Origin of the sequence: Anderseniella sp. Alg231-50 (genome assembly GCF_900149695.1) — a bacterium.
Lineage (GTDB): Bacteria > Pseudomonadota > Alphaproteobacteria > Rhizobiales > Aestuariivirgaceae > Anderseniella.
This window is the reverse complement of record NZ_LT703003.1, coordinates 567,244-623,465: the sequence shown is the minus strand read 5'-3', so window position 1 is coordinate 623,465 and position 56,222 is coordinate 567,244. Positions and strand designations below refer to the sequence as shown.

The window sequence follows — 56,222 nt, the reverse complement described above, 5'->3', positions numbered from 1 at the left end:
AACCTGTGGCCGAGCAGGGCAACCACGTCGTGCGCCCGCGCAGCAGGTGCACATACATCAGCCACCAGCCGGAAAAATATCCCCTGCTCGGTCCCGGCAAGTGGTTCACCGGCGCTGTCGTCGACATGAATGTCCCAGCGCGTCAGCTCGGATGTGACCCGGCGTGCCAGTTGCCGGTCCGGGGTTATCAGAGAACACGGGCGGTGTTCATCGTGCGCCTTGCGCATCAGCATCGCGATCATCAAGGCCTGTTCGCGCATTTCAGGGCATACCAGTTCGGTGATGCCCTGGCAGGCAAGCCTGAACTTGTCGCTGCAGCTTGCGAGGTTCTTCCACAGGTGGGTCGCTTCGCTGGGCCGCATCGTCTCTGATGCAAGCACGGCGCGCGCCCGGCCGGCCTCGGTCACCTGCAAGCCCGGCAAGTAGGTCACTTCGCTGCGCTCAACGCCGAACTTTTCAAGCAGTTCCCGCATGCCGTACTGCGGGTGTTGCGGCGAAATTTCGATGCCGGCCCAGCTTTCGGCATCCAGTCTGCGGTCAAGACCAGGCAATATGACCGCGCCGCGCGGCAGATTGGCAACTGTCACCAGCAACTCAGCGGTTGCAGGTACCGATCCGGTAGAACCTGCAGCAATCACCGGTCCCGCAGGCGGGCGCCGCCGCAATCTCTGCGCTTCTGCCTGCAACAGGGCGGAGCGGCGCGCCTGTGGACCCGTAAGGCCCGCTTCGGCCATCGCGGCGGGGTAGGTTTGAGAAATGATTTCCAGGAAATCGGCAGCCTCGTTGCGATGCAGCGGCATCTCGTGATCACCGGCAAGCAGCCTGGGTAAATCCGCCAGCGTAATGTCGCCTGTCTCAAGGCTGTCTATCAGATGCACCAGCGACCCGGCCATCTGCAGGGCGTGCGAAATGCTGTCATTGACGGCACGTGCCGCCGGACTGACGGGGTTGGATCGCGCCCAGTCGCGCACAATGCGTGTCAGCAGGAACTGCCGCTGAACCTGTGTGGCGGCGGGCGGCAGGTCCAGATCACCTGCTGCACCTGGCCCATAGGCGCCGGTTATATGGATTTCATCCTCGTCCACGTCCCCCAGTGCGCGAATGACCGGCAAAAGGCGTGCTGTGCCGGGGTCAATCTCGATGAAGGCCTGGCGGCAGGCCCGCACGGCGCGCCGTGTCGGCAACAGAATTGTCCAGGTGCTCAACTCAAGCGGGTCGGGAGCGCCGGCGGGGCCCGGCAGCAGGTGCCCTGCAAGGATGGATGCAACAAGGCTTGGCAGGAAACCGCACGACGGTGGGATGGTGAACACAGACGCTGTGGCGGGCTGCGTCATGCTGCGCCCAGCGCGGCCAGCCTGTCTTCTGCTTCGTCGATGGCTGCCGGCGTGCCGACATGCAGCCACCAGTCATCGTGCTCCATGCCGTAAAGGCGCTGATTGGCAATTGCCCGGTTCCACAGCTGGTTCATGGAAAAGGCGCCGTCCGGCGCGTCGGCGAACAATCGCGGATGCACCATATAGGCACCGGCATAGACCAGTGATGCGGTGGCGTCGCTGCGGCGCGACAGTTGTCCGCTTGTGTTCATTTCAAAATCACCGGGCCCGTCAAAACCGATCGAACGGGCTTTGCCGGACAATAATAGCAGACAGTCCATCGCACCGTCATCCCACAGTGCCGCCAGGCGTTGCAGTGCCGGCGTGGGCCCGTCCACCCAGAACGAATCCGAGTTCAGCACGAAAAACGGTTCCTCGCCCAGTTGCGGCAATGCCCGCGCCACACCGCCGCCGGTATCCAGCAGTTCAGCCGTTTCATCCTGCACCGTGATGTCCAGATCGTGTCTGTTGCCTGCCCAGGCCTGTATCTGGTCAGGCAGGTAGTGCTTGTTGACGACCATGTGCGTCACACCTGAACGCTGCAGCACGTCCACGCCGCGATCCAGCAGTGATCTGCCGGCAACCTCGATCAGCGGTTTTGGCCGGTCAAGCGTCAGAGGCCGCATGCGGGTGCCCAGTCCCGCTGCCAGCACCATGGCGCGTGAACCGGTCATGATCCGGCATCCTCACGCAAGGTACGCGGCAGATGTTCGTCAAACCATGCCTTCACCGTGGCAAGGGCGGGATGGCGCAGATTGTGCTCCAGCACATCACTGGCGCGCGGCAAATGCCTGAGATAGGCAGGTTTTCCGTCGCGTGCATTCAGACGGGCGAAAATCCCCAGTATCTTGGTGGCGCGCTGAGCCCCCAGTATGGCATAGGCCGCCGCGAAAGAGCCGGTGTCAAAGCTCTCGTCATCAGCGCCTCGGGCTGCAACGTACATGTCATAATAGTCCCGTTCGACCTGAGCGGGGATCGTCACCCGAACATCCTGCAGCAATGACGCGAGATCATAGGCCGGATGGCCCAGCACGCAGTCCTGCGTGTCGATCAGGCCAATCTTGCGGTCGCCGTCACGCTGCGGCAGCCAGAACAGGTTGTCGACATGAAAATCTCGCAACACCCAGACCGGCTGACTGGTCTGCACCAGTTGCAGAACATCGTGCCATGCGGCCATGAATTCATCGCGCGCCCGGTCATCAACAGGCTTGCTGCTCACGTGCGGCCAGTACCAGTCAAGGCACAATTCCGCCTCGATCAGCAGTGCATCCATATCGTAGTGCGACAGCTGGTAGGCATCGCCCGAAGACAATTCAATCCGCTCGGGCCAGTTGGCCTGGGCCAGATTGGCCAGCATCATCACCGCAGCTGTCAGGCACAGCGGAAACTGCTCGCTGTCGTCGAGCAGCGACCGGAAACTCACCGCCCCGAAATCTTCGATGACCGCGAACCCGTTGCGGGTGTCGATGGCATGGATTTCCGGTGCGGAAAGGCCCTGCGCCAGCAGGCCGCGATTGACCGCTTCAACAGCACGGATGTCCTCCGCCAGATGCGCAATGCGGCTGTAGGGCAGGCCGTTGCGGACGGGGTCGCCGTCGGGACGCGACGGCATGTCCATCAGTAGGCCGCTGGCACCGCCCGGCCCGCCGCTCAGGCGCTCATAGCGCCGCGATGAGGCGTCGGCCGGCATTTTGTGACGGGTTGCAGCCTGCCAGCCGCTTGCTGCCAGCAGGTCGTCAATGTGCTGCAGCTTGCCGAGGCGCGCAGACCAATTCTCATTGCTGCTGGACAACCGGGCGCTGCGCCCACCGTCCTCTTCGCTCAGCTCGATCAGCAATCCGCCGGGCGGCAGCAAATCGGCAGCACGCGATGGCCATTCGACAATCACGGCGCCTGTATCAAGCGCTTCGTCGATACCGAGTTCGTCGATCTCCGCCGGTTCCTCCAGCCGGTAGAAATCCATGTGTGCCACGCTCATCCCGTCCAGTTCGTATGTCTGAACCAGGGTGAAAGTCGGGCTTGGTACCTCCAGTGCCGGGTTATCGGCAAGGGTGCGTACAAAGCTCCTGGCAATTGTGGTTTTGCCGGCTCCAAGGTCGCCTTCAAGCGCAATCAGATCGCCTTTGCCCGCCAGCATGGCAAGTCCGGCCGCAAGGCGTTCGCTGGCTGCCTCGTCCGCTAGTTCTATTCGCAAGCCCGGCTCGCTGACCCTGGTTGATATCATGGTGTTCAATTCATCGACACAGATCGGGGCTGTTCAATGCTGCCGGGAGGAATCACCTCGCGCGGTCCTGAATCCGGTAACCTGCAAATGACGGTTGTACCTTGTTGCAGCTTTGACATCAGGCGGACCGACCCGCCGTGCAGTTCCACAAAACTCTTCACCAGTGCCAGGCCCAGGCCGGGGCCGCGATGGCCACCCGCAAGCGGTTTCGCATTGAACCGTTCAAACGCCTTTTTCTGGAATTCATCATCCATGCCCCTGCCGTTATCAGCTACCCACAACAGTACATCGCTGCCGTCGCGCCGGGCGCCCATGCGCACTGTGGCGCCGGTTGGCGAAAAGCCGATGGCATTCGACAACAGGTGACCGATGGTCTGATGAAGCCGCCGGCTGTCGGCCTTCAGCGACCCGGCGTTTTCGGCAATCTCTATGTTCAGCGTCAGATCCCGTTCGTCGATACGCCTGGAGAAATCATTGGCGACATCCGACAACAGGTCTTCGACCGCAATCGTCTCCAGACGCAGTTCCATGGCGCCTGCATCAATGGTCGTGAGGTCTAGAATGGCGTCGATGACCGCCAGCAGATCATTTGATGATGACTGAATGTCGGCAACATATTCCGATTGTTTCGGAGCCAGTTCACCGGCAATACCGGCCGACAGCATCGAGGCAAATCCCAAGATCGAGTTCAGCGGCGTGCGCAGTTCATAGGACACATTTGACAGGAAGCCGGTCTTGAGCCGGTCTGCGGCTTCCAGCGCCTCATTGCGCTCGCGCAGTGCACGTTCAATACCCGAACTGGCAGTTACGTCCACATAGGTTATCAGCGTGTTGCCGTCGGGCAACGGCACGACATTGTAATCCAGCACCATGCCGTCCGGGCGGATCAGCCGGTCCTGAAGCGGTCTGCGGCTGTCGGACAGCGATGTAACGGCCAGCTTGACCTCGTTCCACATATCCTGCTGCGGCATCAGCCGGGCACATTGCTGAAACACTTCAACCACGTGCGGGCGTTTATCGAGAAAGGCTTCGTCCAGTTGCCAGAAACGGCCGAATGTCGGGTTGAAGAGTTTCAGGCAACCGTCTGTGCCAAACAGCGCCAGCCCTTCATGCATGTTGTCGATCGTCTCGCGCTGTACGCCGATCAGCTCGTTGTAGCGGCTTTCAAGCTGTATCTTCTCGGACACGTCTTCGTACAACACCGAGACCTCGCCGGAGCGCGGCTGCTCGGACACCACGCGCAGGGACCGGCCATCCGGCAGGTGCCACAATTCGTCCGGCGTATCCAGGCGCGCATAGGACGCAAGCTGCTCTGTTTTCCAGCTCCGGTAATTGGCCTGTTCAGGCAGTTTGCGTTCCTCGCGCAGCCGGTCGAGAATCTCGCCATGGCTGGGGTGCGTGTCGAGCCACTTTGTGTCCAGCGACCACAATTGCGCAAAGGCGGCATTGTAGAACGACAGCTTCTGGTCCGCTGCAAAGGTGGCTATGGCTGCCGTGATCTTGTTCAGCGTACTGGCATGGGAGCGAATCTGGCGATCCAGCTCCTTGCGGGTGTCTTCAAGGCGCGTCATGTCCAGCGCAAACGAGGCGGTCGTGTTGTCGAACGGCACTTCCACCAGTTCCAGAATGCGTTTGGCGCCTGCCACAACTGCGGCACCGCGGGAAATCGAGCGCTCGTTACCGGCTTGGGTAGAAACCAGCTTGAAGGCTTCCCGGTCGATGAGGGAAATGTTTTGCGAAATCACCTCGTCGATATCTGAATGTTCAATAGCGTCCATATAGGCCTGGTTTACCCAGACCAGGCTACCGGCCTCGTCGCGCAGAAACACCGGAAACGGCGCCTTGTCGAGCATTGAACTCAGCCGTTCAACCTGTTTGCCCAGGCGCCTGGCATCGAACATCAGCTCCTTTGTGTCGCGCCGTTCACCGGACAATGGCTTGATGCGCATGGTCGCGACACCGCCGGCGACGCGGCCGTCTGCTTCGACCAGTTCGCCATCCAGGGTCTTCAGGGCCATGTTGAACGGCGTACCGGCCGAGCGCAGCACATCCAGCCCGCTTTCCATGGCGCCGATGGATTCCTCATCAAGCCAACTGGAAAACTCGGCCAGATTTTCCAGTTCGGTATTCAGTTGAACCGTGCCGCGCAAATCACCGGTGATGGTATCCGGTGCACCCTGACTGGTCCGCCAGATGAACAGCACGCTTGGCTCGGCGTTGATGATGGCCTGCGCCTCGTTCAGGTCTGCTTCCAGCCCGGCAATTCTGGCCTCAGCTTCGGTTTTGCCCGTCGTAATGCGGCGCACTGCGATGAAAGCCCACAGCATCACAACTGCCGACAAAAGCAGGGTTGCAAAAGCATAGCTGTTCTGGACGGAAACCGTTGTATTCAAAAAGCTCTGGGCGACAGCATGGGACGGCAGCGCACACAATCCGGCTGTCGCGGCAACTATCAGTGTTGCCGCACATGACCCCCTGCCAGTGTCTCGCACAAAGTGCAAAGCGTTTCAGGCCCCCTGAAAACGTTTTTTCCTGGAGCACCCTCCAGTCAGACGGAATCACCTGACAGAAGAAAAGGTACTCGATTCCAAAGTGTTAGAGCAACTCTACGCATTAATGTGAATGCCTGTTGTCCCGAACGCAAAGCAACTTCACTCACCCATATCGGGGTTACTGCAGCATGCTGTGCGTCCCCGTGCGAATCGAACACGCAATGTCCCGTGACAGGTATAGCCGCATGGGAGCAAAAAGCACACTACCCCGTTGAAATCTTATCAACGGGACAGTGCGCTCTGGAAAACGTCTGGGGATATCGGAAACAGCGCCAGAGCAACATGGGTTCGATAGTACCTATAGAGTTGCTCTGTTACTTTGAAAGCGGTCAGGTTTATGATTTTTGGTTGGTTCAACCAAAAATCATGCTGATCTAGTAACGATAGGTTTCCGGCTTGAACGGGCCGTCCGGGGTGACGCCGATATAGCTTGCCTGCTCTTCGGAGAGCCTGGTCAGCTTGGCACCGATCTTGGACAGATGCAGCATGGCAACCTTTTCATCGAGATGCTTGGGCAGCACGTAGACCGAATTTTTGTACTGATCACCCTTGGTCCACAACTCGATCTGCGCCAGCGTCTGGTTGGCAAAGGAAGCGGACATGACGAAACTCGGATGGCCTGTCGCGTTGCCGAGATTCACCAGGCGTCCTTCAGACAGCAGGATCATCCGGTTGCCGGCGGGAAATTCGATCATGTCCACTTGCGGTTTGACGTTGGTCCATTTGAAGTTTTTCAGGCCTGCGACCTGAATTTCATTGTCGAAGTGGCCGATATTGCACACGATTGCCATGTCCTTGACGCGGCGCATGTGTTCCACCGTCAGGATATCCTTGTTGCCTGTTGCGGTGACAATGACATCGGCCCGTTCAATATCGTCATCCAGTGTCACCACTTCAAAACCGTCCATGGCGGCCTGCAACGCACAGATCGGATCGACTTCGGTGACCAGCACCCGTGCACCGGCACCGGCCAGGGACTGTGCTGACCCTTTGCCGACGTCTCCGTATCCGGCAACGATTGCCACCTTGCCGGCAAGCATGACGTCTGTGCCGCGGCGGATGGCGTCCACCAGTGATTCGCGGCAACCGTATTTGTTGTCGAATTTCGACTTGGTCACGCTGTCGTTGACATTGATGGCCGGGAACGGCAGATCGCCCTTCTTTTCCAGCTCATACAGGCGATGCACACCGGTCGTGGTTTCTTCGGACACGCCCTTGATGGCCGCACGTGCCCTGGTGAAGAAGCCCGGGTCGCGCTCCATGCGTTTGCGGATGGTCGCGAAGAAGATTTCTTCTTCTTCATTACCGGGATTATCCAGCACGGAAATGTCCTTTTCAGCCTTGGCGCCGATCAGGATGTACATGGTGGCGTCGCCGCCGTCGTCCAGGATCATGTTGGCTGTTTCGCCGTCCGGCCAGTCGAAGATCTTGTCGGCGAAATCCCAGTATTCCTGCAGTGTTTCACCCTTGTGGGCAAAAACCGGTATGCCGCGTTCGGCAATGGCGGCGGCGGCGTGATCTTGGGTCGAGAAGATATTGCATGACGCCCAGCGCACTTCTGCTCCCAGCGCCACGAGTGTTTCGATCAGGACAGCTGTCTGGATGGTCATGTGCAAGGAGCCGGCGATACGGGCGCCCTTGAGAGGCTGGGCAGTGCCGTATTCTTCGCGCACAGACATCAGTCCCGGCATTTCAACTTCTGCAATGGTGATTTCCTTGCGGCCAAATCCTGCAAGGGAAATATCGGCGACGGCATAATCGTTCGAGCTGGTCATGATCAGCAATTCCTGTGTGAATTGTGCAATAGGACTTTTATTTGCGCGCTCTATATCAGGACGCGGCCCGGATCGCAATGAACATATAAATAAATCTTTATATATCGCCTGTGGCAGCAGCGCTGTCGGCGGCATTGTCTTCCCGGTCTTCGCCAAACCGGTCGGCCAAAAGGGCGGTAATTGCTTCAACGGCGACCTTTGCATCTTTGCCGGTCGCGGCGACCTTGATGATGGTGCCGGTTGATGCGGCAAGCATCATCAGACCCAGAATTGATGTTCCCGGCACGCTTTGACCGTCATGGGATACTGTCACGTCGACATCGAACTGCTCGACGCATTTGACAAACTTGGCCGAAGCGCGTGCATGCAAACCACGGCGGTTGGTAATCTCAAGCTCGCGCACCGTCGTCATCGATCAAGCAGGCTTCCTGCCAGGTTTATGTATTTGCGCCCGGCATTCTGGGCTTCTTCGGCCGCCTTTTGCAAAGGCAGCGCCCCGCGCACACTGGCAAGCTTGATCAGCATTGGCAGGTTTGCGCCGGCCAGCACTTCTATCTCGCCGTCATCCATTGCCGAAATGGCAAGATTGGACGGTGTGCCGCCGAACATGTCCGTTACAACAACGACGCCCTTTCCGGAATCGACTTTCTTGATGGCTGTCAGAATGTCGTCGCGACGCTGATCCCCGTCATCGTCTGGCCCGATCCCGATGACTTCGATGTTTTCCTGAGGCCCCACCACATGAACCAGCGCATTGCACAGTTCCTGTGCCAGCCTGCCGTGTGAAACCAGTACGAGTCCGATCATATGTGCAAAGCCTGACTAGGTCCTTTGGTATCAAGTCTGTAAAATTTACCGGCAGCGGGCCGGTATTTTCGTTTTACGGATGGTTACATTACCGTTTCGGTGATTGTCTGCAAGGCCCGATCCAAGGATACTCACGAAATGCTTAAGGCCGCCAATCCCCAGTGGATGAGGGCCAGGGTGCGTACCTGTGCCGCTGCCGGCGGGGTTGAAAAGTCGATTTCGTGCAGCGGCAGGTTCCGGCCGCCCAGTTCTATGACCGCAGGCTCCGGCATCCGCTCGATATCTGCCGCGTCCGCATGGGCAACGACCATGTCGAGGCGCACTGGAAAACCGGATTTGGCGACCTTGACAATGCCTATGCCGCGCACTTCCAGCAGTCCGTCAATGGCGGGTGGCGCACTTGCTGTGAGGGCACCGTCCACGTCTTCAAGCAGAACCTGGTCGTCGCTCACCAGGTGTCCGCGGACGGGCTCCGCCGATCCGGCGCCGGAACCCGGTTGATCGATCAACTGCAGGGCCAGCGATGACTTGCCGGTACCAGGTGCGCCCAGTAGCAATATGCCGGCCGAGTGCCCTGCGCACGACAAGGCGATGCAGGTGCCATGTGTGGTGATAGGGGCCGGAACCGGGTTGTTCATGGTAGGTGTCAGGACTTGCGGCGAGGCAGGTCGGACGCAGAACGTTCAACCGGTAGCTGTACCGTAAAGCGGGCGCCCCTGATTTCAGCATCGCTGCCGGTGCCGGACTGGCCGCCATAGTGGTTCGATGCCCGGATTGTGCCGTGGTGCGCCTCCACGATCTGGCGTGAGATGGACAGGCCCAGGCCGGAATTCTTGCCGAATGAATTTTCCGGCCTGTCGGTGTAGAATCGCTCGAATACCCGCTCCAGGTTGGCTGGTGGAATGCCGGGTCCTGAGTCCTCTACGACATATTCCACACTGCGTTTTTTACGCCGCAGTGTCACGGCGACTTCACCGTCTGCCGGGGAAAACGAAACCGCATTGGCGATCAGGTTGCGCGTGACCTGGCCCAACCGGTTGTCATGCCCGTTTATTGTGAATCCGTCCTTGTCCGAGACCTCGCCTGGCAATGGTTCGATTTTCAGCGTTACCCGGGGCTGGTTTTCGCGCCGGGTCTCATTGGCCAGTTCAACAAAGGTCTCGAGCAGCTGTCGCATGTCGACCGGACCGGCCTCGCTGCGGGCCAGTTCTGCATCCAGTCGCGACGCATCGGAAATGTCGGAAATAAGCCGGTCCAGCCGCTTGACGTCATCCTTGACGATGGCAACCAGACGTTCACGCTGTTCCGGCGTGCGGGCATATTCAATGGTTTCAACGGCCGAACGCAGCGAAGTCAGGGGGTTTTTGAGTTCATGGGCGACATCTGCGGCAAACGCCTCGATGGCCTCGATCCGGTTGTACAGCGAACTGGTCATTTCGCGCAGGGAACCGGACAAGTGCCCGATTTCGTCGCGCCGCGATGAAAAGTCCGGGATTTCCACGCGCTTGGCATGGCCGCGGCTCACCGCGGCGGCAGCCCCGGACAGCCGTCTTATGGGCTCGGCGATATGGCCTGCCATCAGCAATGACAAAATGATTGTCACGAGCGAAGTGAACATGAAGATAAACAGGATGATCCGCAGGTCTTCGCGCAGCACCGCGTCAATCTCGCCGCCCGGCGTGGTCAGCACAAGCGCACCCTGAACGGCCCGGAACCGCTGCACCGGAACCGCAACGGCAACAATGATCTCTTTCTTCTTGTTGACGCGCACAACCGACACCGACGCCCCGTTCAGGGCAGCGCGGATTTCTTCAAACTCGCCGCCATTGGTGGCGGTATATTCCTTTTGTTCCTTGTATCCGACAGCGAAGAACCACTCGTTGAATTTGTCCCATAGCGTGTCGTACACGGAGTGTTCGTCTTTTGTGTCGCGCGGCGGCAGGTTGATCCGCAGGACCTCGCCACGCCCGTAGAAATAACGGCTGTCCACGATCATGGCGCCGTCACGGTCAAACAGGTGAGCGCGAATGTCGGTGTTTGATACCAGGCGCCGCAGTACGGGCCCGGCGCGGTCCGGGTTTACCAGGAAATCGGTCTGCCCCGAAGTTGCCGGCGCTGCCGCATTGGGGTTGAGCTGCTGTTCGATCAGTTGTTCCGGGTCGAGAATGAGCTGGTCGGTTTCCACTGAAACCGAAGAACCGACCGCAGCTGCCATGATCTGGGCCTGGGTCATCAGGCTTTGCACGCGGCTGTCAATCAGGCTCTTGCGGCTTTGATTGAAGAACAGGATGCCGAGGACCAGGATGATGAGGCCACACAGGTTGATGATCAGAATGCGGCTTGTCAGATGAGCCGGTGCGAAACGGTCCCACCAGGCAGCGGGCCGGGTCAACTGCTCCTCAGACGACATGTTTTCAGAAACCGCATGCTCAGAAACCGGAGTCGCCTGCTTGTTATGTCCAAGATCCGACTGGATCGTCATTGGCCGTCCCTGCTGAAACGCTGCCAGACCACCCCGGGTTCAGGTGAGCCCGGGATGGTCTGGTATTTTGCAAACAATCGGGTGATTTATGGTCGTTACAACCAGAAATCATCCTGATCTGGTCAATTCGCCCATCTTCCGCCGGGCATATTGGCAAGTCAACGATCACCAGCCACGTTGAGCTTACATCTCGCGGAACCGGTATCCAACTCCATAGAGCGTTTCGATAGCGTCGAAATCGTCGTCGACTACCTTGAATTTTTTGCGCAGCCGCTTGATGTGGCTGTCAATCGTGCGGTCATCAACATAGACCTGGTCGTCATAGGCGGCGTCCATCAGTGAATCGCGGCTTTTTACGATGCCCGGGCGCTGCGCAAGCGCCTGCAGGATCAGAAATTCGGTAACCGTTAGGGTAACGGACCTTCCATCCCAGGTGCTGGAATGGCGGTCCGGGTCCATCATCAGGCGGCCACGCTCGATAATCTTGCTGGCTTCTCCGGTAACCTCGATGCCTTCGCGGTTCTGTGCGCGGCGCAAAACTGCCTTGACGCGCTCGACCAGGAGGCGTTGCGAGAACGGTTTGCGGATAAAGTCGTCCGCGCCCATTTTCAGGCCGAACAACTCGTCAATTTCCTCGTCCTTGGAGGTCAGGAAGATCACGGGAAGGTCGGATTTCTGCCGCAGGCGCCGCAATAACTCCATACCGTCCATGCGTGGCATCTTGATATCGAAGATGGCCATGTCTGGTGGCGTGTCCTCCAACCCCTGCAGCGCGGCAACGCCGTCGGTGTAGGTGCTGGTGCTGTAACCTTCTGCCTCCAGTGCCATGGACACCGATGTCAGAATGTGCCGGTCGTCATCAACGAGCGCAATTGTTGGCATGCGTTTTCCCAATGCTTTATCTCCGTCCTGATGGCGAGCCGTAAAGACTGATCTGGCACAAATTGTGGCAGGATGTTTTACGTTGTCGCTAAGTAAAACATGGACGGAATATGGTGCCACTGCCAAAAGATAACAAGTGCGGGGGCCAAAACGTGAAGGCCGCGACAATCCGTCAGCCCCGGCAGCTTTGCGAAATTTGCCACAATTACGCTATCAACAGAAATCGCATATCATCCTTTTGACTGCTTGAAGGCGATCAAAAGATTGCTTAGTTTACTTTTTATACAGGGTTCAGTTGAGGGCGATGCGCCGTGAAATCACAACCCGTTTCATCCACAGAAAAAGAGATCACAGACGTAATGAACAAAGTCATGGCTGTTAGGTGCCGTGTGTCTTTCATTACTGTGTCAGGAGCAGCGCGTTGCAACACACAGGCCATTTCAATCCAGCCTTTCCTATAGAGACAACCCGGATCAGCGGGGCGCAGGAGGTTCACTACAACCTGAATGCCGCGCAGCTTTTCGAAATGTCGCTCAAGCTGAAGGAAGGCATGGTGACCGACAGCGGTGCGCTGGCAGTTGTTACCGGAAAGCACACAGGCCGGTCCGCCCAGGACAAGTTCATCGTTCGCGACGCCAACACGGAAGACAATATCTGGTGGGACAACAACAAGGGCATGTCTCCCGATCATTTTGCCGCCCTGAAAGCCGATTTCCTCGACCATGCCAGGGGCAAGCGCCTGTTTGTCCAGGACCTGTATGGCGGTGCCGACCCTGAACACCGCATCAAGGTCCGCGTCGTGACACAGTTTGCCTGGCACGCATTGTTCATCCGGTACCTGCTGCGCCGCCCGTCGCGAGACGAGGTGATGGATTTCACACCTGAACTGACAATCATCAACCAGCCCAGTTTCAAGGCTGATCCGGCAAAACACGGATCACGCACCGAAACGGTCATTGCCATCAATCTGAGCGAGAAACTTGTGTTGATCGGTGACAGTGAATATGCCGGCGAAACCAAGAAGTCGGTATTCGGCACGCTCAACTACTTCCTGCCTGAAAAAGGCATTATGCCGATGCACTGTTCGGCCAATGCCGGCGACGACGGCACATCTGCATTGTTCTTCGGCCTGTCAGGCACCGGCAAGACCACATTGTCATCAGATGCATCACGCACGCTCGTCGGCGATGATGAACATGGCTGGTCGCCAAACGGCATCTTCAACTTTGAAGGCGGTTGCTATGCCAAGACGGTAAATCTGTCCGCAGAAGCCGAACCGGAGATTTACTCGACCACACAGCGTTGGGGCTCGGTGCTTGAAAACGTCATGGTCGACGCCGACACGCGGACACCGGACTTCGACGATGTCTCGTTGACCGAAAATGGCCGGGTGGCCTATCCGATGCATTTCATTCCGAACGCATCGGAAGACGGGACCGCGCCGCATCCGAAGAATGTCATCATGCTGACCGCGGATGCCTCCGGTGTCCTGCCGCCGATCGCGCGCCTGACACCGCACCAGGCGATGTATCACTTCCTGTCCGGCTACACCGCCAAGGTGGCCGGCACCGAAAAAGGTGTCAAAGGCACCGTGGCGACGTTCTCGACCTGTTTTGGCGCGCCCTTCATGCCGCGCCACCCGAGCGTTTACGGTAATCTGCTGAAAAAGCTGATTGCCGAACATGGTGCCACATGCTGGCTGGTCAATACCGGCTGGACCGGCGGGCCGTACGGTGAAGGCCACCGCATGCCGATCAAGGCAACCCGCGCACTATTGGCCGCCGCGCTTGACGGCAGTCTCAACAACGTGCCGATGCGCACCGATGCATCCTTCGGTTTCGAGGTGCCGATGTCTGTCCCGAACGTGGACAGCGCAATTCTGGATCCGCGCAGCACCTGGGCTGATCCGGCAGCCTATGATGCAAAGGCCAGCGAACTGGTTGCCATGTTCGTGGATAATTTCGAGAAGTTTGCCGAACACGTCGACACCGAAGTACTGGCAGCGGCACCGGCAGTGCGTGACGCTGCCGAATAGGGCCTGATAACCCGGTGTGGGTTGCTGAATACGTGAACGGCGGGCGCCCTCACGCCGTATCGTGGCTGGCGCAGATTTTTGCGGCTTCGGTCTTGGTGATAGGCTGTTCAAACAGCAGGCACCAGTGTTTGCCCTTGACGTTGTCAGGGGCACCGCCTTCACGGAAATACCGGCACGTGTCGCATGACCCGAAACTGGGCAGGCCGCGCGACTTGATGATCTTGTTGACCAGTTTTTGTGACCCCGAAGCGAGTTTCTTGCGGGTTTTGGGTCCGCTTGCCTCAATCATGGAGGACACTTGCTGCCATGGGTCGTCGCGCAGTTTGGCTTCACCTTCTGCGGTAAGCGCCAGTACTACCGAACGGGCCTGGCCCGGCCTTGGCGCCTTGCTCAGCAGCCCCTTTCGTTCCAGGGCAATCAGGGTTTGCGATATCGTGCCCTTGGTTGCAGACAGGTAACGGGTCAGGAAGGCTGGAGCATTGGAGAAGCGATTGCATCGCGACAGGTAACGCAACGCTTCCCACTGCGCCGGATTTAGGTCTGACGCATGCTCCTGTGCCCGAACCAGGCGGCTCAAGCGCTCCAGCAGGATAACCATATCGTCGGTACTCACGTCACTGGCCATCATGCCCCCCAGTCATTTTCAAACATATAAACGGTTTCGGTGTCGACTCAGATCACTGAGAGACTATGAAACTCAATTGTCACAATCAAATTGGTCAGAGATAAGGAATTAGAAGTAAAAGGCTATCCGGCAGGCGGGTTGTGTCATATGGCCCAAGTAAAAACATATACCTCACCGCGAAAAATTGGAATTTGCTCTGACAGCAATGCCAAACGTACGTGATTTTGGCGTGCGTTTCACTTCTATGCAGGTAAAAGAGACTTATACGTCCGGCGTATAGGCGGCTGTTTTTCGCCAAATATTTCTATTCGCTGAAGGGGGAAGTGGACTTTTGCTGCGGCTAGCATCAATGGCGGCTCTGCGGACAAAACGGCCATTGAGTTCTCCACACCCAATGGCCGCATTCAGGTTTTATCTAAACTCAAACGCCTCGACGTGAATGGCTTTGCGCTTCACGCCTTCTTTCTTGAGATCTTTCATGAGACCTTCGACCATCGGCTTTGGCCCGCAGATGAAATACTCATAGTCCGTTAGCGGGTCGGGCAACTTTTGCTTTGCCACATCGATACGGGCAAAGTCTCCTTCATCGGAAAACAGAGGATAGATCGTTATGTTGTGCCGATCCGTAGCAATCGCTTCGAGCTCTTCGATGAATATGGCTTCTTCCTTGTTGCGGGCCGCATAGGCGAAGTGGACTTCCCTGTTGTCTTCCTCGTCCATCGCACGGAGCTTTGAGAGGAACGGGGTCAAACCAATGCCTCCGGCGATCCAGACCTGCCTTTTGGAACTGGTCTTTGAGGCATCGAAGCGCCCATAGGGCCCACGTACCACAACCTCGCCACCCGGCTGCAACTCTTCGCGTACCTTCCTGGTCCAGTCGCCGAGCACCTTCATGGTGAAGCGCAAACGGTCTTCATCCGGCGCGCTAGCGATTGTGAACGGATGCGGTTCTGACCAGTCTTTGCCTTGGATTTCGACAAAGGCAAACTGGCCCGGCTTGAACTTCAGCATGTCGCCGACCGGTTTCAGCACCACTTCCGTGGCACGCTCCAGCGAGTTCACCGCTTCGATAGTGAAATGCTTGGCCGTGCGCTTGTTCATGCCAAACATCGTATAGACAAGCGCGATCATGCCAATCAGCCCCGCCACGATGAGCAGGATGCCGGCGGCGCTAAACTGTTCAAAAAAGATGCCTGGCGCATTCATGAAGTGGCCGATCACGAGAATGTAGACGAACGCCATGACCTTGTGCGGATTGCGCCAACGCGAATAGCTGATCTTCCGATTGAGCGCTACGAACAGACCAATCACCAGAAGAACCATCGCAGCCATGCCAATCTGCGCCGAGGGAAAGGTTGAGTTGAGAACAGGATCGACACCAGCCGGAAGCTCTTTTGGAATGCTGAAGAAATGTACCAGAGCAAAAACTGCAGTGAAGGTGCCCGCAACACGATGTACCTGATACATCCGGTCCAACCCGCCGAACATCTCTTCGAAGATCTCCAGCCGGGTGGCCAACACGACGGACCAGGTCATTAGCAAGAAGCTGGTCCCGCCCAGCAAGGTTGAAAAGGTGGTTCTAATGGAATGCTGTTCAGGTACAAAAACCAGGTGCAATACTACAAATGCGACCAGGACAGCGATGACGGCATTGATACCTTGGAGACGTAGCATGACTGATCCTCCCTATTTGCTGCTTGAGGCGCCGACATATCCAGCGCGCACTGCACAGAAGAGACCGAGAATGCCGACGATGGTCCGGAACCAGTGCATCTGTTGCCAGGTTGCGAGCTCGGCGGTAATGGCGTCGGGAGTCAGTGTTCCGCCTGCAAGAAGCGGGTTGGCAGTTCCGAAATAGATCGGAACGCATATGAGCATGATGAGTGTGGCTGCGGCACCTGCTGAGAGCCAGAGCTTGTTCGGCAGTTTCTTCCAGAGCGCGAGCCCTGCCGCCACGAACATTGAGCCCGTCCCCAAAATCGTCAGGGCGATCATAGTGCCGCCCACTGTGGGCAGACTTGTTGCGAAGACTTGGGTGAAGTCTGCAGGGTCGAGCGAACGCCAGTACGGCACAAGCCCCGTGGCGATCAGCACCATGCCGCCTGCCAGCAGTCCAAATAGGGTGGTTGCGATTTGTGAGAGTATCTTCATTTTTAGCTCCTTGAGGTTTGCTTAGGGTTGAATTCAGCGCGCAAAGGTTCATCCGGTGCAGAGCATCGGTTAGGCTTCGCTGGTTGTGGGATTGGCGGTTGCTAGATCATCCCCAGGGGAGAGATCGCCGCAGCTCGGGTTCTATTCGATCTGTTTGTTGAGCTGCTTTCGGTAGTCCGAAGGTGTTCGGTCGGTCCATCTTTGGAACGCGCGTCGAAAGGCCCGTTCATCTGAGTAGCCAAGCAGGAACGCGATTGAACCGATATCATTGCGATTGTCGCCAAGCAGCTCTGTCGCCCTGTGCTCACGGACCTTGTCGATCAAACCTTGCACGGTTGTCCCATGCTCTGCGGTTATTCTCTGGGCCGTGCGGACACTCATATTAGCGGCAACCGCGACACTCGTCGTTGTGAACACGCCCGCTTCTGCGTTCTCCGCAGCCGCATTTCGCAGTGCTTTCAGTTCCCTTGGCTCTTTGGCGGCTTCAATTTGCTTCTTGACGCCGGACAGGTGGGTCTGAACGTAGTTGAACAGCTCGACATTCGCTTGCTTGATCCGCTCATTCAGCTTTTTCGGTTTAATGACGAGGCTGATCTCTTGTGCGTTGAATTCGACTGGTACGCCGAAGTAATCGACATAGTGGTCAACGTCGCTATGCGGTGCATGTGAGAACGTGATGTGTTTAAAACAGTCAGGGATACCAAGAAATTCAGTGAAGAGCCGCGCGATCAAGGCTGAGCCGATTTCCGCAGAGCGGCCACCATCCATGTGATTCATCGGATGACTGGAAATCAGTTTTGCGCCCGAGGGGCCTTCGTGAAACGTCAGTTCCAGCTGGTCGGAAATCACCGTGCAGTTCTTTGCCAGAAGCTTTGTTGCTGCCCGAAGGTCATCTGCATAACGCGCACCGTCAGCCAGGCCGCCAAAGAATGAGAAGGGAGCCGCGCGGGCAATGTCCAGTGTAGTCGGCTCCCCGGGAAACCGTTCCCCGATCAGCGCCATAATCCTCGGCATCACATCTTCCGGAGGACGGGCCTCGGGGTTCATCAAAACATTGCAAGAGATACCGGCTGCTTCCTGAACCTCAGTTATCGTCAATCCGCGAGAGAGTGCAGACGCGACAACCGACATAACGGTTCCATTGCTGACTGTCGTCACGATCGGACCTCCGTGCATTCTGTCCGGGTCAAAGTACGACTCGCTCTAAGGTGACGTCTGTCGGAACAAAGCATCTCGTTCCTGTCAGGTTTCTGAAAAAAGCGTTTCATCTCAACCCTCTGGATGTTCGTTGTTGAGATAAGAATGAACGTCTGCGGCACAGATTTATAGGACAATACTCGCCAAATGCCGGACAATACTCGCCAAAAGGGGTCATTTCCTGCCAGCGCACCGGAGATTGAGGGGGGACTTCGCACAGTATTCGCCGGTCATATCAGCGGGCAAATTTGAAGAATCCTGACATTCGGACTCCGTGCAACAGTCGGTAGGTATGCGCTCAGTGTTGCCGTTCGCTGCGCGACACACGAAAGGCAGCAAAGGACCGTCAGTGCCGTTAGAATAACACGAACCGCTCCGTCTCAATGGGGATTGTAAACGAGTCCAAGCAGACAACGCTCCGCTCAATCATCCTCCCAGCGGAACGCATCGCCATGCACTTTTACGCGGCCTATGGACGGTAACGCGAAATGGTTGCCCAGCACTTTCCGGTCCGCTTCGGTTGCATCTTCCAGCAATTTCCGGCGCGAGACAGCGGCCATGTCGGCGTCCGTATCATACTTGAAATGCCAGTCCGGCCGCCAGCACTGGGCTGATGTATGCAATGCATCGCCGGTGATGATCGCTTCGGCAGCACCGCTTTTCACCAGCACTGAAACATGCCCCGGTGTGTGGCCGGGCGTGGGGATCAGGGTAACGTAGTCACCAAGCATGTGTCCTGCCTCTACAAGCTCGGTCTGACCGGCTTCAATCACCGGCAGAACGCTTTGCGTAAAAGCGTTACCTGCTGAGTTGCGGAAAAAGGCTTCATCCGCGGTGGGCATCAGGTAGCGCGCATTGGGAAAAGTCGGGACCCAGCGGCCATCCTCAAGCCTGGTGTTCCATCCGACATGGTCGGTATGAAGATGTGTGCACAAAACATAGTCCACATCTGCAGGGCCAATGCCGGCGGCAGTCAGCGCTGCCATGAAACGGTCATCCGACCGCATGTTCCAGTCCGGCGTGTTGGGATTTGATTTATCATTGCCCACACAACTATCGACCAGGACGGTGTGTGAGGGTGTTTTCAGCAAAAACCCCTGTATGGGCAGGATCAGCCGTCCCGTCGCGGCGCACAACTGGTGTGGAACGTGTTCCTTTATGGTTTCCCGCGCGTCCGGTCCGGCCGTTGGAAACAGGTCTTCAGGGCTCAGATAAGGCCCGTTTATCTCCAGAATACGCCAGACCTCGACGTCACCTATTCTGCACAACATGCGAAGCTTTCCTGTGTTCTGTTATTCGGGGTATTTGATAGCACATCCCGGTTCCATGCCAGCTACCGGGCGTTGTACTGCAGCGATCTGGCTGACACCTGCGGGCGTTGAGCGCTTCCGCTATGTTGCCCGCCTTATCGTCCGATCGATAAGGTTGTTTACCAGTGCCGGTGTTTCGATTGAAGAGGAATGGCCCGCACCCTTGAACACGACCAGTTCCGACCCTTCGATTGCTGCATGTATGCGCTCGGCTTTCTCAGGTTCCGTGGCTGTGTCCTCATCCCCGACACCAATGCCGACCGGCATTTTGATATCGCCCAGAAGATCACTGCAACCGTTACGGTCAATCACACCCGACACTGCCCGGGTTATGCCCGAGCGGTCATTGCTTCCGATCGCGTTCGCCCACCGTCGCTTTTCCTGCACGCGGGTTGGGTCGCCCAGGAACGTCCGGCCAAACATGATCGGCATGACGCGGCCAATAACAGCCCACAGCCCGATCCAGCGCGCAACAATGTTGAGCATCCGGTATTTCGGTCCGTTCTCAACGGGTTCAGGGTCGGCAGAGGTATCCAGAAGGGTGAGCGTTTTCAGCAACTCCGGCTTTCGCGCGGCCAGACGCATGCCGACGAAACCGCCCATGCTCAAACCGACAAAGTGGCAAGGCGCGATATCCAGATGGCCGATCAGCGCTGCGGCATCCGCCGTCAGCGTGTCCATGTCGTATCCGTGCCTGGTTACGCCGCTCAGGCCCTGACCGCGATGATCGAAAGTGATGCAGCGATAGTTGGCCCGCAGATGGGTGACCTGCTCATCAAACATGGTTCCGTTCAGCAAGAGCCCGTGCGAAAAAACGATGACCTCTCCGGCGCCACCGGTGTCGGTGAAATGAATATGTGCACCGTTCAAGTCAACGTCAGGCATTCTGGCAGTTACGACAGAGGCCGCGCAGCTCTATGGTGGTTTTCTTCAAGGCAAAATGGCCTTCTTCGGCAAGAAGCTTGAGCCTGTTGGCGAGGGCGTTATCGGTGATTTCGTTCACCTGCCCGCAACTCTCGCAGATCATGAAGGCGATGGTTTCGTGGTCATCGCAATCCGGATGGCGGCAGGCAACAAAGGCATTGAGGCTTTCAAGGCGATGAACCATCCCGAATTCAACCAGCTTGTCGAGTGCCCGATAGACCTGCAACGGGGCGCGAAAACCATGATCGCGAAGCTGGTCCAAAATGGTGTAGGCGCTGAGCGGTCCGTTCGACTTTGTCAGCGCGCCCATGACCAGTGACTGGTTTTTGGTCAGGTCCGCGGATGGGTGAACATGTTCATTCATGGCCTGGTTTCTTTCTGGGGTTCGGTTGCAGGTTTTTCCGGTCCATTACTCTTAATCGGGCTGCGCGAAAATGCCGGCAGGACTGACAGCACGAACAGGCCCAGGGCAGCCACCACAATGCTGGGCCCGGCGGGTGTGTCCCATTCCAGCGAGCCGAACAGACCGCCAACAACCGATGCCGCACCAATGCCAGCCGCCAGAAGCGCCATCTGCTCCGGGCCGGACGCAAACCGGCGAGCGGCTGCGGCGGGAATGATGAGCATGGCGGTGATCAGCAACACGCCCACGATTTTCATCGAAATGGCAATGACGGCGGCCATCAGCAACATGAAGATGATATTGGCGCGTTCCGGGTTCATGCCTTCGGCTTCCGCCAACTCGCGGTTGACAGTTGCGGCAAACAGTGGCCGCCAGATGGCTGCAAGCACTGCCAGCACCACCGTACCGCCCAGCCAGACAACAGCGATGTCCGTTTTGGAAACCGCAAGGATGTCACCGAACAGGAAGCCCATCAGATCTATGCGGATCCAGGTCATGAAGGCGAGAACAACGAGGCCCAGCGCAAGTGCGGAATGGGCCAGAAGGCCAAGCAATGCGTCGGCAGAAAGCGTTGCACGTTTCTGAAGCAGCAACAGCGCAATGGAGACACAGGCCGACACGCCGAAAACCGCCAGTGTGATGTTGACCTCAAACAGGAAAGCCAGCGCGACACCGAGTAGTGCTGCATGCGAAAGCGTGTCGCCGAAATAGGCAAGCCGCCGCCAGACAATGAAGCAGCCGAGCGGGCCGGCCACCAGGGCAACGCCGATGCCGGCGACAAGCGCGCGGGTGAAAAAGTCGTCAAGCATCGTGTTTCCTCTCGCCGTCATGAGAGGAATGGCTGTCGCCCGGCGAGCTCTCGCGGTGATGATGGCCGTCTTGCGGGTGGCAATGGTCCGTGATGGAGCCATCGCCATGCTGCACACGGCCGTCAGGCAGATGCGAATGATCGTGGTGATGCTCATAGACCGCCAGTGTCGGCCCGGCCCGGGCGCCGAACAGCGCCTTGTATTCGGGGCTTGAGGCGACCACGGTTGGCGTGCCGGAACAGCACACATGCCCGTTAAGGCAGATCACCCGGTCAGTGGCTGCCATGACGACATGCAAATCATGGGAGATCAGCAGGATGCCGCAATGTATCTCGTCCCGAATGCGCTTGATCAGGTCATAAAGGGCAATTTCGCCGGTGAAATCCACGCCCTGGACGGGCTCGTCGAGAACCAGCAGATCGGGCTTTCTTGCAATGGCGCGCGCCAGCATGACGCGCTGGAACTCGCCGCCCGAAAGGGTGCGGACTTCCGCCGTTGCCAGATGACTGACGCCGGTGGCTGCCATTGCTTCATCAGCCTCATCAACGCTGGCATGCCCGGTCAGCCGCATGAAACGGTGTACCGTCAATGGTAATGTCCAGTCGACTGCGAGTTTCTGCGGTACATAGGCAATCTTCAGGTCTGGACGGCGGAGGATCGTCCCCTCATCGGGTTTGAGAATTCCAAGTGCCATTTTGGCTGTTGTAGATTTTCCTGAACCATTCGGCCCGATCAGCGTGACGATCTCACCCGCATCAATGGAGAATGCCACGCCGCGCACGAGCCAGCGGCCGGCGCGGTTTATGCCGGCATTGTCCAGTGTGACAAGTGATTCAGGTCTCTTCAGCATGGCCGCCCTGCAGGGTGTCTTGTTTTTTGTGGCGAAGGGTATTGCCACATCTTATCGCACACGTTATACAGTTACGCAATCTTGTAATGAGATAACGTCACACCCGTTTGTCATGTTGACCAGGAAAGACCGTCATGCGCCGCATCAAGACTTTTTTTCTCGCTTCCACGCTGCTGGCTTCCTCCGCCGTTTCTGCCATTGCCGACGTGAATGTGGTGGCGTCCATCAAGCCGGTTCATTCTCTCGTTGCTGCAGTAATGCAGGGTGTCGGGGAACCAGGGCTGATCGTTGAAGGTGCCGGATCGCCGCATAACTATGCTTTGAAGCCATCACAGGCGCAGATGCTGGAGTCTGCCAAAGTCGTGTTCTGGGTTGGCCACGAACTGGAAGCCTTCCTGGAAAAACCGCTGGAAACGATTGCAGCGAATGCCAAGACCGTCGAACTGATTGATGCCCACGGCCTCGTCAAGCTCGAGTTCCGCAAGGGCGGCGCCTTTGATGACCATGCCCATGGAGAAGAGGTTGGTCACGACGATCATGACGACCATGACCATGGGAAAAAGGCCGAAGCTGACCATGACGACCATGACCATGGGAAAAAGGCCGAAGCTGACCATGATGACCATGACCATGGGAAAAAGGCCGAAGCTGACCATGACGACCATGACCATGGGAAAAAGGCCGAAGCTGACCATGATGACCATGACCATGGGAAAAAGGCCGAAGCTGACCATGATGACCATGGCCATGGGAAATTCAATCCTCATGTCTGGCTGGATCCCATAAACGCCAAGGCGCTCGTACACGAGATTGAGGAGGTTCTTGCGGAGGCTGACCCCGACAATGCCGGCAAATACAAAGCCAATGCAGAAACGGTGATGGCCGAACTTGATGCACTGGTCACCGAGGTTTCGGCTGATCTGAAGCCGGTTCACGACCAGAGGTTCATCGTGTTTCACGATGCCTATCAGTACTTCGAAAAGCGCTTTGATGTGACCGCGGCCGGCTCAATCACTGTTTCACCTGAAGTCATGCCCGGTGCTGAGCGCATCACCGAGATCCGTGCAAAGGTCAAGGACTTGGGCGCAACATGCGTGTTTGCCGAGCCGCAATTTGAACCCAAGCTGGTAGCCACTGTCACCGAAAGAACGCAGGCAAAATCAGGTGTTATTGATCCGCTCGGCGCAACACTCGATACCGGGCCGCAACTTTACTTCCAGTTGATCCGCAACATGTCGACGTCAATCAAGACCTGCCTGTCTGAAGCCAGCTGACGAAGTCGGAGCGCAAACATAGCGGGCGACTAGCGTCGCCTCTTTTTCACACAAATTGATGTAATGTAATAACATATGAAAACAAATCTACTCCCCGTCACGGTCCTGTCCGGTTTCCTCGGCGCAGGCAAGACAACGCTTCTCAACCACATCCTGAACAACCGCGAGGACATGCGCGTTGCCGTGATCGTCAATGACATGAGCGAGGTTAACATCGACGCGAGCCTGGTTCGCGATGGTGGAGCCGACCTCTCACGCACCGATGAGCAACTCGTCGAAATGACCAATGGATGCATCTGCTGCACGTTGCGCGATGATCTGCTCAAAGAAGTGAGGGCGCTTGCTGGACAGGGGCGTTTCGATCACCTGCTGATCGAGTCGACCGGCATCTCGGAGCCGCTTCCCGTGGCGTCCACCTTTGAATTTCGCGATGAGGACGGTGATAGCCTGTCGGATGTCGCGCAACTGGACTCCATGGTCACTGTGGTCGACGCAGCAAGCCTGCTGAAAGACTACGGGTCCAGCGATTTCCTGCGCGACCGTGGCGAAACGATGGGAGAAGACGATGCCCGTACGCTGGTCGACCTCCTGGTCGATCAGATCGAGTTTGCCGACACGATCATTCTCAACAAGGTTTCGGCAGCTTCTCCGCAAGATCTGGATGCCGCGTGTAAGATCATCCGCTCGCTCAACCCTGATGCGACCGTGATCGAGGCAGACTTCGCCCGTATACCGCTTGGCGAGGTGCTTGGTACCGGCCGCTTCGATTTCGAAAAGGCGCATGAGCATCCGCTCTGGTACAAGGAACTGAACGGCTTTGCCGATCATGTGCCGGAGACCGAAGAGTATGGCGTTCGCTCCTTCGTCTACCGGGCGCGCCAGCCGTTTGATCCCGTGAAACTGAAGGCATTCGTCAACCGCCCATGGCAGGGTGTCGTACGTGCCAAGGGGTTCTTCTGGCTCGCCACGCGTCCGCAGTTTGTCGGCGAACTCTCCATGGCTGGTGCACTCGTTCGCACCGAGAAGCGGGGTCTGTGGTGGTCGGCTGCGCCCAGGGAGTACTGGCCAGACGACCCGGCCTGGAAGCGTTCGATGGAACCGTATTTCGACCCTGTTTGGGGAGATCGGCGTCAGGAACTCGTCTTCATCGGCTGTGACCCGATGGACGAGGCTGCCATACGCGGGAACCTCGATGCTTGCCTGGTGAAGGCGCCGGCGTTCCTGCCTGCCATATGGCGCGACATGCCTGATCCGTTTCCGGCGTGGGAAGCAGGTGCGTCATGAACTACCACCGGCAATTTGTTCGCAATGCAGGCGTTGGTGTCGGTCTGGCCGACAGTCCGCAAGCCATGAACCTCATCCACACGCGCGGTGCTGCTGCCGTGATCTGGAAGCGCCAGCCGGCGCGCTGTTTTCAGGCCTGGATTGATAGCCTGGATCCGGCCTGCCTGCCGCGTGCGCGTGTTGTCCTGCAGCCGCACTCCGTGCGCGACGTAGTCGCTTTGATCTGTCTCGGCGCCGGCATGCCGGACGGTGAACAGCCCAACGTGCTCGTCGACGACATTGCGGCACTGGCAGACGTGTTTGCCACGTTGATGAACACCTCTTACCTGCGCCTGAGGCTGGATGTCGTAAACGACAATGCCTGCCGCAAGTTTCATATAGACGCCGTAACCGCACGGCTGGTTTGCACCTATCGCGGCCTCGGTACCCAGTATGGCATTTCGACCGATGGGGCGGAGCCGGCGCGGGTATTCACTGTGCCAACCGGAGCACCGATCATCCTGCGCGGCACAAAGTGGCCAGACCCGCCGCCTTCCGGACTGTTGCACCGTTCCCCGCCAATCGAGGGTACGGGGGAGACCAGGCTGGTGCTGGTTCTGGACCCGGTGGGCGATGAACTGGCGAGCACATCACCTGCACACCAAAACTGATCAAAACAACGTCACCAAACAGGGGAAAGAAAATGATTGAAAAACTGTCTGCGGCGAAATTTCTGCAAACCGCTTTTGCAACAATCGCATTGGTGTCGGGTATGCAAGTGGCCGTTTCCACAGAAGCGCGCGCGCAAGCTGCAATATTTGAGGTCGTCCACCCGGATGTGGAACAGGGCGAGATCGAAATTGAAATATTGAACGGTGTGGGGCTTGGCGGGGTTGACGATGGAGACGAACGTTCGGTCCATGAATTCGCAATCGGCTACGGGCTGACGGACATCTGGAAGTTCACTGCTGCTGTGGAACTTGCAAATCCGGAGTCGGAAAATGCGGAAGTCGAGGCGTTTGAATTTGAAAACCTTGTACTCCTGCCGTTTTTTGGTGGTGGACATGGTCACGGTGGAAAAGAGTCTGACGGCAATCATTCCGAGTTCACGCTTGGCTTTTACACGGCTTTGGAAGTTCCAAGAGAAGGCGGTATCGATGCCGGTGGAATTGCGTTTGGTCCCGTTTTCGAAGCCGAAGTCGGATCCTTAAAATGGGTTGGAAACCTGTTGGTTGAAGTGCCGTTTGAGGAGGGCGATCCGGGACTTGCCTATGCGTCGCAGATTGTTCTTCCGCTGAATGAAAGTGTCGGCATTGGCGTGGAAAACTTTGGTGAGTTTGAGGGTGCATTTGGCGATGCCGGGGACCAGGAACACTATGCAGGTCCTGCGCTTTATTTTGAGACAGAACTGCCGAACGGGCATGTTATTGAACCAAGAGCGGCGGTCTTGTTTGGTCTCAATGACAACTCGTCGGATGCGGTCTTTTCGTTCAACCTCGAGTATAAAATTGGCAAGGAATGAAATTGCCGGCGTGTGACGGCGAAAACCGCTGCGCAGCGCCCATGTTCGCTATGGCGGTGCTGCGGCACAACATGGTGAGGCTGTGTACCTGACCCTTTGGACCGTCTTCGAATATCAGCGCCAGAGCGATTTAGTGCGCCTCGTCCCAGTTGTCTGCCGCGCGCGCATCCACCTGGATCGGCACCGAGAACGATACTGTCGGCAGGGGCGCTGCAACCATCACTTCCGATGCAACCTTGATGGTTGCGTCGGCTTCCGCATCCGGCACTTCGAAGATCAGCTCATCATGCACCTGCAGCAACATGCGTGCGTTCAGGCCTGCATCTGTCAGGGCCTGCGGCATGCGGATCATGGCGCGCCGGATGATGTCGGCGGCAGAGCCCTGGATCGGCGCGTTGATGGAGGCGCGTTCCTGGAAGGCCCGTTCCGACGGGTTGGGTGATTTTATGCGCGGAAAATGCATGCGCCTGCCGAACACCGTCTCCACATAGCCATTGGTCCGGCAAAATGCCTTGGTGTGCTCCATATAGTCCTTGATGCCGGGGAAACGTTCGAAATAGGTCTTGATATAGCGGCCAGCCTCTTCGCGCGGGATGGCAAGCTGGTTGGCCAGTCCGAACGCTGAAATACCATAGATGATGCCGAAATTGATGGCCTTGGCCTTGCGGCGGATGCTCGGGTCCATGCCTTCGACCGGCGTGTCGAACATCTCCGATGCGGTCATCGCGTGAATGTCCAGCCCGTCCGCAAACGCTTTCTTCAACTGGTCGATGCCGGCAATATGGGCCAGAACGCGCAATTCGATCTGGCTGTAGTCGGCAGACACCAGCTTGTGGCCGGGGGCTGCAACGAAGGCCGTCCTGATCTGCCGGCCTTCTGCGGTGCGCACCGGAATGTTCTGCAGGTTCGGATCGGTAGAAGACAGCCTGCCGGTAGATGTCGAGGCCAGCGAATAGGATGTGTGCACCCGCCCGGTTTCAGGGTTGATGTGTCCGGTCAGGGCGTCTGTATAGGTCGAGCGCAACTTGGTCAGCTGGCGCCAATCCAGCAGCTTGCGGGCCAGTTCAACGCCGTCGCCTGCCAAATCTTCCATCACCTGACTGTCGGTGCTCCAGGCGCCGGTAGCGGTTTTCTTGCCGCCCTGAAGCCCCAGTTTGCCGAACAGGATTTCACCGATCTGCTTTGGCGAGCCCAGGTTGAAGGTTTCACCGGCAAGTTCGTGCACCTGTTTTTCCAGTACTTCGGCGTCTTTGGAAAACTCGGCCGACAATCGGGCCAGTACGGTCCTGTCCACGAGAATGCCTTCGCGTTCCATCGCCGCCAGCACCGGCACCAGCGGACGCTCCAGCGTTTCATAGACGGTTGCACGGTGTTCCGATGCCAGCCGCGGCTTCAGCACGTTCCACAGCCTCAGCGTGATGTCCGCGTCTTCAGCGGCATAGCTTGTCGCCTGGTCCAGCGGCACCAGGTCGAACGTAACCTGGGATTTTCCGGTGCCGGCAACGTCCTTGAACTTGATCGGCTTGAGGCCGAGGTGGACATCGGCCAGCTCATCCATGCCATGCCCGTTGACGCCTGAATCCAGCGCATAGGACAGCAGCATCGTATCATCGATCGGCGCCACACTGATGCCGAGGCGCTGAAACACCGTCAGGTCATATTTCAGGTTCTGGCCGATTTTCAGGATGCCCGGATGTTCGAGCACCTCCTTGACCGCGCCGATAACCTCCGCTTCGGACAGCTGTTCCAGGTCGCCACCGCCGAAATCCAGGCCGTCCGACGCCCGGTGGCCTGTCGGGATGTAGCAGGCCTTGCCCGGCTCGACGCTGAAGGAAATGCCGCACAGGCTTGCCTGCATGTTGTCGAGTGACGTGGTTTCGGTGTCTACCGCCACCAGCCCGGCCTTCTGGATCATCTGTACCCAGGCTTCCAGGCGGTCCCGGGTGGTAACGCGTTCATAGGCGGCATGATCAGGCGGCGGCAGGTTGCGCATCCTGTCCGCCATGACGGCGGCGGCATCGCCGCCGGTTGCGGCATCTGATGCGTCGCCTGCAGGTGCATCGCCTGCATCACCTGTTGCCGGTGCACCGAGTTCATCTACGTCCGCACCCTCGGGCGGCCAGCCGGTAAACGTCACCTCAATCGGTTCAATGTCGGCGGCACTGGCTTCGAAATCGCCTGACACTCGGCGGATCAGTGTATTGAAGTCCAGCGCCTTCAGGAACCCGATCAGGGATTTTGCTTCCGGTTCGATAACGCCGAAATCTTCAATCGGGTGATCAACATCCACATCGGTTTTCAGGATCACCAGCTCTTTGGAAACCCGTGCCTGGTCGGCGAACTCGATCAGCTTTTCGCGCCGTTTTGGTTGTTTGATTTCGCCGGCCCGCGCCAGCAGGCTTTCCAGGTCGCCATATTCCTCGATCAGCTGCGCACCGGTCTTGACTCCAATGCCGGGCACGCCGGGCACATTGTCGACGCTGTCACCGGCAAGTGCCTGAACTTCAACAACCTTTTCAGGTGGCACGCCGAATTTCTCGATAACCTCGTCACGCCCGATGGCCTTGTCTTTCATGGTATCCAGCAACATCACCTGATCGGTGACCAGTTGCATCAGGTCCTTGTCGGACGACACGATGCGCACCGTTGCCCCGGCAGCCGCGGCCTGGGTGGCATAGGTGGCGATCAGGTCGTCAGCCTCATAGTTTTCCTGCTCGATACACGCCACGTTGAAGGCTTCCGTCGCCTGCCGGATCAAGCCGAACTGCGGCACCAGGTCTTCCGGCGCCGGCGGGCGATGGGCCTTGTAGTCGGGATAGATGTCATTGCGGAACGATTTCGAGGATTTGTCGAAGATAGCCGCAATGTGGGTGGGCTTGTCGTCGGCCGACATTTGCTGGAGCAGTTTGTACAGCATGTTGCAAAAGCCCTGTACGGCCCCGACCGGCAAACCGTCAGACTTGCGGGTCAGGGGCGGCAATGCGTGGTAGGCGCGGAAAATATAGCCGGAGGCATCTATCAGATAGAGATGGTCACCGGGCTGGATCGGGCGGGATGCTGCTGTACTCATGGTGGGCGCACTATGCCACCTGCCCGGCGCCTTTGCCATAAGCTGAAACGCTTGTTTGCACAGGCATGGTGATGCTTGCTGACATTAGCTGACACCGGTGCCGAACGGCACAATATTGCGCCGCGTGAGGGTGGTTCCACATTATTTGCCGTTCTGGCTGGCTAAATCCCCTTGCCAAGTGCCCCCCGGATAGTTGGATAATGAGACTTCTTAATCTAGGGAGTAGTGCCATGAACCTTCAGGCGAATGAAAATGACTTCAGCGGGATCATCAAGGCCGACCGTGAACACGTCTGGCACCATCTGACCCAGCACAAGAAGTTCGAAACTGTAGACCCTCTTGTCATCATCGAAGGCAAGGGAATGCGGGTGTGGAACACCGCAGGCCGTGAGCACCTCGACGCGGTATCCGGCGGCGTGTGGACAGTCAACGTGGGCTATGGCCGCGAAAGCATTGCCGATGCGGTTCGCGATCAGCTTGTCCAGTTGAACTATTTTGCCAATTCCGCCGGCAGCATTCCGGGCGCCAAATTCGCCGAGCGGCTGATCTCCAAGATGCCCGGCATGACCCGCGTCTATTACTCAAACTCGGGCTCGGAAGCCAATGAGAAGGCCTACAAGATTGTCCGCCAGATTTCGCACAACAAGCACGGCGGCAAGAAACACAAGATCCTGTATCGCGAGCGTGATTATCACGGCACCACCATTACCGCGCTGTCATCGTGTGGCCAGAACGAGCGCCGCGACCAGTACGGGCCGTTTACCCCCGGCTTCGTTGAAGTGCCGCATTGTCTCGAATATCGCTCGCAATGGGGCGAGGTGGACGACTACGGCATCCGCGCCGCCAATGCCATTGAAGAGGTTATTCTGCGTGAAGGTGCCGATACCGTCGGCGGCCTGATACTTGAGCCGGTGACGGCAGGCGGCGGCGTCATCACACCGCCACAGGGCTATTGGGACCGCGTCCAGGAAATCTGCAAGAAGTACGACGTGCTGCTGATCATCGACGAAGTTGTCTGCGGCATGGGACGCACCGGCGAGTGGTTCGGCTATCAGCACTATGGCATTCAGCCCGACATGGTGACCATGGCCAAGGGTGTGGCGTCGGGTTATGCCGCCATCTCGTGCACCGTGACAACGGAAGCCGTGTTCAACCAGTTCAAGGCGGATCCGTCTGATCCGATGAGCTATTTCCGCGACATCTCCACGTTTGGCGGGTGTGCGGCAGGCCCGGCGGCGGCACTTGAAAACATGCGCATTCTCGAAGATGAGAAGCTGCTGGAAAACACCACCGCCATGGGTGAGTACCTGCTGGAACAGTTCGAGGGCCTGAAAGCCAAGCACGCCATGGTTGGCGATGTGCGCGGCAAGGGTCTGTTCTGCGGCATGGAACTGGTGCTTGACCGTGATACACGCGAGCCGGTTCCCGAAAGCACGACGCAAGCCATTGTGGGTGATTGTTTCGCAACCGATGCGGTTATTATCGGTGCAACCAACCGTTCACTGAGCGGCCTCAACAACACATTGTGCTTCTCACCGGCGCTGATCTGCACCAAGTCTGACCTGGATGAGGTCGTGGCATCGGTGGACCGCGCATTGACCAAGGTTGCTGCCGCCTAGGCACAACTCAGCCGTCAGTAAAGAGACACTTCGGCCGCCTGTCCTGCAGGCGGCCGTTTTCATGTGGCTGAACGATTGTCACGCGGTATTGATTTTTATCAGTTCCAGGACGGCGCTGATGACATTGTCGACGGCAACCGCGGCCAGGATCATTCCCATCACGCGACTGACGATCGCGGCGCCGCTGGTGCCGATCAGTTTCAGAATCGGCGCTGCCATCAGCATCAGAACAAGCGCCACGCCAACCACCGCAACCAGGATGCCGGCCGTTACCGCCTGCTCGGCGAAGCTGAACCGGTTGTTGTCGGTGAGCAGAACAACTGCCAGCATTGCACCGGGCGAGGCCAGTGACGGTACTGCCAATGGAAACACGGCCGGGCTTTCCGGTTCTTCTTCGGCCTCCAGCTTGCTGATTTCCTGTTTCGGTTTTGAGTCGCCGAAAATCATCGTCAGCGCGAACAGGAACAGGATGAGGCCACCGGCGATCTGGAAGGCGGGCAGGCCGATGCCCAGTGCATCGATGAGGAATTGCCCGGCCACCAGGAAGAACATCAACACGCAGATCGCCAGCACGGCGGCATGGACTGCCACCCGGTTGCGTTTTTTCGCTTCAATACTGGCCGTAACGGCTACAAAAACCGGAATTGTGCCGATCGGGTCAATAACCACCCACAGGGTGACAAATTGCTCGAAAATCGCTTGCATCGGTGTGTTCTCAGCCCCGCTGCCATAGTTCACTGATCTCCCATAGACCATGTTCGCAGGTCAATCACCAGCACCGGAAGACATTTATTCTTCATAGGGAGTAAACGCGGAATGTCGCCCGAATGCCGGAAAAGTGAGACGCCGGCGCACTTCCGGCATCTTGACGTTGTGGGCCTGTAGCACAATATCCCAGATATGAAGTTGATTGCCGGGTCGAAAACAGGCGGGGCTGAACGCTCAGACCGCAAAAGCTGACCGGTTAAACATCGAGCTGCTTGTTAAAGGGCTTTGAAAAATGACGCGTAATACGGCCTTTCCGTCGCCTTTCTTCGTCGGATTTGATGAAATTGAGCGACTGCTGGAGCGAACTGCAAAAACCGCTCCCGACGGCTATCCGCCCTACAATGTCGAGAAACAGCCGCCGAGCGGTGAAGATAATGCCGAAAAACTGCGCATTACGCTGGCCGTGGCGGGGTTTTCCGCTGAAGAACTGGAACTGACGCTCGAAGACAACGAACTGGTGATAGAAGGCCGCCAGACAGATGATTCAACCCGCGAGTTCCTGCATCGTGGTATTGCCGCGCGCCAGTTTCGCCGCATCTTCGTGCTGGCCGACGGCATGAATGTCGTGTCCGCCAGCCTCGACAACGGGCTGTTGGCCATCGACCTGGAACGCCCGGAACCTCAGCGGGTGGTCCGCAAGATCGAGATACAGCAGTCATGATTTCTGCCTGATAACGCAATTATTGAAGGAGACCAGACCATGACGGATCACAAGACAAACCGGTTGCCTCAAGTCCCTGAAAGCGAAATTGCGCTTGCAAACATGGGCTTAGGTGAAGTGGCCTATGTACGAAAGGTACCGGCTCAGGAAGTTGAGCGCATGATTGGCCAGAAAATCGCAGCTGACCCTGCTACACCCCTGTATTGCCTGTATCTGGCCGACGGCACACCGGTTTCGGTGTCCGACAGCCGTGAAGCCGCCATCGCAAATGCCATCGAGCATGACCTCGCCGCCATCAATCCCAACTAGAGTATGGCCTGCCTGGACTGGACCATGCCATGGGCTCACGCGGCATGCGGCGCCGATGCGGCTGGTTCGGTCAAAATCGCATAAAGTCCTTCCGCCTTGTCCGTGCCGCGCAGTTTTTCCACGACGGTGGCATCGCGCAGCAGGCGTGAAATACGCGCCAGTGCTTTCAGATGGTCTGCGCCGGCGCTTTCCGGAGCCAGCAGCAAAAACACCAGATCGACGGGATTGTCGTCGACGGAATCAAATTTGACCGGCGTGGCCAGCCTGGCGAACAGGCCGTGCACTTTTTCCAGTGCCTGGAATTTTCCGTGCGGAATGGCAATGCCCTGTCCAAGGCCGGTCGATCCCAGTTTTTCGCGCCTCAACAGGGTTTCGAAGATGACTTGCGTATCGAGTCCGGAAAGCCGAGCGCCTTCCTGAGCCAGTTCCTGCAGCAATTGGCGTTTGCTGGATGCCTTGAGATTAGGCAGTACGGCATTACTGGAAATTATGTTCGACAATTGCATGATTGACTGAAACTCCATGCACTTTGTGTATCAGAATCCGGTCCGGCGAGGGTCCGGAAGGCTAAAGGCGTTCAGCAGGTCAGTGTGCTAGTTCCCACCAGGGTCCAACCACCCGACATTTCCGTCTTTGCGCTTGTAGACTACATTTAAGCTGCCATTGCGGCCATTGCGGAAAAGCACAAATTGTTCATTCGTGAAATCAAGCTTCATGACGGCCTCCCCAACCGACAGCTCATCAATACTGGCTGTTGATTCTGCTATGATAACAGGGTTCAGATCAACCGGTTCTTCTGTTGCGCCCTCAGCATCTGCCTGCAGGACGTAAGCAGCCGCAGGGACCGCGTTCACCGGTTCCTTGCGGGCAAGGTGATGATCCTTCAGGCGTCTTTTGTAGCGGCGCAGCCGTTTTTCCAGATGCCCGACGGCTGTATCTGCCGCGCTGTGAGCATCGCCGCCGTTGCCGTTGGCATTGAGCGAAAGACCTGTTGTCAGATGCAGGGTGATTTCGCAGTCGAAGCCGGAGCGCTGTTTTTCCACCACCACCAGGCAGCGAACGATACCGTCAAAATATTTTGCAACATCATTGTGGATGCGTCCTTCGACATGCTCACGCAATGCGTCGCCGATGTCGAGGTTTTTGCCGGTTATCTGAATCTGCATGATTTAGGATTACCCCTTCTTCGAAGACCAAGTCTGTCGAAAGCCGATTACATTTTCAATATTGACTGTTTCGATCGGACCTGCTTAAGCGCGTTTCGGAACTGGTGTTCGTTTTGCTGCTGTGAATCTGTCTTTTCCGATCAAGGCGCGCGGAACCTATTGCCACCCGGCCAGCTTGTCAATCAGCCTATGAAAAGAATGTGGGAAAGTTTTGCCGCCTGCTTTTCGACGACAGAGCTACGGTTTTGCAGCTTGTTCAAGCGCACCCGTAGTGGCCTAGCCGGCCTCAAGCATGCGTTTCTGGCGCCGCCGCATGATCGAGGACGGAATTTGCATGGCTTCGCGGTATTTCGCCACTGTGCGCCGTGCGATATCGATGCCTTCCGCCCGCAGCATTTCGACGATCTGATCGTCTGAAAGTATTTTCGCAGCGGTTTCCTCGTCGATCATGGCCCGGATCTTGTGCCGCACGGATTCGGCAGAATGATCATCACCGCCGGCTGAGGAAGAAATTGCGGTCGTGAAGAAGTATTTCAGCTCGAACACGCCGCGCGGGGTTTCGAAATATTTGTTCGACGTGACGCGGCTGATCGTGGACTCATGCATGGAAATGGCGTCGGCAACCGTTTTGAGATTGAGCGGCCGCAAATGCTCCACGCCGTACATCAGGAAGGCATCCTGCTGGCGCACGATTTCGCGTGCGACCGCCAGAATTGTGCGCGCGCGCTGGTCCAGGCTCTTCACCAGCCAGGTTGCATTGGACATGCAGTCCGACAGGTACAGCTTGTCCGCGTCACGCGTCGTGCCACGGCTCACCTGCGCAAAATACTGGTTGTTGACCAATACCCGCGGCAGCGTTTCGGTGTTCAGTTCAACAGCCCAGCTGCCATCCGGGGCAGGGCGCACAATAACATCCGGGACAACCGGTTGCACCACAATCGATCCAAACACATTGCCGGGTTTCGGGTTCAGCGACCGGACCTCGTCGGCCATGTCGCGCAGGTCATCCATATCAACTTTGCACATGGTCTTGAGCCGCGCGAAATCATGCTTGGCAAGCAGGTCGAGATTGTCGATGAAAACCTGCATGGCGGGGTCAAACCGGTCGCGTTCCCTGAGCTGGATGGCCAGGCATTCCTTCAGATCACGCGCCAGGATACCGGGCGGATCGAACGTCTGCACGATGGCCAGGGTCTGTTCGACAAGATCAACGGTTGCGCCCAGTGTGTCGGCAACCGTTGCAACGTCGCCGGTCAGGTAACCTGCTTCATTCACCAGCCCGATCAGGTGTGCGCCAATCATGCGCATGGCAGGATCAGACACGGTAAGGTGAAGTTGTTCGGTCAGGTGGTCAGCAAGCGTGCTTTCGCTGGCAAGCGTTGCGTCGAAGGCCATCTCGCCGTCATAACCACCGCCGCCGCCACTACCATTGCCGCCTGCCGTATTGCCCGTGCTGGACAACTGCCAGCCTGAATCCTGCATCCCCATGGGGTCTGCGGCTTCACGGTTGATTTTATCGGCGGTGGCTTCATCGGCGTAGACGTTTTCAAGACCGGTATCGAACTGGTCGAGGTTTTCCGGGGTATTTTCACCCGATGCGATCTGGTCTGCGGTATCTTTCAGTTCCGTACCGGCGGCAGCATCGTCGGAAACGGTTTGTCCGTCGCTGTCGGACACAATATCCCGGCCTGCTTCATCGCGCTCGTCGCGCTCCAGCAACGGGTTCGACTCCAGCTCGCTTTCCACATATGCCTGCAGCTCAAAATTCGACATCTGCAGCAGCTTGATGGCCTGCTGCAGTTGCGGCGTCATGACCAGGGACTGGCCCTGGCGCATCTGCAATTTTTGACTCAACGCCATCGCTGGCATACTCCCCGCACAACAAACCGGAGTAACATGAGGGTTTGCGGGACCCGTAAAGTTGCTCCAACACTATAAAAACGACCAGGCAGGCGGTTTTTTCGTTACACCAAAACCATGCTGATCTCGCGCCCGGCGACATAATCTGCGCTTCAGTCGTTCACGGCACTTGTCTGCGGGATATTAAAGGCTGAAACCTTCACCAAGGTAAAGACGTCGCACATCGGGATGCGCAACGATCTGTTGTGGTGTACCTTCCATTAATACGTGGCCTTCATGGATGATAAGGGCGCGATCAATGATCTCGAGGGTTTCTCGGACGTTGTGATCCGTAATAAGCACCCCGAGGCCCCTAGAGGTGAGCTGTCGCACCAGTTGGCGAATATCATTGATCGCAATTGGATCAATCCCTGCGAAGGGTTCGTCGAGCAGTATGAATCGGGGATTTGCGGCAAGGGCTCTGGCAATCTCAACCCTGCGTCGTTCTCCGCCAGACAATGCCATAGCTGGCGAATTCGTGATATGTGTGATCTGAAACTCATTTAGTAACCCACGCAACTTACGCTCGCGCTCAGTGCGATCGGGAACGTGTAGTTCCAGCACCGCGCGAATATTGTCCTCAACCGTAAGTGCCCGGAAAACCGACGCTTCCTGTGGCAGATATCCAATTCCCAGCCTGGCTCGCTGATACATCGGCAAGTCAGTGATATCTTCCCCATCGAGCGATATGGTCCCGGAATCGGCAGCGATCAGGCCGGTGATCATGTAAAACACCGTCGTTTTCCCTGCGCCATTCGGGCCAAGCAACCCTACAGCTTCTCCACGGCGGACCGACACGCTGACATCCCTGGTTACTGGCCGCCGTTTGAAGGACTTGCGCAAATTACGCGCCACAAGGCCTTCTGTCGGCGCAGTTCCCGGTCTTGTAAATGTCCGGCGGGAAGGCTGTTTTGCCTGTCTGCCAAACAACGAAGACCAAAACGATGACTTGCCGGTTCGCTTCACGTGATTACCGCTCAACAGGATTAAGGTTTGCTGAAGCCCTATGGTTAATAATTGCTGAATTTGCAAGCAGCAACCATGTTTGGAGCTTCCGGGGTGGGAAATACTAGTTGGATTTGTCAGGGTCGAAAGAGAAAATGACACGTTTTCCCTGACCACCTGTAAATTTCGACTCGTTGGTATTCAGGTTCACATTCAGTTTTTCACCTTTCACGACGCTGGTCCCCTGGATGACGGTGACCTTGCCTGTGACAACGGCGGTGTTGGCCTTGACGTTCATCTTCATGCGGTCGCCGGTGATGGTTTGTGACGACGTTACGATTTTTACCCCGCCGCCCTTTGTCTCCAGCCAGGTAACATCGGTTCCGCCGCTCTTGGTCTTGACAAAAGTAGCGATCAGGTTGGTTGAATTCAACTTGACGTTGTTTTGCCGGGCACGGACATTGCCGCGGAAAATCGCCTGGTTCTTGCTCTCGAACAGTTCCATCTGATCGGATTCGATATTGACCTTGCTTTTCTTTTTCTGGGCATGGGCAGGCATTGCGGCAACACTTGCAGCCATCACGATCAGTGCAACGGCGATACGGGTCCTGTTCAGTTTTCCGGTCCTGTTCAGTTTCATTGTTGCAGGTTTCCTTTTGAACTGGAGGTTTCCACCGGCGCGGCAGGCGGGCTGTCCTGCGTTGCTGCAGAGTTGAATATCGCACGAACCCGTGCTTTGAAAGTCACATGTTCACCATTGTTGGTAACGTCGACACCGGTGGACCTGATTACCCCGCCATCCATCACCACCACGATCTCGTCCTGCGAGGTCAACGCCTTCTGCTTCACGTCAATGTCTGCGGTGTCCATGCTGGCGGTGAACGTGTCGGCCAGCTTGATGGACACATCGCCCGACAACCGCAGGGATTTGTCCTTGGAGTTGAACAGGCCGGTTTTTGCGGTCACGTCCATGGCGCGCCCATCAGTGCGCCTGAGCAGGCCGATGACCTGCCGCATGTGCACAAGATTGGGCTGTTCCTTGTCCTGGTTGGCTTCCACGGCGGCAATCTTGTAGGGCTGCTGGTCATTGTCGAAGCCGGCAACCTCGGAACCCTGCACGGCAAACCGTTCCTGTTCCGACGCCTGTTTCGTCGCCGCTACCGGCGCGGCCGGTTCCGGGCTGGTCGCGGTTTCTATGTCGAAGCCGGAGGCCTGGATCAGGAAAACCCCGAACACACCTGCCGCAGCCAACATGAACAACCATACCATTATCGCAGGCCCGCGCCGCCTGCGCCTTAGGGTTGGTCGTGCTTGTCTGCCAGGTATCATTGCCGTTTTCTCACCCTTTCATCCGGATCATACCGGGTGCAACCAGGGTCTGTCGTGCGTTTTGCCCGGAAATTCTTGCCGAATAAAGGCGGGAGCCGCCGCCTCAGCTTCATGAGTGGGCAAAAATGTCCTCGTTCGGCCAGCCGGCAAGGTCGAGACCGGCACGGATCGGCAGGAACTCGAAACAGGCCTGGGCAAGCTCGGCCCGGTCTTCCCGGCGCAGCATCTGGTCCAGCCTGACCTTGAGTTCATGCAGGTAAATCACGTCAAGCGCGGCATACTGCTTCTGGGCGTCCGACAAGACCGGTGTGCCCCAGTCGGAACTCTGCTGCTGCTTCGACATCTCAATACCCAGCATTTCGCGCACCAGGTCCTTCAGGCCATGCCTGTCGGTATAAGTGCGGGCCAGCCGCGAGGCAATCTTGGTGCAGTAGACCGGTGACGTATCCACGTCCAGGTAGGCTTTCAGCATGCCGACGTCAAAGCGCGCGTAATGGAAGATCTTGGTCACGTTTGCATCTTCCATCAGTGCTTTCAGGCGCGGCGCATGATAGGTCTTGCGATCAAGCTGCACCAGATGAGCATCATCATCGCCGGCGGACAGTTGCACCACGCACAGCTTGTCACGATGGGCATGCAGTCCCATGGTTTCGGTATCAACCGCCACACTCGATCCGAAGTCCAGTCCGTCGGGCAGGTCGCCCTGGTGTATCTTGACTGCCATTTTTGCTTTTTGCCTTGCTTGTCTGACTGCGATTTACCCATGGGCTATAACACAAGCCGCCTCATTGGCAACACTTCGGTGATGGTGTCAGGCGGCCGTCAGGCCGGGAAGTCCGACCCTGGCGCGGCCTTCATCGGACTTCAGGGAAAAGTCCTGTCCGGCAAACTCGTCAGCGCCTTCCCTGCACAGCCACACCACCGTTTTGCCGACCCAGTCAGCGGGAATGTGAACCGACGGGTCCAGTTGGCTCACCGGGTTGATGCCCGATGCCTTGATGGACACCTGCATGTCCGTTGCCACCGTGCCCGGGCTCAGGCCCACAACGCGAATGCCCCTGCCGCCGTATTCCTTGTCTGCACATCGCGTCAGCATCAGCGCAGCCGCCTTGGAAGAACAGTAGTGGCTCCAGCCCTCCATCGGCCCGTAAGCCGCGCCTGAAGAAATGTTGATGATGGTACCGTCGCCCTGAGCCTCCATTTCGGGAATGGCTGCGCGCAGGCCGAAAAACACCCCCTTGTAATTCACATCGGCCACTTTCGCCCAGTCATCTGGATCGGCATCGCCCATCCGGGAAATCGGGTCGATCAGTCCGGCATTGTTGACCAGAATGTCCACCCGGCCAAAGTCCTGTTTGCATTTCGCCACCATGGCGGCCACTTGCGGGTAACTGCTGACGTCGCAGGTGACGGTTTGTGCGGTTCCGCCATCGGCGCGAATGTCCTGTGCGACCTGTTCTATCTCGGATGATGTGCGCGCTGCCAGCAGCACCGAGACACCCTCGGCGGCAAGCTGTCTTGCCGCTGCTGCGCCGATACCACGACTGGCTCCGGTAATGATGGCGGCTTTTCCATTGAGTGTGCTGGTCATGAAAATGGCTTCCTTGCTAAGGTTTCGAGTGGTTGTAATTGCCGGCAGAAGCCAATTACCAACGCTGTCAGCGCAGGCAATTCAATCGTTCCGGAAACTTTAGTCAGGGTTTTTGGTGCCCAGGAGAAGACTCGAACTTCCACTTCCTTACGGAAACTAGCACCTGAAGCTAGCGCGTCTACCAATTCCGCCACCTGGGCCCAAAAGCGGCTTTCTCGAACAAAAAGCCATCAGGCAGGCGCACTCATAGTTGGACCCAAGGCAGCTTGTCAACCGGCGTCTTGTGCAATTCCTGGCCGCTGGCGGAATAAGTGTGCCATGATGAATTTCCGGTTGTGGCATCAAGGGTCTTTAAAAGCCTGCGGCGGATCGTTAAAACCCACACAACCGGGCACTGGCACATGGCCTTTTCCGCATCTGTTTCAAAGGCGAATTGAACCGACATGACCGCATCTTCAAAACTCGTGACGATCATCGGTGGCTCAGGCTTTCTGGGTCGCCACATCACTCGTGCCCTGGCACGCCAGGGTCACCGCATCCGGGTCGCGGTCAGGCGGCCTGACCTCGCCGGACACGTGCAGCCGCTGGGAACACCCGGCCAGATCATGCCGGTACAGGCAAATCTGCGCTATCCGGAGTCGGTTGAGGCAGCATGTGCAGGCTCTGATGTGGTGATTAACCTGGTCGGCGTGCTGTTTTCATCGGGCGGCCAGACCTTTTCGGCCCTGCATGCGCACGGCGCCCGGGTTGCGGCGCGCGCGGCGAAGAATGCCGGTGCGGCACAGTTCATCCAGATGTCGGCAATCGGTGCTGACGAAGACTCTGCATCCGAATATGCCCGCACCAAGGCCGAAGGCGAGGCCGCGGCCCGTGAGGAGTTTCCCGGCGCAACCATCATCAGGCCGTCGATCGTATTTGGCCCGGAAGACAATTTCTTCAACCAGTTTGCCGCCATGGCGCGGTTCTCTCCGGTTCTGCCACTGATCGGCGGCGGCGAAACCAGATTCCAGCCGGTTTTTGTCGGTGATGTTGCAGACGCGATCACAACATTGGTGGCGAGCGGCAATGGCAACGGAAAAACCTGGGAGTTTGGCGGGCCTGCACAACGCAGCTTCAGGGAACTATTGGAATATGTGGTTGAAGTAACCGGCCGCAAGCGCCTCCTGGTGCCGGTTCCGTTTGCGCTTGCCCGTATCAAGGGAACAATTCTGGGCCTGCTGCCCAACCCGTTGCTGACGGCGGACCAGGTTGACCTGCTGAAATCCGACAATGTCGTGTCTGAGGCCGCCATTGCCGAAGGCCGCACGCTGGAAGGTCTCGGTATCAAACCGGAACCGATCGAGGCCATTGTGCCGGAATATCTGTATCGCTTCCGGAAGGCCGGCCAGTTCTCCGCTCCGGTTATCTGATGCTGGCCAGAGCCTTTGCATTTTTTCTGCTGGGCTCGTTATTGCTGTCATCGGGTGCGGGTGCGCAGGGCTTGCAGCCGGTAGATCTCGAACTGGTTCTGGCGGTCGACACCTCCACCAGCGTGGACGCCGAGGAGTTTGCTCTGCAGTCGCAGGGGCTGGCCGAAGCCTTCCTGCACCCCGACGTTGTTGCCGCTGTCCGCTTCGCCGGCACCCTGGGGGTTGCCGTTACGCTCGTTCAGTGGGCCGGTGAGGCCCGGCAGGCCACCGCGGTTGACTGGCATGTGGTGCGCGATGGCCAGACTGCGGCAGAATTGTCTGCAAAAATTTCCGCGTCGCCGCGAGCCATCAGGGGGTTGACCGATATTGCCGGTGCCATCGGGTTCTCAGTCAATTCCATAGAGGCAAACAACTATCTGGGTACGCGCCGGGTCATTGATATTTCAGGTGACGGATCCAGCGACGCGCGCCGCTCCGAGGCGGCCCGCGATGCCGCCAGGGCACGCGGCATCACCATCAACGGCCTTGTGATTCACAACAAGGACATTGATCTCGGCGAACTGGCCAATATCGACCTGCGCGAACACTACGCCAATCATGTCATTGGCGGACCCGGCTCGTTCATGATGACGGCAAGGAATTTTGACGACTTTCGCACTGCCATCCGCGCCAAGCTGGTGCGTGAAATCACCGGGCCGGTGTCAGCCGCCGTTGACTGAGTTTCCAGTGATCAACTGCCTGCTTCGGCAAAGAACCCGGTGTGCGCAAGATACAGCAGTCCGGCGCCCAACAGCAGCCGGTAGATCACGAAACTGGTCAATGAATACCGCTTGACGATTGCCATCAGGAACCAGATGGCAGCAAGCGCGGTGAAGAAAGTCAGGATACCGGTGATAATGGCATCACCGGAAATGGTGGCTCCGTCCGATATCGCTTCGCCCAGAACCAGCACGCCGGCGCCGGCGATGGCGGGGATGCCGACGAGGAACGAAAACCGGGCTGCTTCCGAGCGCTGGAAACCCAAAAACCGGGCAGCCGTCATGGTGATGCCGGAACGGCTGGTGCCGGGAATAATAGCAACGGCCTGGGCCAGTCCGATAATCAGGGCCGGCATGAAGGTCATGTTCTCCATGGCCTTTACGTGCTTGCCGAAGCGGTCCGCGAAATACATCAGGACGCCGAAAATAATGGCGTTCCAGGCAACGATTTCCGGCCCGCGCACTGCATCAATCATGCCTGTTTTCTTCACGAACAGGCCAAACGCAACAGCCGGAATGGTGGCAACGACAATCAGCAGGCCGAGACGGCCATGATCGGTCATGCGTCCGCGCAGCAGGTTCAGCGCCCCCAGGGTCAATGCCAGGACATCCCGCCAGAAATACGTGATCACTGCCAGGAATGAGCCCATGTGAACCATCACGTCGACAATCAGGCCCTGATCCTTCCAACCTGTCAGGGCTGGAACCAGTATCAGGTGGCCTGAAGACGAGATTGGCAAAAATTCGGTAATTCCCTGAATGACGGCCAGTACGATGATCTGTTCCAGAAACATGCAGTTGATCCCTGTTGACGTTGCGCTAGCACTGGCCACAACTTAGCTTTACTGAAATAATACATAGGGTTGCGAATCGCTTGCAACCTGTTCGGGTATTGGCTCTCATATCAGACTTTTTGGTGACAGCGCTATGGTGCGTCTTTTGCATTTTTCTCTGGATCCGTTTTCACGGCGTATCAGGTTGTCGCTTGCCGAAATGGGTTTGGCGGCAGAACTGAACGAGGAACGCCCCTGGGAAATGCGCGACGCGTTTCTCGATATGAACCCGTCCGGCACCTTGCCGGTACTGATCGATCAGGATGGCACGGTGTGTGCCGGTGTTGAAGCGGTTGGCGGTTATCTGGATGAGCAATGGCCACTTGAAACCGGTTCCTTGTGGGGAACCAATCCTGTGGTGCGGGCCGAGGTGCGCAGGCTTGTGGCCTGGTTTGACGGCAAGTTTCATCACGAGGTCACATCGCCTTTGCTGATGGAAAAGGTGGTGCGCCGTTTCGTTTCCGCGGCGCAGGGTGGCGGGGCGCCGAAAATGAACCGCGTGCGTTCTGCGCTGGAGGCGCTGCGCACCCATCTGGCCTATATCAATGCTCTGGCCCAGGCCCGCAACCTGCTGGTTGGCGATGACCTGACCGTGGCAGACCTGGCCGCGGCCTCGCATTTGTCTGTGGCAGACTATCTCGGTGATATCTCATGGGATGAGGTGCCGGATGCCAAGGCCTGGTACCAGCGCATCAAGTCGAGGCCGTCATTCCGTTCCTTGCTGGCTGACCAGGTGCGCGGCATGCCGCCTTCTTCGCAGTACTCCGAGCTCGACTTCTGATAGTCTTGCTGCATGGCTCCGTCTATTGAGACACAATTGCGGCAGCGTGCCGGTGATCTCGGGTTTTGCGAATTGCGCATTACCGGGTCCACGCTGCCTGCTGAAACGGGACACCGGCTTCGCGAGGCTGTCGGTGACGGTTTTCATGCGGGCATGGAGTGGCTGGAAACCACACTGGACAGGCGCAGTTCTCCCGATGCCATGTGGGAGGGTGCCAGAAGCTGCATCATGCTGGCCATGTCCTACACGCCTGAAGTGGATGTCATGGCCCGCCTGCAGGACCGCTCCACCGGGGTGATTTCAACCTATGCGCTGGGCCGTGACTATCATGATGTCATCAAGGGCAGGCTGAAGACACTTGCCGGATGGCTGGCGGCACAAACTGCGCAGGATGTGAAAGTGTTTGTCGATACCGCCCCGCTGATGGAAAAACCGCTGGCCCATCGTGCCGGGCTCGGATGGCAGGGCAAGCATACAAATCTGGTGTCGCGCGAGCACGGCTCCTGGTTTTTTCTCGGCGCCATATTGTCAGCGGCGGAACTGACGTACGACGAGGCGGAGGTGGATCATTGCGGGTCATGCACATCATGCCTAGATGTATGCCCGACCCGGGCGTTTCCGGCGCCTTACCGGCTTGATGCCGGGCGTTGCATTTCCTACCTCACCATCGAGCACAAGGGACACATCGAGCCTGAGTTTCGCGAAGCCATGGGCAATCGCATCTATGGTTGCGACGATTGCCTTGCGGTGTGTCCGTGGAACAAGTTCGCCGGTGCCGCGCGCGAGGCGAAGCTGGCCGCGCGGGAAGACCTTGTCTCGCCGCCGCTTGCAGACCTTGCGGCGCTGGACGACCAAGGGTTCAGGACATTGTTTTCAGGCTCGCCGGTCAAGCGCATCGGGCGCGACCGCTTTGTGCGCAATGTCATGATCGCAGTTGGCAATTCCGGTGATGTGAATCTGATACCGTGTGCAGAGAAACTGTTGGACGATGCATCCGCGGAGGTTCGGGCCATGGCCATATGGGCGCTGTCCAGGCTGCTGTCCCAGGGCCGGTTCGCGCAACTGGCCGCTGCCCGCCGGAACGGTGAACCTGATCAAGACGTAAGAAGGGAATGGGATGTCTGAGAAACCCGATCATCTGTTGTGTTTTGGCTTCGGGTTTTCAGCCCGTGCCCTGGCCCGGGCCTTGCCGCGCGACCGGTGGACCATCACCGGCACCAGCAGATCTGCCGAAGGCTGTGAGAAAATCAGGCAACTCGGGTTTGACGCAGCGCAGTTCAACGACGACACGCCGCTGGATACCTCATTGCTGGACACGGTTACACATGTGGTTGTGTCTGCGCCGCCCGGCAAGACCGGCGATCCGGTTCTGAAACGCCATGGCCGCCATCTCGGCAAACGCGCAGCGCACATCAAGTGGATGGCTTACCTGTCCACCACCGGTGTGTATGGCGACCGGCAGGGTGGATGGGTTGATGAAACGTCGCCGCTTGAGCCCAGCACTTCACGTGGGCATGCCAGGCTGGCGGCGGAATCAGGCTGGCTCGATCTGTGGCGCGACGCCGGACTGGCTGTGCACCTGTTTCGCCTGGCGGGGATATACGGCCCGGGCCGCAACCAGCTGCAGTCGCTGAAATCCGGCAAGGCGCGGCGCATTGTCAAGCAGGGTCAGGTGTTCAGCCGCATCCATGTGGCAGATATTGCCGGTATCCTTCGCGCATCAATCGACAGGCCCAGTCCGGGCAGTGCCTATAATGTGTGTGATGATGAGGCGGCCCCGCCACAGGACGTGGTCGCCTATGCCGCTGACCTGCTGGGCATCCAGCCGCCGCCTGAAGTCGCCTTTGAAGACGCCGAACTGTCGGACATGGCGAAGAGCTTTTATGCGGAGTCCAAACGCGTTTCGAACAAAAGGGTCAAAACGGAGCTGGACTACAGTTTCATGTACCCGACATACCGCCAGGGTCTGAAGGCGTTGCTCTAGGCATCCTGATCCGCGCGGGCGCAAAGTGTCTCTGCTGTTTCGGTCAACAGGGCCAGGTTGCGCTCGCTCGACAGGCGATGGTCGCCGTGCTTGATCAGTTCGAGCATGACATCGTCACCGCTCAGGGCATGATATGTCTTGAGGGCGTGCTTCCAGGGTACGTCCGGGTCGTCCTCACCCTGCAGAATCCGGACCGGGCAGGGCATATTCAGACCGTTTTCCAGCACCAGGTGTTGTTCACCGTCCTCGATGAGCGCCCTGGTGATCACATAAGGTTCGTCGGAATACTCCGAAGGACGCTCATACTTGCCGAGCCGCATGACCTCGTCGCGAAACTCGTCACCATATTTGTCCCACATCAGGTCTTTGGTCATGTCCGCTGCCGGTGCGATCAGGATCAGCCCGCCGAGCCGTGCGGCATAGCCGGCCTCAATCAGCCGGCGCGCCAGCAGCAGCGCGATCCAGCCGCCCATGCTGGAGCCGACCAGTACCCTGCGGCCCGGCGCGCACTGCGTGAACACCGCCTGTGCCTGGTCAAGCCAGCTCGAAATCGTGCCGTCCTCAAATTTGCCGCCGCTTTCACCATGGCCGGAATAGTCGAACCTGACGAATGACCGGTCGCTTGCGCGTGCGTGATCTGCCAGCACTTCTGCCTTCGACCCGCGCATGTCGGACTTGAACCCGCCAAGCCAGAATGTGCCGCAGCGGCCCGCCGGCGCCGGCTCGGCACCGTCACTCAGCCACGCGATTGCGATGCCGCTGTTTGTTTCAAGGCGTTCGGGGGGCTTTTGGGCGGAACAGGACATGGATGCTACAGGATCAGGATGGTTTTTTGGCTGCTGAAACCATAAACCATAAACCTGATCGTTTCTAAAGGGTTAGAGCAACTTTATGGGCTCAACTGAGCCTATGGTGCTCTAGCCTCTCAACATTGCTTGCAAAATCTGATAAAAGGTCTTTAGGTGCGTTTTCACGCATTTTGAACCCTCTTGCGGTATCTGGAACAATCAAACCGCATAAAATCTAAGGAGATTATACCATTCGCAGACCGATGAACGGGCAAATGCCGCCCAAGGATGACGGACCACGTATCAACGAAGCTATCACCAATGCCAATGTACTTCTGATTGACGCAGAAGGTGAAAAGCGCGGTGTCATGAAAATTGAAGATGCGCTCGATCTCGCGGCTGACGCCGGGATGGATCTCGTTGAAGTGTCTCCGAACGCCGACACACCTGTGTGCAAGGTGCTGGACTACGGCAAGTACAAGTATCAGGCCCAGAAGAAGGCCAACGAAGCCAAGAAGAAACAGAAGGTTATTGAGGTCAAGGAAATCAAGCTGCGCCCCGGCATCGACACGCACGATTACGACGTGAAGATGCGCGCCATGAAACGGTTCTTTGATGATGGTGACAAGGTCAAGGTGACCATGCGGTTCCGTGGTCGCGAAATGGCCCATACCGAGCTTGGTTTCGACCTTTTGCAGAAAGTTAAATCCGACACTGACGAGTTTGCCAAGGTGGAATACGAGCCGAAAATGGAAGGCCGTCAGATGATCATGATTCTGTCACCCAGGTGATGTGAATTCGCATACCATGCTGAAAAAGCCGGACCGATACATGGTCCGGCTTTTTTATTTGCCATGGCTGCCGGGACACGCCGGCAAATTTCCGATTGTTGCCGTGTGCGTTCACCCGTTAGTGTTGGTGCTGGAATTAACCGGTCGGCTCGGTTGATCCGCAACTGAGCATCCAGCGTAGTGATACTAATTGCAACCGAGCCTGAGACCGAATTTATGGTGATTGCCCCCGCTGTGACAGATGGAATCCGCCGGCAAACCGGCAAAAACCCACAGGCTGAGTTGTTTGCCCAGCTGTTGAATGACGTTGCTGAACGGCGCGACCGTCAGGCTTTTGCGCAGCTTTTTGAGCATTTTGGGCCCCGCTTGAAGGGGTTCATGATGCGCAAGGGCGCCAATGCCGAGCTCGCTGAAGACCTGGTACAGGACGCAATGATTGCAGTCTGGAACAAGGCCGGCATGTTTTCCCCCGGCAAGGGGTCGGTGACGACATGGATTTATACCATTGCCCGCAACCTGCGCATCGACCGGCTGCGCCGTGAAGGGTCCCGGTACTTTACCGACATAGATGATTATGAGGAAGCCAGCGATGATCCGGCCAGCGATGACGTCGTAATAAGCAAGCAGCAGGATCTGGCGGTAACCGAGGCGCTTGACGTATTGCCGGATGACCAGCGCGAAGTGATTGTCATGGCGTTCATGGACGACCTGACGCAATCCGAGATAGCGGAAAAACTCGACGTGCCGCTGGGCACTGTCAAATCTAGAATGCGACTGGCCTATCGCAAGATGGGCTCAGTTCTGGAGGACTTGAGATGAATACGGTGTTCCATCTGGACGATGCAACAGTAGTGGCCTATGCGGGCGGCAGCCTTTCCAACTGTCTGTCCGTGGTGGCTGCAAGTCATGTTGCCATGTGCGATCATTGTCGGGCCAAGGTGCGCACTGCCGAGGCCGTCGGGGCCGCATTGCTGGAGACCAGTGAAAAAGAGCAGATGAGTTCTGATGCCCTGTCATCGGTGTTCGAACGCATTGACGGCAGCGACTGGGTGCAACCGAAGTCGCGCAGGGATGTGTCTGACGATCCGGATCCGTCATTGCCCTTGCCGGTATCCCGCTTGCTTGACCACAAGCTTGATGATGTGCGCTGGAAGACGGCGGGACCAGGTGTCGGTATTCATGTCATTGAGAAAAATCCTGATGGCTCCAGCCTCTACCTGTTGAAGGTTCGGCCCGGGCATAAACTGCCTGATCACGGTCATGCAGGCCAGGAAATGACATTGATCCTGCGTGGTGCCTATCGTGACCAGATCGGGCGGTTTGCGCCTGGTGACGTGGCTGACCTGGACGAAGATATTGAACACCAGCCGGTGATTGAGGACGGCGAAGACTGCATTTGCCTGATCGCCACCGAAGCGCCGGCACGTTTCAAGGGGCTGGTACCCCGGTTGCTGCAACCCATTGTCGGTATCTGACGCTCCGCAAGCATGGATCAATCCCAAGCATCCTGGAAAACAGTATGGATTACCGGTGCGAGCTCCGGCATCGGCCGCCAGCTTGCACTTGATCTTGCCGGTCAGGGCGCAATGGTTGCGGCATCAGCGCGCTCAGGCGATGCACTTGCGGAACTTGCCGCTGACAGTCCCAACATCTGCAGTTACCCGCTTGACGTGACTGATCTGGCCGCCTGCCGGAAAACCGCCCGGGCGATTGAAGCGGACATCGGGCCACCGGACCTTGTTATCATGGCGGCGGGGATCTGGATCATCCGGGATATCGAGAGTTTCCAGGCGGAGGATTCGATCAATGCAATGCGGGTCAATTATGAAGGTGCGGCCAATTTGGTTGATGCTGTTCTGCCGTCCATGATCAGGCGTCGCGCCGGTCACATCGCACCGGTAGCATCGGTTGCCGGATATCGCGGCATTCCACGGGCGGTTACCTATGCGCCCACCAAGGCAGCCCTGATCTCCATGGCGGAAGCCTTGCGAACCGATGCCGCGCAGCACAACATCAAGGTGCAGATCATCAATCCCGGGTTCGTGCGTACGCCGATGACAGATACCAATGACTTTCCGATGCCGTTTCTCATGGAGCCGCAAGACGCCTCGCGCCGCATTATTGCAGGGTTGCGGTCCGACCGGTTCGAGATCGTGTTTCCGACCCGCCTGGCCGTGATCATGAAGCTTTTGCGCGTGTTGCCCTACCGGCTCTACTTCTGGCTGATGGCACGCTTCGTGCAGCGCACCTGACGTGTTTGGCGCAGGTATCTGTCCGGCTTGAAGCCCCGGTATTGCACACCCTGTTTCAAACGTGGTGCAGATGGCGTTAGTCTGTTGGCGATGGACAGGAGGGCATATGGGGAAAATCAACACATTGGCAATTGTCCTTGTTGGCTGCTGTGTGATCGGTGCAGGTCTCGCTCAGGCTCAGGATGAAAATGATGCGCCGTCGTGCTGGTGGGAATATGCAAGCTGCGCCCGCCTGTCTTTCGGGGACGCGCAATGGCGGTCGGTTTGCTATGCGGATTTTACCCGTTGTATCGGGAAAATGGAACTGCCGGTGTGTCCTGCCACGCCCACCGTCTCCGAATGCCTGTCCTACAAGGCGGAGTGTGACGCACTTGCCGGCGGTGAAGCCGGCCTGCTGGCGGATTGCAGCGATGATGCCGATGCCTGCGCGCTGGCGCATGGATGCTAGCTGAAAATGTCATGAACCGGATTGCCATGTGTGTGTTAAGCAGGATGCAGGCGCAAAACTGCGTGCAAGCCTATTCACTTCCCCGTTTTCAGATGGCCGGTCCTCTGCTGTTTTGAAAACCGCATGACTTTTCAGGAAAACCCGTTGCCATGTCTGCCCCTGCCCACCCCCTGATCGGATGGTTTGCCGCGCTCGGTGTCATCTTTATCTGGTCGGGATGGGTTGTGGTGTCGAGGCTCGGCGTTGTTCAGACGTTGACTATCTACGACATGGTTGCATTGCGGTTTGTGGTTGCAACCGTTGCTGTGGCGCCCTTTGTCTGGCGCTATTGGCCACGCAACCTGCGATGGTGGCAGATTTTTCTCATTTCATGCGGCCAGGGTGTCCCGTATCTGCTGCTGGCCTTCGGCGGTTTCCAGTTCGCACCTGCCTCGCATGCAGGCATCATGATGAACGGCACACTGCCGGTATTCGCGGCCATTCTGGGCTGGATATGGCTGAAAGACCGGCCGGATACATGGAAAGTTGCCGGCATGGCCGTGATACTGGTCGGCTGCGCGTTGATCGGCTGGGACCGGGATACCGGCGGCGTGGCGCCCAATGCGTGGATTGGCCATCTCATGTTCATCGGCTCGGCCCTGTTTATTGCCATCAACATGATCGGCACCAAGGCCTGGCAGCTCACGCCGATGCAGGCCATGGTGTGTATTCCAACGGTTAATCTCGCATGGTTCGGCCTGCTTTACCTGGCCTTTCTGCCCAAGGCGGTGCAGGCAGCGCCCTGGTCCGAGATCATTCTGCAGGGTGCCTATCAGGGACTCGGTCCCAGCGTGGTGGCTGTGCTGCTGTTTACAACAGCGGTGCGCTCGATAGGCCCGTCGGCAACCGCTGCGATGATGGCGATGGTGCCCGGCATGGTTGCCCTGCTGGCAATTCCCGTATTGGGCGAATGGCCGAGCCTGCTGGCCTGGGCAGGGCTTTTCCTGGCGACAGGCGGTATACTTCTGGCGGCTGGATGGCGACCGGTGAAAGTGTGATAGTTGTTTGCTGCAGATACTGTTTTCAGGCGGGAACGATGGTCAATTTTGTTCATGAGGGGATGCTGGTATGAACACTGGCGGGTCAGCCGCAGCCCACAGGCTCGCAGGGGTGGCCCTGAACGTGGCCTCGCCTGAACAGCTTGCCGCATTTTATACCCGGCATCTCGGCATGGCCGTTGACCGCTCCGGTGAATTCCTGCGGCTGGGCTATGGCGGGCCTGGAGCAGGCCTGGAGCTGCGGCCGGCATCTTCTCCAGACCCTTACGTCCATGATGGGTCTGATGAATACTGGAAGATCGGCATCACGCTGCCGGATGTGGACATGGCGTTTGAACAGCTCAGCCGGGCGGGTGTGGCGGTCACGCAGCCGCGCCAGTTTCTCGATATCGGTTACATGTGCCACCTCACCGACCCGGATGGTTTTCAGATCGAGTTGCTGCAGCACACATTTGAAGGCCGGCCGCGCACATCGCCGGGCAATCCTGACCTGCCGCTGGGTGGCGGTGCGCAGATTGGACAGATTACATTGCGGGTGGCGAACCTTGATAACGCTCTTGCGCTTTATCAGCGTTCAATGGGCATGCGCCTGCTGTCAAAACAGGTTGTCGCCGGGCGCGGATTCACGCTGTATTTTCTGGCATTCACCGGTGAAACGCCGCCCAACGGAGACATCGAAGCGGTAGAGGACCGGCCGTGGCTGTGGCAGCGGCCTTACACAACGCTGGAGTTGCAGCACCTGACGGAGCCGGAAAGGCCGGTTCGGCCCGCAGCTTCCGGCAGAGCCGGGTATGCGGGCCTGCTCATTGAGGATCGCCGGGGCTGATCCACCGGCAGTCCGGCTCAGCGATGGTCCGGATTTTGGCTCTGGCACTCTTTCTGATCCAGCCAGCGGACCGCAAGTGCTGCCAGCAAGCCAAGGGCTGAACACAACAGCATCATGGCAAACAGGACATAGACGCCGTTTTGCTCCGTCAGCATGGAGCTGGTCAGATAGGTGATGATGGCACCACCGGCCACTGTCAGGGCGCCGGACAGGCCGGCTGCACTGCCGGCCAGCTGCGGCCTGACCGACATCGCGCCAACACTGCTGCTGGGCATTGTCAGGCCGTTGCCGAGCCCGACGAAAATCGTCGCGCCGAACAGGAATAACTCGTGCACATATCCGGCCAGGAATATCATCAGGCCAGCTGTAAGACCGATGCAGGCGGCCACCCTGCCAGCAATCATCAGGCTGGTCAGGTGATAGCGCTTCGCATAGCGGCCGGACAGGAAACTGCCGACAAAGAACCCCCCGGTAATGCTGCCGATGTAAATGCCCAGTGTTCCGCTCGACATGCCAAACAGTGTCTGGGCGACCAATGGCACACCGGCCAGAAATGCATAAAACGCGCCTGTTGAGAATGCCATGCATGCTGAGTAGCCCCAGAAGCGTTTCGAGGACAACAATTCGGGATATGTCCCAAACTGGTCGGAAAAAGTATCCGAGCGATTATGGTTGGTTTCGCCCAGATCGATCCAGCACAAGCCGAAAACAAACATGCCAATGCCGACGAAAGCTACGAAACTGGCCCGCCATCCGAACAGTTCATCCAGCAGTCCGCCGAACATCGGACCCAGCATTGGGGCAACTGCCATCGCCATGCTGACATAGCCTAGAAGACTGGCCGCCTGCCTTTCGGGCACCATGTCCCTGACGATTGCCGGCGACAGCGCCGCCCCGCAGATAACGCTGGCCTGGATCATCCTGAAAGACAGAAATGTCCAGATGTCCCTCGCCAGCAGACAGCCGACCGACGCCAGGATGAAAATCAGCAGCCCGGCGAGCAGGATCGGGCGCCGGCCAAATCTGTCCGACAGGGGTCCGATGATGATCTGCAATATCGCCGTCATGCCCAGATAGCCGGCGATTGACAGGCTGGTCAGGCTGTAGTCAGCGTCGAAGGTCTCCGCGATTTTCGACAATGACGGAATGAACATGTTCAACGAAAGCGTCGAAAGCCCGGTGATCAGAATGAGGGTGGCTATGGCTGGCGCTGTTTTTGCAGTGGTTAACATGTTGTTCAAAAAGGGAATTACAGATCATCTCTGAATCAAATTGGGACGTGTAGTGAGCTTCATAACAACACGAATAAGTGGTGGTATCGGCGAAAAACAGCGAAAAATAACGCAAGGGTATGTTTGGCACGGCATTTGCGTCAGTTCACGGCATTACTGATTGAAACGAAAGACAAAAGCAAATGCGGACTACCCAGGGTAACGGGCTTAGTGGGTCGAAAAAGCCTGTAATTGAGCCAAATCTTGCCAGTTTCAACTATCATCTGGCTGATAATGAATATGTTCAACACATCTTACAGAAGGGGCATGTGTCCCAGTTTGAAGCAGAATCAGACCGGACGGAGGATGAGCCGATGAAAAAACTGAACCGGAAAAAGAACACCGCGCCGAGTGGGCAGGAGAACGAAGCCATGGAAACCGCACCAGCGCCTGTGGGCCACAATTCCGTCTCCGAGCAGGAGCACGAGCCAACTCCAGACCAGCTGGAGACCCTGCGCGACATTCTGGTCGGTCCAAGCCTGACGGTGACGGAAACCCGTCTCAAGGAGCTTTTGCTCATTCTCGAAGAGCGTGAAGAAGACCTGAACAAGCGCGAGGAAATGCTGCAGCAGCAGATAACCTACGTTCAGTCGGATGTAACCGAGCGCGAACAGGCTCTCAACAAGAAGATTTCCCAGGTTGAAGCGGAACTGGCGGCACGCGAAGAGGCGCTGTTTCAGAAAGTTGCCAATGTGGAACGTGAACTGGCTGAACGTGAACAGTCGCTGAGCGAAAAGCTGTCCGAACTCGATACCCAGATCGGCAACTGCAAGGCTGCCAATATGAGAATGGACATGGACTTTACCGCGTCGCTCTCACTGGCAAACAAGCAGCAGGACAGCAAGATCCGCGATGTTGGCCACGCCATCTCCATGCTCGGTGACCAGATCGCCCAGATGTGTGATCAGGCGCCCAGCGAAGCAGCAGAGTAAACTCTTCCGGGTTTGCAGAATGCGTTGGGATTTGCCGCCTGCCCCCTCTGTAGTGGCATTTACCTGATGCTGGCCTCGCCTCCGGGCGAGGTCTCCCGTTTTCGGGGGCGGGGTATTTGATGAAGCGTCGCGGGCAGCAACCGCCCGGACGCCCCGCTGAAGGCGCCGCTTACGCCTTGCGGAAAGAAATCAGGACCTGGCCGACGGGGATGCCGAACTTCTTGACCTTCGCGCGATTGAGCACGGTATTTTCATCGATCTGGTAAAACAGGTCCGAGAATGACAGCATCACTTTCTTGCCGCCGACCCTCAGGGCCATCGAATAGGCCAGGTCTCCGCGCATGGCCGTCACTACGCCCTTGCCCGGAGACGGTGTATCGGCGCAACTGGCCTGAAAGCTGCCGTCATCGCTGAATTTCAACCGCCAGACGCGGGATTCCTTTTCTCCGTCGGAAAACGTGAAATCTTCTTCCAGAAGGAAGTCCCTGCCGTCCCAGCGGCCTTCGATATCTGCCACGAAGGATTTCTTGACCTTGCCGGTGATGGTCTCAAACATTCCCCAGGCGCGGGTGCGGCCTTCAAAATAGCCGGCCATGTTGAATGCCGGCATGGCGATGCTGTCCGGATTGCGTTGAAGCATTTCGTGGGTCCTGACACGGGTTTTATGAGTTGAAATAGAGCGTTGATATCTCTAACGAAACCGTTGGCCGGATGGATCAGTGCGCCTGCTTGCGCAGCACGTAAAAACCCACATCAATGGCACCGTCGTCAAAGCCTGCCTCGCAGTAGGTCAGGTAATACAACCACATGCGCCTGAATTTCTCGTCATAACCAAGTGGACTGATATCATCCCAGGCTGCGTTGAAATTCTGCCTCCACATGCGCAGGGTCGTGGCGTAGTCGCGACCGAATTTCTGGGTTTGCGTCAACGCCATGCCATGATCGGTTGCATGTGCGGAAATCGCGCTGTCCGTCAGCAGCATGCCGCCTGGGAAGACGTAGCGCTGTATGAAGTCGACCTTGGCCCGGTAACGCTCAAAATGTTCCGGCGCAATCGTGATGGCCTGGATGACGGCCTGTCCGCCGGGTTTCAGCAGGCGCGCCAGGGTGGCAAAGTAGGCCGGCCAGTTTTCTTCGCCCACGGCCTCGATCATCTCGATCGACACGATGGCATCATACCGGCCCTCAACCTGGCGGTAATCCCTGAGCGCCAGGGAAACCTTATCGTCCAGGTCTTGCTGTTTCATGCGGTCTTTGGCGAATTCGAGCTGCCGGGCCGACAGCGTGATGCCGTCCACTGTTTTGCCGGCCTGTGCCGCATGTTCCGCCATGCCGCCCCAGCCGCAGCCGATCTCCAGGATGGATTGCCCGTCTGCCACATCGGCCAGTTCCAGGGCGCGGGCATATTTTGCGCGTTGCGCGGTTTCCAGGTCGATATCCCTGCCGTCGAACAGGGCGCTTGAATAGGTCAGGCCCGCATCGAGCCAGTGGGCATAAAAATCATTGCCCATGTCATAGTGGGCAGCAATGTTGCGGCGGCTGCCGGAAAGTGTGTTTCTGCGCTGCTTGTGGGCGAGCTTGTCGCCGAGGCGTACCTTGAACAGATTGCCGCCGGCTGCATGAAACGCGCCACGGTTAACCAGGAAAAACCGGAACAATGCCACCAGGTCGCTGCAGTCTATATCGCCTGCCATATAGGCTTCGCCAAACCCGACCGATCCGCGCCGGATACATTTTTCCAGGACCCGGTATGAGTTTATCGTCAGGTCGGCATCAACACCGTGTGCTGTCCTTTGCCCCAAGGCAAGCCGATGGCCGTCCGGCAGGGTCAGCCGCAGTTGCCCTTGCAGGCGATCCTTCACCATGCGCCTGCCGAGAATTTCAAGCACGCGGCCGGTCAGGCGCCGCCGGGACCTGGCCGGTCGCGGTGCCGCTTGAAGTAGTTCGTCACTCATCGTTCAAATCTTTCCGTCCTGTGCACCGTCAGACCGGCAAACCCCGGTTTGCGGCGTAGTTTCAACCCCTTCATCCACAGGCGCAGTGCCTCCAAATGAATGCCGGCAATGACTTTCCAGGTCATCAGCGGCTGACGCGCCACTGCTGACACGAGGCTGCGCGATGTCAGCCTGGTCCTGCTGCCCTTGAAATACGCATTGAGAATGGCCTTGCCTGCGCGCCGCAGCGATACGCCGACGCAAACATTGTCATCCGGTGTCGTAACGCGGAAGCCGTACTCGCCGTCTGCCTCGTTGAACGGCGAAACGTGAAACAGCTTGTTGCACCCTTGCTCCAGCGTA

56 protein-coding genes and 1 tRNA gene (2 of these 57 only partly in view) are annotated in these 56,222 nt (G+C 57.7%); 21 read left to right on the top strand and 36 right to left on the bottom strand.

Translation table 11 applies throughout. From position 1 onward, the window contains the following. The 10 genes from addB to DHN55_RS03015 all read right to left on the bottom strand — a co-directional run. On the bottom strand, nt 1-1,334 hold the 5' end (the start) of the coding sequence (gene addB / locus DHN55_RS03060) for a double-strand break repair protein AddB (protein WP_108879910.1). Its footprint begins 1,819 nt before the window's first position; the window shows 1,334 of its 3,153 coding nt (coding positions 1-1,334); its start codon is at nt 1,332-1,334; its stop codon lies beyond the left edge, outside the window. After that, nucleotides 1,331-2,047: a sugar phosphate nucleotidyltransferase gene (locus DHN55_RS03055; protein WP_108879909.1), complete on the bottom strand. Its 717-nt coding sequence runs from the start codon at nt 2,045-2,047 to the stop codon at nt 1,331-1,333. Before DHN55_RS03055 ends, addB begins: the two co-directional genes overlap by 4 nt. Continuing rightward, a complete protein-coding gene (gene tsaE, locus DHN55_RS03050; RefSeq protein ID WP_337659862.1) occupies nt 2,044-3,597 on the bottom strand; it encodes a tRNA (adenosine(37)-N6)-threonylcarbamoyltransferase complex ATPase subunit type 1 TsaE in 1,554 nt (517 codons plus the stop codon). The genes DHN55_RS03055 and tsaE overlap by 4 nt, the downstream gene beginning before the upstream one ends. 5 nt (nt 3,598-3,602) lie before the next feature. Beyond that, nucleotides 3,603-5,924, bottom strand: a complete 2,322-nt coding sequence (locus DHN55_RS03045; RefSeq protein WP_337659861.1) for an ATP-binding protein — start codon at nt 5,922-5,924, stop codon at nt 3,603-3,605. A gap of 599 nt (nt 5,925-6,523) precedes the next feature. Continuing rightward, nucleotides 6,524-7,924, bottom strand: a complete 1,401-nt coding sequence (gene ahcY / locus DHN55_RS03040; RefSeq protein WP_108881679.1) for an adenosylhomocysteinase — start codon at nt 7,922-7,924, stop codon at nt 6,524-6,526. Nucleotides 7,925-8,021: 97 nt separating this feature from the next. Further along, entirely contained in the window at nt 8,022-8,336 is a 315-nt protein-coding gene (locus DHN55_RS03035; protein WP_108879906.1) for an HPr family phosphocarrier protein, read from the bottom strand. Next, on the bottom strand, nt 8,333-8,731 hold the full coding sequence (locus DHN55_RS03030) for a PTS sugar transporter subunit IIA (protein ID WP_108879905.1): 399 nt from the start codon (nt 8,729-8,731) through the stop codon (nt 8,333-8,335). The genes DHN55_RS03035 and DHN55_RS03030 overlap by 4 nt, the downstream gene beginning before the upstream one ends. Nucleotides 8,732-8,862: 131 nt before the next feature. Beyond that, the gene (locus DHN55_RS03025) at nt 8,863-9,369 is read right to left on the bottom strand and encodes an aldolase (RefSeq protein WP_108879904.1); all 507 of its coding nucleotides are present in this window, start codon (nt 9,367-9,369) and stop codon (nt 8,863-8,865) included. An 8-nt stretch (nt 9,370-9,377) separates the two neighbouring features. Beyond that, a complete protein-coding gene (locus DHN55_RS03020) occupies nt 9,378-11,213 on the bottom strand; it encodes a stimulus-sensing domain-containing protein (protein ID WP_108879903.1) in 1,836 nt (611 codons plus the stop codon). A gap of 183 nt (nt 11,214-11,396) precedes the next feature. Continuing rightward, nucleotides 11,397-12,095, bottom strand: coding sequence for a response regulator (locus DHN55_RS03015; protein WP_108879902.1), 699 nt, complete (start codon nt 12,093-12,095; stop codon nt 11,397-11,399). Between the two features lie 421 nt (nt 12,096-12,516). Here DHN55_RS03015 and DHN55_RS03010 point away from each other — a divergent pair, with 421 nt between their 5' ends. Further along, entirely contained in the window at nt 12,517-14,130 is a 1,614-nt protein-coding gene (locus DHN55_RS03010; RefSeq protein ID WP_108879901.1) for a phosphoenolpyruvate carboxykinase, read from the top strand. A gap of 49 nt (nt 14,131-14,179) precedes the next feature. On the opposite strand, the gene DHN55_RS03005 is transcribed toward DHN55_RS03010, so the two are convergent. The 9 genes from DHN55_RS03005 to DHN55_RS02965 form a co-directional block, all read right to left on the bottom strand. After that, nucleotides 14,180-14,743: a MarR family winged helix-turn-helix transcriptional regulator gene (locus DHN55_RS03005; protein WP_337659859.1), complete on the bottom strand. Its 564-nt coding sequence runs from the start codon at nt 14,741-14,743 to the stop codon at nt 14,180-14,182. 423 nt (nt 14,744-15,166) lie between these two features. Further along, nucleotides 15,167-16,429 (bottom strand): ferric reductase-like transmembrane domain-containing protein, encoded by a 1,263-nt coding sequence (locus tag DHN55_RS03000; protein ID WP_108879899.1) that lies wholly within the window; start codon nt 16,427-16,429, stop codon nt 15,167-15,169. A 12-nt stretch (nt 16,430-16,441) separates the two neighbouring features. Next, complete coding sequence (locus DHN55_RS02995) at nt 16,442-16,906, bottom strand: hypothetical protein (RefSeq protein WP_108879898.1); 465 nt, start codon at nt 16,904-16,906, stop codon at nt 16,442-16,444. Nucleotides 16,907-17,047: 141 nt separating this feature from the next. After that, on the bottom strand, nt 17,048-18,064 hold the full coding sequence (locus DHN55_RS02990; protein ID WP_337659858.1) for an AraC family transcriptional regulator: 1,017 nt from the start codon (nt 18,062-18,064) through the stop codon (nt 17,048-17,050). A gap of 461 nt (nt 18,065-18,525) precedes the next feature. Continuing rightward, on the bottom strand, nt 18,526-19,374 hold the full coding sequence (locus tag DHN55_RS02985; RefSeq protein WP_337659857.1) for an MBL fold metallo-hydrolase: 849 nt from the start codon (nt 19,372-19,374) through the stop codon (nt 18,526-18,528). Between the two features lie 120 nt (nt 19,375-19,494). After that, entirely contained in the window at nt 19,495-20,298 is an 804-nt protein-coding gene (locus DHN55_RS02980) for an alpha/beta fold hydrolase (RefSeq protein ID WP_108879896.1), read from the bottom strand. Then, nucleotides 20,291-20,701: a transcriptional repressor gene (locus tag DHN55_RS02975; RefSeq protein ID WP_108879895.1), complete on the bottom strand. Its 411-nt coding sequence runs from the start codon at nt 20,699-20,701 to the stop codon at nt 20,291-20,293. The genes DHN55_RS02980 and DHN55_RS02975 overlap by 8 nt, the downstream gene beginning before the upstream one ends. Further along, nucleotides 20,698-21,549 (bottom strand): metal ABC transporter permease, encoded by an 852-nt coding sequence (locus DHN55_RS02970; RefSeq protein ID WP_108879894.1) that lies wholly within the window; start codon nt 21,547-21,549, stop codon nt 20,698-20,700. Before DHN55_RS02970 ends, DHN55_RS02975 begins: the two co-directional genes overlap by 4 nt. Then, on the bottom strand, nt 21,542-22,399 hold the full coding sequence (locus DHN55_RS02965) for an ATP-binding cassette domain-containing protein (RefSeq protein WP_108879893.1): 858 nt from the start codon (nt 22,397-22,399) through the stop codon (nt 21,542-21,544). Before DHN55_RS02965 ends, DHN55_RS02970 begins: the two co-directional genes overlap by 8 nt. 134 nt (nt 22,400-22,533) lie before the next feature. Here DHN55_RS02965 and DHN55_RS02960 point away from each other — a divergent pair, with 134 nt between their 5' ends. The 4 genes from DHN55_RS02960 to DHN55_RS02945 all read left to right on the top strand — a co-directional run bounded on the left by DHN55_RS02960 (nt 22,534) and on the right by DHN55_RS02945 (nt 26,458). Continuing rightward, nucleotides 22,534-23,673 carry a metal ABC transporter solute-binding protein, Zn/Mn family gene (locus DHN55_RS02960; protein WP_108879892.1) on the top strand — a complete coding sequence of 380 codons (1,140 nt, stop codon included), beginning with the start codon at nt 22,534-22,536 and terminating at the stop codon, nt 23,671-23,673. Nucleotides 23,674-23,748: 75 nt separating this feature from the next. Next, entirely contained in the window at nt 23,749-24,957 is a 1,209-nt protein-coding gene (locus tag DHN55_RS02955) for a GTP-binding protein (protein WP_108879891.1), read from the top strand. Further along, a complete protein-coding gene (locus tag DHN55_RS02950) occupies nt 24,954-25,607 on the top strand; it encodes a DUF1826 domain-containing protein (RefSeq protein ID WP_108879890.1) in 654 nt (217 codons plus the stop codon). Before DHN55_RS02955 ends, DHN55_RS02950 begins: the two co-directional genes overlap by 4 nt. A 32-nt stretch (nt 25,608-25,639) precedes the next feature. Continuing rightward, complete coding sequence (locus tag DHN55_RS02945; RefSeq protein ID WP_108879889.1) at nt 25,640-26,458, top strand: hypothetical protein; 819 nt, start codon at nt 25,640-25,642, stop codon at nt 26,456-26,458. 130 nt (nt 26,459-26,588) lie between these two features. On the opposite strand, the gene polA is transcribed toward DHN55_RS02945, so the two are convergent. After that, nucleotides 26,589-29,528 (bottom strand): DNA polymerase I, encoded by a 2,940-nt coding sequence (polA, locus tag DHN55_RS02940; RefSeq protein ID WP_108881677.1) that lies wholly within the window; start codon nt 29,526-29,528, stop codon nt 26,589-26,591. 230 nt (nt 29,529-29,758) lie between these two features. Between polA and DHN55_RS02935 the strand changes: the two genes are divergently transcribed. Then, entirely contained in the window at nt 29,759-31,147 is a 1,389-nt protein-coding gene (locus tag DHN55_RS02935) for an aminotransferase class III-fold pyridoxal phosphate-dependent enzyme (protein WP_108879888.1), read from the top strand. Between the two features lie 78 nt (nt 31,148-31,225). Here DHN55_RS02935 and DHN55_RS02930 read toward each other — a convergent pair whose 3' ends face one another. Then, complete coding sequence (locus DHN55_RS02930; protein WP_108879887.1) at nt 31,226-31,852, bottom strand: MarC family protein; 627 nt, start codon at nt 31,850-31,852, stop codon at nt 31,226-31,228. Between the two features lie 295 nt (nt 31,853-32,147). On the opposite strand from DHN55_RS02930, the gene DHN55_RS02925 reads away from it, so the two are divergent. Further along, nucleotides 32,148-32,576, top strand: a complete 429-nt coding sequence (locus tag DHN55_RS02925) for an Hsp20 family protein (RefSeq protein WP_108879886.1) — start codon at nt 32,148-32,150, stop codon at nt 32,574-32,576. A 39-nt stretch (nt 32,577-32,615) separates the two neighbouring features. Further along, nucleotides 32,616-32,885: a DUF1150 family protein gene (locus DHN55_RS02920; RefSeq protein WP_108879885.1), complete on the top strand. Its 270-nt coding sequence runs from the start codon at nt 32,616-32,618 to the stop codon at nt 32,883-32,885. Between the two features lie 35 nt (nt 32,886-32,920). Here the strand turns inward: DHN55_RS02920 and ptsN are convergent, their stop codons facing one another. The 9 genes from ptsN to DHN55_RS02875 form a co-directional block, all read right to left on the bottom strand. Next, nucleotides 32,921-33,391 (bottom strand): PTS IIA-like nitrogen regulatory protein PtsN, encoded by a 471-nt coding sequence (gene ptsN, locus DHN55_RS02915; RefSeq protein ID WP_108881676.1) that lies wholly within the window; start codon nt 33,389-33,391, stop codon nt 32,921-32,923. Nucleotides 33,392-33,478: 87 nt separating this feature from the next. Beyond that, complete coding sequence (gene hpf, locus DHN55_RS02910; protein ID WP_108879884.1) at nt 33,479-34,051, bottom strand: ribosome hibernation-promoting factor, HPF/YfiA family; 573 nt, start codon at nt 34,049-34,051, stop codon at nt 33,479-33,481. Nucleotides 34,052-34,327: 276 nt separating this feature from the next. After that, a complete protein-coding gene (rpoN, locus tag DHN55_RS02905) occupies nt 34,328-35,911 on the bottom strand; it encodes an RNA polymerase factor sigma-54 (protein WP_108879883.1) in 1,584 nt (527 codons plus the stop codon). A 183-nt stretch (nt 35,912-36,094) separates the two neighbouring features. After that, nucleotides 36,095-36,934: an LPS export ABC transporter ATP-binding protein gene (gene lptB, locus DHN55_RS02900; protein WP_443111122.1), complete on the bottom strand. Its 840-nt coding sequence runs from the start codon at nt 36,932-36,934 to the stop codon at nt 36,095-36,097. 85 nt (nt 36,935-37,019) lie between these two features. Continuing rightward, on the bottom strand, nt 37,020-37,535 hold the full coding sequence (locus DHN55_RS02895; RefSeq protein ID WP_108879882.1) for an LptA/OstA family protein: 516 nt from the start codon (nt 37,533-37,535) through the stop codon (nt 37,020-37,022). Next, nucleotides 37,532-38,149: an LPS export ABC transporter periplasmic protein LptC gene (gene lptC / locus DHN55_RS02890; RefSeq protein ID WP_337659855.1), complete on the bottom strand. Its 618-nt coding sequence runs from the start codon at nt 38,147-38,149 to the stop codon at nt 37,532-37,534. Before lptC ends, DHN55_RS02895 begins: the two co-directional genes overlap by 4 nt. Nucleotides 38,150-38,333: 184 nt before the next feature. Next, nucleotides 38,334-38,948, bottom strand: coding sequence for a ribonuclease H-like domain-containing protein (locus DHN55_RS02885; protein WP_108879880.1), 615 nt, complete (start codon nt 38,946-38,948; stop codon nt 38,334-38,336). A gap of 87 nt (nt 38,949-39,035) precedes the next feature. Further along, a complete protein-coding gene (locus DHN55_RS02880; protein ID WP_108879879.1) occupies nt 39,036-39,815 on the bottom strand; it encodes an SDR family NAD(P)-dependent oxidoreductase in 780 nt (259 codons plus the stop codon). A 113-nt stretch (nt 39,816-39,928) separates the two neighbouring features. Further along, nucleotides 39,929-40,015: transfer RNA gene (locus DHN55_RS02875), tRNA-Leu, on the bottom strand. Nucleotides 40,016-40,258: 243 nt separating this feature from the next. Between DHN55_RS02875 and DHN55_RS02865 the strand changes: the two genes are divergently transcribed. Then, complete coding sequence (locus tag DHN55_RS02865; protein WP_108879877.1) at nt 40,259-41,224, top strand: NAD-dependent epimerase/dehydratase family protein; 966 nt, start codon at nt 40,259-40,261, stop codon at nt 41,222-41,224. Then, nucleotides 41,224-41,943: a DUF1194 domain-containing protein gene (locus DHN55_RS02860; RefSeq protein ID WP_108879876.1), complete on the top strand. Its 720-nt coding sequence runs from the start codon at nt 41,224-41,226 to the stop codon at nt 41,941-41,943. Before DHN55_RS02865 ends, DHN55_RS02860 begins: the two co-directional genes overlap by 1 nt. A gap of 11 nt (nt 41,944-41,954) precedes the next feature. Here the strand turns inward: DHN55_RS02860 and DHN55_RS02855 are convergent, their stop codons facing one another. Continuing rightward, nucleotides 41,955-42,776 (bottom strand): undecaprenyl-diphosphate phosphatase, encoded by an 822-nt coding sequence (locus tag DHN55_RS02855; RefSeq protein ID WP_108879875.1) that lies wholly within the window; start codon nt 42,774-42,776, stop codon nt 41,955-41,957. A 133-nt stretch (nt 42,777-42,909) separates the two neighbouring features. Between DHN55_RS02855 and DHN55_RS02850 the strand changes: the two genes are divergently transcribed. The 3 genes from DHN55_RS02850 to DHN55_RS02840 are packed head-to-tail and all read left to right on the top strand — an operon-like array spanning nt 42,910 to nt 45,580. Further along, on the top strand, nt 42,910-43,596 hold the full coding sequence (locus DHN55_RS02850; RefSeq protein ID WP_108879874.1) for a glutathione S-transferase N-terminal domain-containing protein: 687 nt from the start codon (nt 42,910-42,912) through the stop codon (nt 43,594-43,596). A gap of 12 nt (nt 43,597-43,608) precedes the next feature. Continuing rightward, nucleotides 43,609-44,721 carry a tRNA epoxyqueuosine(34) reductase QueG gene (gene queG / locus DHN55_RS02845; RefSeq protein WP_108879873.1) on the top strand — a complete coding sequence of 371 codons (1,113 nt, stop codon included), beginning with the start codon at nt 43,609-43,611 and terminating at the stop codon, nt 44,719-44,721. Beyond that, nucleotides 44,714-45,580, top strand: a complete 867-nt coding sequence (locus tag DHN55_RS02840) for an NAD-dependent epimerase/dehydratase family protein (protein WP_108879872.1) — start codon at nt 44,714-44,716, stop codon at nt 45,578-45,580. Before queG ends, DHN55_RS02840 begins: the two co-directional genes overlap by 8 nt. Here the strand turns inward: DHN55_RS02840 and DHN55_RS02835 are convergent. After that, nucleotides 45,577-46,386: an alpha/beta fold hydrolase gene (locus DHN55_RS02835; protein WP_108879871.1), complete on the bottom strand. Its 810-nt coding sequence runs from the start codon at nt 46,384-46,386 to the stop codon at nt 45,577-45,579. The genes DHN55_RS02840 and DHN55_RS02835 overlap by 4 nt on opposite strands. A gap of 257 nt (nt 46,387-46,643) precedes the next feature. On the opposite strand from DHN55_RS02835, the gene infC reads away from it, so the two are divergent. The 7 genes from infC (at nt 46,644) to DHN55_RS02800 (ending at nt 51,722) form a co-directional block, all read left to right on the top strand. Continuing rightward, nucleotides 46,644-47,159, top strand: a complete 516-nt coding sequence (gene infC / locus DHN55_RS02830) for a translation initiation factor IF-3 (RefSeq protein ID WP_337659854.1) — start codon at nt 46,644-46,646, stop codon at nt 47,157-47,159. Between the two features lie 234 nt (nt 47,160-47,393). Next, nucleotides 47,394-47,978, top strand: coding sequence for a sigma-70 family RNA polymerase sigma factor (locus DHN55_RS02825; RefSeq protein ID WP_337659853.1), 585 nt, complete (start codon nt 47,394-47,396; stop codon nt 47,976-47,978). Further along, entirely contained in the window at nt 47,975-48,634 is a 660-nt protein-coding gene (locus tag DHN55_RS02820) for a ChrR family anti-sigma-E factor (RefSeq protein WP_108879868.1), read from the top strand. The genes DHN55_RS02825 and DHN55_RS02820 overlap by 4 nt, the downstream gene beginning before the upstream one ends. A gap of 12 nt (nt 48,635-48,646) precedes the next feature. Beyond that, entirely contained in the window at nt 48,647-49,411 is a 765-nt protein-coding gene (locus DHN55_RS02815) for an SDR family NAD(P)-dependent oxidoreductase (protein WP_108879867.1), read from the top strand. Between the two features lie 106 nt (nt 49,412-49,517). Next, a complete protein-coding gene (locus tag DHN55_RS02810) occupies nt 49,518-49,859 on the top strand; it encodes a hypothetical protein (protein WP_108879866.1) in 342 nt (113 codons plus the stop codon). A gap of 149 nt (nt 49,860-50,008) precedes the next feature. Next, on the top strand, nt 50,009-50,896 hold the full coding sequence (locus DHN55_RS02805) for an EamA family transporter (RefSeq protein WP_108879865.1): 888 nt from the start codon (nt 50,009-50,011) through the stop codon (nt 50,894-50,896). 70 nt (nt 50,897-50,966) lie between these two features. Further along, nucleotides 50,967-51,722, top strand: a complete 756-nt coding sequence (locus DHN55_RS02800) for a VOC family protein (protein ID WP_108879864.1) — start codon at nt 50,967-50,969, stop codon at nt 51,720-51,722. Nucleotides 51,723-51,739: 17 nt separating this feature from the next. Here DHN55_RS02800 and DHN55_RS02795 read toward each other — a convergent pair whose 3' ends face one another. Next, nucleotides 51,740-52,954, bottom strand: a complete 1,215-nt coding sequence (locus tag DHN55_RS02795; RefSeq protein WP_108879863.1) for a Bcr/CflA family efflux MFS transporter — start codon at nt 52,952-52,954, stop codon at nt 51,740-51,742. A 353-nt stretch (nt 52,955-53,307) separates the two neighbouring features. On the opposite strand from DHN55_RS02795, the gene DHN55_RS02790 reads away from it, so the two are divergent. Next, on the top strand, nt 53,308-53,925 hold the full coding sequence (locus DHN55_RS02790; RefSeq protein ID WP_337659852.1) for a hypothetical protein: 618 nt from the start codon (nt 53,308-53,310) through the stop codon (nt 53,923-53,925). A gap of 169 nt (nt 53,926-54,094) precedes the next feature. On the opposite strand, the gene DHN55_RS02785 is transcribed toward DHN55_RS02790, so the two are convergent. The 3 genes from DHN55_RS02785 to DHN55_RS02775 form a co-directional block, all read right to left on the bottom strand. Then, nucleotides 54,095-54,565 carry a DUF3833 family protein gene (locus DHN55_RS02785; protein ID WP_108879861.1) on the bottom strand — a complete coding sequence of 157 codons (471 nt, stop codon included), beginning with the start codon at nt 54,563-54,565 and terminating at the stop codon, nt 54,095-54,097. Nucleotides 54,566-54,641: 76 nt separating this feature from the next. Beyond that, nucleotides 54,642-55,880, bottom strand: coding sequence for a class I SAM-dependent methyltransferase (locus DHN55_RS02780; protein ID WP_108879860.1), 1,239 nt, complete (start codon nt 55,878-55,880; stop codon nt 54,642-54,644). Beyond that, nucleotides 55,877-56,222, bottom strand: partial view of a DUF1365 family protein gene (locus tag DHN55_RS02775; protein WP_108879859.1) — the 3' portion only. Its footprint extends 446 nt past the window's final position; the window shows 346 of its 792 coding nt (coding positions 447-792); its start codon lies off the right edge, out of view; its stop codon occupies nt 55,877-55,879. Before DHN55_RS02775 ends, DHN55_RS02780 begins: the two co-directional genes overlap by 4 nt.

What these genes read in the sequence shown, in the direction of transcription:
- DHN55_RS03055 (WP_108879909.1), bottom strand. Translation starts at nt 2,047, where the DNA reads ATGACCGGTTCACGCGCCATGGTGCTGGCAGCGGGACTGGGCACCCGC.
- tsaE (WP_337659862.1), bottom strand. Translation starts at nt 3,597, where the DNA reads ATGATATCAACCAGGGTCAGCGAGCCGGGCTTGCGAATAGAACTAGCG.
- DHN55_RS03045 (WP_337659861.1), bottom strand. Translation starts at nt 5,924, where the DNA reads ATGCTGTGGGCTTTCATCGCAGTGCGCCGCATTACGACGGGCAAAACC.
- ahcY (WP_108881679.1), bottom strand. Translation starts at nt 7,924, where the DNA reads ATGACCAGCTCGAACGATTATGCCGTCGCCGATATTTCCCTTGCAGGA.
- DHN55_RS03035 (WP_108879906.1), bottom strand. Translation starts at nt 8,336, where the DNA reads ATGACGACGGTGCGCGAGCTTGAGATTACCAACCGCCGTGGTTTGCAT.
- DHN55_RS03030 (WP_108879905.1), bottom strand. Translation starts at nt 8,731, where the DNA reads ATGATCGGACTCGTACTGGTTTCACACGGCAGGCTGGCACAGGAACTG.
- DHN55_RS03025 (WP_108879904.1), bottom strand. Translation starts at nt 9,369, where the DNA reads ATGAACAACCCGGTTCCGGCCCCTATCACCACACATGGCACCTGCATC.
- DHN55_RS03020 (WP_108879903.1), bottom strand. Translation starts at nt 11,213, where the DNA reads ATGACGATCCAGTCGGATCTTGGACATAACAAGCAGGCGACTCCGGTT.
- DHN55_RS03015 (WP_108879902.1), bottom strand. Translation starts at nt 12,095, where the DNA reads ATGCCAACAATTGCGCTCGTTGATGACGACCGGCACATTCTGACATCG.
- DHN55_RS03000 (WP_108879899.1), bottom strand. Translation starts at nt 16,429, where the DNA reads ATGCTACGTCTCCAAGGTATCAATGCCGTCATCGCTGTCCTGGTCGCA.
- DHN55_RS02995 (WP_108879898.1), bottom strand. Translation starts at nt 16,906, where the DNA reads ATGAAGATACTCTCACAAATCGCAACCACCCTATTTGGACTGCTGGCA.
- DHN55_RS02985 (WP_337659857.1), bottom strand. Translation starts at nt 19,374, where the DNA reads ATGTTGTGCAGAATAGGTGACGTCGAGGTCTGGCGTATTCTGGAGATA.
- DHN55_RS02980 (WP_108879896.1), bottom strand. Translation starts at nt 20,298, where the DNA reads ATGCCTGACGTTGACTTGAACGGTGCACATATTCATTTCACCGACACC.
- DHN55_RS02975 (WP_108879895.1), bottom strand. Translation starts at nt 20,701, where the DNA reads ATGAATGAACATGTTCACCCATCCGCGGACCTGACCAAAAACCAGTCA.
- DHN55_RS02970 (WP_108879894.1), bottom strand. Translation starts at nt 21,549, where the DNA reads ATGCTTGACGACTTTTTCACCCGCGCGCTTGTCGCCGGCATCGGCGTT.
- DHN55_RS02965 (WP_108879893.1), bottom strand. Translation starts at nt 22,399, where the DNA reads ATGCTGAAGAGACCTGAATCACTTGTCACACTGGACAATGCCGGCATA.
- DHN55_RS02960 (WP_108879892.1), top strand. Translation starts at nt 22,534, where the DNA reads ATGCGCCGCATCAAGACTTTTTTTCTCGCTTCCACGCTGCTGGCTTCC.
- DHN55_RS02955 (WP_108879891.1), top strand. Translation starts at nt 23,749, where the DNA reads ATGAAAACAAATCTACTCCCCGTCACGGTCCTGTCCGGTTTCCTCGGC.
- DHN55_RS02950 (WP_108879890.1), top strand. Translation starts at nt 24,954, where the DNA reads ATGAACTACCACCGGCAATTTGTTCGCAATGCAGGCGTTGGTGTCGGT.
- DHN55_RS02945 (WP_108879889.1), top strand. Translation starts at nt 25,640, where the DNA reads ATGATTGAAAAACTGTCTGCGGCGAAATTTCTGCAAACCGCTTTTGCA.
- polA (WP_108881677.1), bottom strand. Translation starts at nt 29,528, where the DNA reads ATGAGTACAGCAGCATCCCGCCCGATCCAGCCCGGTGACCATCTCTAT.
- DHN55_RS02935 (WP_108879888.1), top strand. Translation starts at nt 29,759, where the DNA reads ATGAACCTTCAGGCGAATGAAAATGACTTCAGCGGGATCATCAAGGCC.
- DHN55_RS02930 (WP_108879887.1), bottom strand. Translation starts at nt 31,852, where the DNA reads ATGCAAGCGATTTTCGAGCAATTTGTCACCCTGTGGGTGGTTATTGAC.
- DHN55_RS02925 (WP_108879886.1), top strand. Translation starts at nt 32,148, where the DNA reads ATGACGCGTAATACGGCCTTTCCGTCGCCTTTCTTCGTCGGATTTGAT.
- DHN55_RS02920 (WP_108879885.1), top strand. Translation starts at nt 32,616, where the DNA reads ATGACGGATCACAAGACAAACCGGTTGCCTCAAGTCCCTGAAAGCGAA.
- ptsN (WP_108881676.1), bottom strand. Translation starts at nt 33,391, where the DNA reads ATGCAATTGTCGAACATAATTTCCAGTAATGCCGTACTGCCTAATCTC.
- hpf (WP_108879884.1), bottom strand. Translation starts at nt 34,051, where the DNA reads ATGCAGATTCAGATAACCGGCAAAAACCTCGACATCGGCGACGCATTG.
- rpoN (WP_108879883.1), bottom strand. Translation starts at nt 35,911, where the DNA reads ATGGCGTTGAGTCAAAAATTGCAGATGCGCCAGGGCCAGTCCCTGGTC.
- DHN55_RS02895 (WP_108879882.1), bottom strand. Translation starts at nt 37,535, where the DNA reads ATGAAACTGAACAGGACCGGAAAACTGAACAGGACCCGTATCGCCGTT.
- lptC (WP_337659855.1), bottom strand. Translation starts at nt 38,149, where the DNA reads ATGTTGGCTGCGGCAGGTGTGTTCGGGGTTTTCCTGATCCAGGCCTCC.
- DHN55_RS02885 (WP_108879880.1), bottom strand. Translation starts at nt 38,948, where the DNA reads ATGGCAGTCAAGATACACCAGGGCGACCTGCCCGACGGACTGGACTTC.
- DHN55_RS02880 (WP_108879879.1), bottom strand. Translation starts at nt 39,815, where the DNA reads ATGACCAGCACACTCAATGGAAAAGCCGCCATCATTACCGGAGCCAGT.
- DHN55_RS02865 (WP_108879877.1), top strand. Translation starts at nt 40,259, where the DNA reads ATGACCGCATCTTCAAAACTCGTGACGATCATCGGTGGCTCAGGCTTT.
- DHN55_RS02860 (WP_108879876.1), top strand. Translation starts at nt 41,224, where the DNA reads ATGCTGGCCAGAGCCTTTGCATTTTTTCTGCTGGGCTCGTTATTGCTG.
- DHN55_RS02855 (WP_108879875.1), bottom strand. Translation starts at nt 42,776, where the DNA reads ATGTTTCTGGAACAGATCATCGTACTGGCCGTCATTCAGGGAATTACC.
- DHN55_RS02850 (WP_108879874.1), top strand. Translation starts at nt 42,910, where the DNA reads ATGGTGCGTCTTTTGCATTTTTCTCTGGATCCGTTTTCACGGCGTATC.
- queG (WP_108879873.1), top strand. Translation starts at nt 43,609, where the DNA reads ATGGCTCCGTCTATTGAGACACAATTGCGGCAGCGTGCCGGTGATCTC.
- DHN55_RS02840 (WP_108879872.1), top strand. Translation starts at nt 44,714, where the DNA reads ATGTCTGAGAAACCCGATCATCTGTTGTGTTTTGGCTTCGGGTTTTCA.
- DHN55_RS02835 (WP_108879871.1), bottom strand. Translation starts at nt 46,386, where the DNA reads ATGTCCTGTTCCGCCCAAAAGCCCCCCGAACGCCTTGAAACAAACAGC.
- infC (WP_337659854.1), top strand. Translation starts at nt 46,644, where the DNA reads ATGCCGCCCAAGGATGACGGACCACGTATCAACGAAGCTATCACCAAT.
- DHN55_RS02820 (WP_108879868.1), top strand. Translation starts at nt 47,975, where the DNA reads ATGAATACGGTGTTCCATCTGGACGATGCAACAGTAGTGGCCTATGCG.
- DHN55_RS02815 (WP_108879867.1), top strand. Translation starts at nt 48,647, where the DNA reads ATGGATCAATCCCAAGCATCCTGGAAAACAGTATGGATTACCGGTGCG.
- DHN55_RS02810 (WP_108879866.1), top strand. Translation starts at nt 49,518, where the DNA reads ATGGGGAAAATCAACACATTGGCAATTGTCCTTGTTGGCTGCTGTGTG.
- DHN55_RS02805 (WP_108879865.1), top strand. Translation starts at nt 50,009, where the DNA reads ATGTCTGCCCCTGCCCACCCCCTGATCGGATGGTTTGCCGCGCTCGGT.
- DHN55_RS02800 (WP_108879864.1), top strand. Translation starts at nt 50,967, where the DNA reads ATGAACACTGGCGGGTCAGCCGCAGCCCACAGGCTCGCAGGGGTGGCC.
- DHN55_RS02795 (WP_108879863.1), bottom strand. Translation starts at nt 52,954, where the DNA reads ATGTTAACCACTGCAAAAACAGCGCCAGCCATAGCCACCCTCATTCTG.
- DHN55_RS02790 (WP_337659852.1), top strand. Translation starts at nt 53,308, where the DNA reads ATGAAAAAACTGAACCGGAAAAAGAACACCGCGCCGAGTGGGCAGGAG.
- DHN55_RS02785 (WP_108879861.1), bottom strand. Translation starts at nt 54,565, where the DNA reads ATGCTTCAACGCAATCCGGACAGCATCGCCATGCCGGCATTCAACATG.
- DHN55_RS02780 (WP_108879860.1), bottom strand. Translation starts at nt 55,880, where the DNA reads ATGAGTGACGAACTACTTCAAGCGGCACCGCGACCGGCCAGGTCCCGG.